49 protein-coding genes and 1 pseudogene (1 of these 50 running past the window's edge) are annotated in these 57,671 nt (G+C 40.4%); 25 read left to right on the forward strand and 25 right to left on the reverse strand.

Going from position 1 to position 57,671, the window contains the following annotated elements:
- Window positions 1-509 precede the first annotated feature (509 nt).
- From FDK13_RS31105 to rbsK, 7 genes are all read right to left on the reverse strand, one after another.
- A complete protein-coding gene (locus tag FDK13_RS31105) occupies window positions 510-1,898 on the reverse strand; it encodes an aminopeptidase P family protein (protein WP_137343929.1) in 1,389 nt (462 codons plus the stop codon).
- Between the two features lie 54 nt (window positions 1,899-1,952).
- On the reverse strand, window positions 1,953-3,449 hold the full coding sequence (locus tag FDK13_RS31110; protein ID WP_220417475.1) for a DUF885 domain-containing protein: 1,497 nt from the start codon (window positions 3,447-3,449) through the stop codon (window positions 1,953-1,955).
- Window positions 3,383-3,739 carry a hypothetical protein gene (locus FDK13_RS35940; RefSeq protein ID WP_220417472.1) on the reverse strand — a complete coding sequence of 119 codons (357 nt, stop codon included), beginning with the start codon at window positions 3,737-3,739 and terminating at the stop codon, window positions 3,383-3,385. The genes FDK13_RS31110 and FDK13_RS35940 overlap by 67 nt, the downstream gene beginning before the upstream one ends.
- A gap of 284 nt (window positions 3,740-4,023) precedes the next feature.
- Entirely contained in the window at window positions 4,024-6,090 is a 2,067-nt protein-coding gene (locus FDK13_RS31115) for a sialate O-acetylesterase (RefSeq protein WP_170982961.1), read from the reverse strand.
- Between the two features lie 339 nt (window positions 6,091-6,429).
- Window positions 6,430-8,736 carry an NADP-dependent malic enzyme gene (locus FDK13_RS31120; protein WP_137343931.1) on the reverse strand — a complete coding sequence of 769 codons (2,307 nt, stop codon included), beginning with the start codon at window positions 8,734-8,736 and terminating at the stop codon, window positions 6,430-6,432.
- 181 nt (window positions 8,737-8,917) lie between these two features.
- Window positions 8,918-9,856, reverse strand: a complete 939-nt coding sequence (locus tag FDK13_RS31125; RefSeq protein WP_137343932.1) for a nucleoside hydrolase — start codon at window positions 9,854-9,856, stop codon at window positions 8,918-8,920.
- Window positions 9,857-9,858: 2 nt separating this feature from the next.
- A complete protein-coding gene (rbsK, locus tag FDK13_RS31130) occupies window positions 9,859-10,755 on the reverse strand; it encodes a ribokinase (RefSeq protein ID WP_137343933.1) in 897 nt (298 codons plus the stop codon).
- 475 nt (window positions 10,756-11,230) lie between these two features.
- On the opposite strand from rbsK, the gene FDK13_RS31135 reads away from it, so the two are divergent.
- Together FDK13_RS31135 and FDK13_RS31140 are read left to right on the forward strand one after the other, a co-directional pair.
- Window positions 11,231-13,876, forward strand: coding sequence for a DUF7133 domain-containing protein (locus FDK13_RS31135; protein WP_137343934.1), 2,646 nt, complete (start codon window positions 11,231-11,233; stop codon window positions 13,874-13,876).
- A gap of 152 nt (window positions 13,877-14,028) precedes the next feature.
- Window positions 14,029-15,921: a CocE/NonD family hydrolase gene (locus FDK13_RS31140; RefSeq protein WP_137343935.1), complete on the forward strand. Its 1,893-nt coding sequence runs from the start codon at window positions 14,029-14,031 to the stop codon at window positions 15,919-15,921.
- Between the two features lie 98 nt (window positions 15,922-16,019).
- Here FDK13_RS31140 and FDK13_RS31145 read toward each other — a convergent pair whose 3' ends face one another.
- The 3 genes from FDK13_RS31145 to FDK13_RS31155 form a co-directional block, all read right to left on the reverse strand.
- Window positions 16,020-16,586 (reverse strand): cupin domain-containing protein, encoded by a 567-nt coding sequence (locus FDK13_RS31145; protein WP_137343936.1) that lies wholly within the window; start codon window positions 16,584-16,586, stop codon window positions 16,020-16,022.
- A 195-nt stretch (window positions 16,587-16,781) separates the two neighbouring features.
- Window positions 16,782-17,705, reverse strand: coding sequence for a S1C family serine protease (locus FDK13_RS31150; protein WP_170982962.1), 924 nt, complete (start codon window positions 17,703-17,705; stop codon window positions 16,782-16,784).
- 257 nt (window positions 17,706-17,962) lie between these two features.
- Complete coding sequence (locus FDK13_RS31155) at window positions 17,963-18,352, reverse strand: prenyltransferase/squalene oxidase repeat-containing protein (protein ID WP_137343938.1); 390 nt, start codon at window positions 18,350-18,352, stop codon at window positions 17,963-17,965.
- A 292-nt stretch (window positions 18,353-18,644) separates the two neighbouring features.
- Between FDK13_RS31155 and FDK13_RS35610 the strand changes: the two genes are divergently transcribed.
- Window positions 18,645-18,803 (forward strand): hypothetical protein, encoded by a 159-nt coding sequence (locus FDK13_RS35610; RefSeq protein WP_170982963.1) that lies wholly within the window; start codon window positions 18,645-18,647, stop codon window positions 18,801-18,803.
- A 72-nt stretch (window positions 18,804-18,875) separates the two neighbouring features.
- Here the strand turns inward: FDK13_RS35610 and FDK13_RS31160 are convergent, their stop codons facing one another.
- From FDK13_RS31160 to FDK13_RS31190, 7 genes and pseudogenes are all read right to left on the reverse strand, one after another.
- A complete protein-coding gene (locus FDK13_RS31160) occupies window positions 18,876-19,442 on the reverse strand; it encodes a hypothetical protein (RefSeq protein ID WP_137343939.1) in 567 nt (188 codons plus the stop codon).
- A gap of 50 nt (window positions 19,443-19,492) precedes the next feature.
- On the reverse strand, window positions 19,493-19,963 hold the full coding sequence (locus FDK13_RS31165; protein ID WP_137343940.1) for a GNAT family N-acetyltransferase: 471 nt from the start codon (window positions 19,961-19,963) through the stop codon (window positions 19,493-19,495).
- A gap of 6 nt (window positions 19,964-19,969) precedes the next feature.
- On the reverse strand, window positions 19,970-20,284 hold the full coding sequence (locus FDK13_RS31170; RefSeq protein ID WP_137343941.1) for a helix-turn-helix domain-containing protein: 315 nt from the start codon (window positions 20,282-20,284) through the stop codon (window positions 19,970-19,972).
- Entirely contained in the window at window positions 20,281-20,625 is a 345-nt protein-coding gene (locus FDK13_RS31175; RefSeq protein WP_137343942.1) for a type II toxin-antitoxin system RelE/ParE family toxin, read from the reverse strand. The genes FDK13_RS31170 and FDK13_RS31175 overlap by 4 nt, the downstream gene beginning before the upstream one ends.
- Before the next feature lie 130 nt (window positions 20,626-20,755).
- A pseudogene (locus FDK13_RS31180) lies at window positions 20,756-20,986 on the reverse strand (helix-turn-helix domain-containing protein); the annotation flags it as partial.
- A gap of 140 nt (window positions 20,987-21,126) precedes the next feature.
- Entirely contained in the window at window positions 21,127-21,966 is an 840-nt protein-coding gene (locus tag FDK13_RS31185) for a class I SAM-dependent methyltransferase (RefSeq protein WP_137343943.1), read from the reverse strand.
- Between the two features lie 199 nt (window positions 21,967-22,165).
- Complete coding sequence (locus FDK13_RS31190) at window positions 22,166-22,720, reverse strand: hypothetical protein (RefSeq protein ID WP_137343944.1); 555 nt, start codon at window positions 22,718-22,720, stop codon at window positions 22,166-22,168.
- Window positions 22,721-22,843: 123 nt separating this feature from the next.
- Between FDK13_RS31190 and FDK13_RS31195 the strand changes: the two genes are divergently transcribed.
- Window positions 22,844-23,566: a hypothetical protein gene (locus FDK13_RS31195; RefSeq protein WP_137343945.1), complete on the forward strand. Its 723-nt coding sequence runs from the start codon at window positions 22,844-22,846 to the stop codon at window positions 23,564-23,566.
- A 153-nt stretch (window positions 23,567-23,719) separates the two neighbouring features.
- On the opposite strand, the gene FDK13_RS31200 is transcribed toward FDK13_RS31195, so the two are convergent.
- A complete protein-coding gene (locus FDK13_RS31200; protein ID WP_137343946.1) occupies window positions 23,720-24,169 on the reverse strand; it encodes a hypothetical protein in 450 nt (149 codons plus the stop codon).
- A 60-nt stretch (window positions 24,170-24,229) separates the two neighbouring features.
- A complete protein-coding gene (locus tag FDK13_RS31205; protein WP_220417473.1) occupies window positions 24,230-24,646 on the reverse strand; it encodes a DUF2251 domain-containing protein in 417 nt (138 codons plus the stop codon).
- 176 nt (window positions 24,647-24,822) lie between these two features.
- Between FDK13_RS31205 and FDK13_RS31210 the strand changes: the two genes are divergently transcribed.
- Window positions 24,823-25,458, forward strand: coding sequence for a hypothetical protein (locus FDK13_RS31210; RefSeq protein ID WP_137343947.1), 636 nt, complete (start codon window positions 24,823-24,825; stop codon window positions 25,456-25,458).
- A gap of 261 nt (window positions 25,459-25,719) precedes the next feature.
- On the opposite strand, the gene FDK13_RS31215 is transcribed toward FDK13_RS31210, so the two are convergent.
- Window positions 25,720-26,754: a LacI family DNA-binding transcriptional regulator gene (locus tag FDK13_RS31215; RefSeq protein WP_137343948.1), complete on the reverse strand. Its 1,035-nt coding sequence runs from the start codon at window positions 26,752-26,754 to the stop codon at window positions 25,720-25,722.
- Between the two features lie 126 nt (window positions 26,755-26,880).
- On the opposite strand from FDK13_RS31215, the gene iolB reads away from it, so the two are divergent.
- The 9 genes from iolB (at window position 26,881) to FDK13_RS31260 (ending at window position 39,236) form a co-directional block, all read left to right on the forward strand.
- On the forward strand, window positions 26,881-27,750 hold the full coding sequence (iolB, locus tag FDK13_RS31220; RefSeq protein ID WP_137343949.1) for a 5-deoxy-glucuronate isomerase: 870 nt from the start codon (window positions 26,881-26,883) through the stop codon (window positions 27,748-27,750).
- A gap of 57 nt (window positions 27,751-27,807) precedes the next feature.
- Window positions 27,808-28,815: a 5-dehydro-2-deoxygluconokinase gene (iolC, locus tag FDK13_RS31225; RefSeq protein WP_137343950.1), complete on the forward strand. Its 1,008-nt coding sequence runs from the start codon at window positions 27,808-27,810 to the stop codon at window positions 28,813-28,815.
- 152 nt (window positions 28,816-28,967) lie between these two features.
- A complete protein-coding gene (locus tag FDK13_RS31230) occupies window positions 28,968-30,434 on the forward strand; it encodes a CoA-acylating methylmalonate-semialdehyde dehydrogenase (RefSeq protein WP_137343951.1) in 1,467 nt (488 codons plus the stop codon).
- Window positions 30,435-30,570: 136 nt separating this feature from the next.
- Complete coding sequence (iolG, locus tag FDK13_RS31235) at window positions 30,571-31,599, forward strand: inositol 2-dehydrogenase (protein ID WP_137343952.1); 1,029 nt, start codon at window positions 30,571-30,573, stop codon at window positions 31,597-31,599.
- A 25-nt stretch (window positions 31,600-31,624) separates the two neighbouring features.
- Complete coding sequence (locus FDK13_RS31240; protein WP_137343953.1) at window positions 31,625-33,235, forward strand: sodium/sugar symporter; 1,611 nt, start codon at window positions 31,625-31,627, stop codon at window positions 33,233-33,235.
- Between the two features lie 45 nt (window positions 33,236-33,280).
- On the forward strand, window positions 33,281-34,222 hold the full coding sequence (locus FDK13_RS31245; protein ID WP_137343954.1) for a class II fructose-bisphosphate aldolase: 942 nt from the start codon (window positions 33,281-33,283) through the stop codon (window positions 34,220-34,222).
- A 267-nt stretch (window positions 34,223-34,489) separates the two neighbouring features.
- The gene (iolD, locus tag FDK13_RS31250) at window positions 34,490-36,355 is read left to right on the forward strand and encodes a 3D-(3,5/4)-trihydroxycyclohexane-1,2-dione acylhydrolase (decyclizing) (protein ID WP_137343955.1); all 1,866 of its coding nucleotides are present in this window, start codon (window positions 34,490-34,492) and stop codon (window positions 36,353-36,355) included.
- A 90-nt stretch (window positions 36,356-36,445) separates the two neighbouring features.
- Window positions 36,446-37,348: a myo-inosose-2 dehydratase gene (gene iolE, locus FDK13_RS31255; protein ID WP_137343956.1), complete on the forward strand. Its 903-nt coding sequence runs from the start codon at window positions 36,446-36,448 to the stop codon at window positions 37,346-37,348.
- Between the two features lie 439 nt (window positions 37,349-37,787).
- Entirely contained in the window at window positions 37,788-39,236 is a 1,449-nt protein-coding gene (locus tag FDK13_RS31260; protein WP_137343957.1) for a S41 family peptidase, read from the forward strand.
- 287 nt (window positions 39,237-39,523) lie between these two features.
- Here the strand turns inward: FDK13_RS31260 and FDK13_RS31265 are convergent, their stop codons facing one another.
- Both FDK13_RS31265 and FDK13_RS31270 read right to left on the reverse strand, forming a co-directional pair.
- Complete coding sequence (locus FDK13_RS31265; protein WP_137343958.1) at window positions 39,524-40,024, reverse strand: hypothetical protein; 501 nt, start codon at window positions 40,022-40,024, stop codon at window positions 39,524-39,526.
- Window positions 40,025-40,054: 30 nt separating this feature from the next.
- Complete coding sequence (locus FDK13_RS31270; RefSeq protein ID WP_137343959.1) at window positions 40,055-41,764, reverse strand: helix-hairpin-helix domain-containing protein; 1,710 nt, start codon at window positions 41,762-41,764, stop codon at window positions 40,055-40,057.
- Window positions 41,765-41,977: 213 nt separating this feature from the next.
- Between FDK13_RS31270 and FDK13_RS31275 the strand changes: the two genes are divergently transcribed.
- The 6 genes from FDK13_RS31275 (at window position 41,978) to FDK13_RS31295 (ending at window position 47,441) form a co-directional block, all read left to right on the forward strand.
- Window positions 41,978-43,066, forward strand: coding sequence for a Gfo/Idh/MocA family protein (locus tag FDK13_RS31275; RefSeq protein WP_137343960.1), 1,089 nt, complete (start codon window positions 41,978-41,980; stop codon window positions 43,064-43,066).
- Between the two features lie 50 nt (window positions 43,067-43,116).
- Window positions 43,117-44,397, forward strand: a complete 1,281-nt coding sequence (locus tag FDK13_RS31280) for a beta-1,2-mannosidase (protein ID WP_137343961.1) — start codon at window positions 43,117-43,119, stop codon at window positions 44,395-44,397.
- A 312-nt stretch (window positions 44,398-44,709) separates the two neighbouring features.
- Window positions 44,710-44,907, forward strand: a complete 198-nt coding sequence (locus tag FDK13_RS31285) for a CsbD family protein (RefSeq protein ID WP_137343962.1) — start codon at window positions 44,710-44,712, stop codon at window positions 44,905-44,907.
- Window positions 44,908-45,204: 297 nt separating this feature from the next.
- Window positions 45,205-45,414, forward strand: coding sequence for a hypothetical protein (locus FDK13_RS31290; protein ID WP_137343963.1), 210 nt, complete (start codon window positions 45,205-45,207; stop codon window positions 45,412-45,414).
- A 73-nt stretch (window positions 45,415-45,487) separates the two neighbouring features.
- The gene (locus FDK13_RS35615; protein ID WP_170982964.1) at window positions 45,488-45,631 is read left to right on the forward strand and encodes a hypothetical protein; all 144 of its coding nucleotides are present in this window, start codon (window positions 45,488-45,490) and stop codon (window positions 45,629-45,631) included.
- 814 nt (window positions 45,632-46,445) lie between these two features.
- Window positions 46,446-47,441 (forward strand): 3-hydroxyacyl-CoA dehydrogenase family protein, encoded by a 996-nt coding sequence (locus tag FDK13_RS31295; RefSeq protein ID WP_137343964.1) that lies wholly within the window; start codon window positions 46,446-46,448, stop codon window positions 47,439-47,441.
- 132 nt (window positions 47,442-47,573) lie between these two features.
- On the opposite strand, the gene FDK13_RS31300 is transcribed toward FDK13_RS31295, so the two are convergent.
- Both FDK13_RS31300 and FDK13_RS31305 read right to left on the reverse strand, forming a co-directional pair.
- On the reverse strand, window positions 47,574-48,812 hold the full coding sequence (locus tag FDK13_RS31300) for an alpha/beta hydrolase family protein (RefSeq protein WP_137343965.1): 1,239 nt from the start codon (window positions 48,810-48,812) through the stop codon (window positions 47,574-47,576).
- A gap of 4 nt (window positions 48,813-48,816) precedes the next feature.
- Window positions 48,817-50,160, reverse strand: a complete 1,344-nt coding sequence (locus tag FDK13_RS31305) for a right-handed parallel beta-helix repeat-containing protein (RefSeq protein WP_137343966.1) — start codon at window positions 50,158-50,160, stop codon at window positions 48,817-48,819.
- Between the two features lie 295 nt (window positions 50,161-50,455).
- On the opposite strand from FDK13_RS31305, the gene FDK13_RS31310 reads away from it, so the two are divergent.
- Window positions 50,456-51,781: a cytochrome ubiquinol oxidase subunit I gene (locus FDK13_RS31310; protein WP_137343967.1), complete on the forward strand. Its 1,326-nt coding sequence runs from the start codon at window positions 50,456-50,458 to the stop codon at window positions 51,779-51,781.
- Between the two features lie 58 nt (window positions 51,782-51,839).
- Window positions 51,840-52,859, forward strand: a complete 1,020-nt coding sequence (locus FDK13_RS31315; protein ID WP_137343968.1) for a cytochrome d ubiquinol oxidase subunit II — start codon at window positions 51,840-51,842, stop codon at window positions 52,857-52,859.
- Between the two features lie 111 nt (window positions 52,860-52,970).
- On the opposite strand, the gene FDK13_RS31320 is transcribed toward FDK13_RS31315, so the two are convergent.
- Window positions 52,971-53,540, reverse strand: a complete 570-nt coding sequence (locus FDK13_RS31320; protein WP_137343969.1) for a YceI family protein — start codon at window positions 53,538-53,540, stop codon at window positions 52,971-52,973.
- A gap of 191 nt (window positions 53,541-53,731) precedes the next feature.
- On the opposite strand from FDK13_RS31320, the gene FDK13_RS31325 reads away from it, so the two are divergent.
- The 3 genes from FDK13_RS31325 to FDK13_RS31335 all read left to right on the forward strand — a co-directional run.
- Window positions 53,732-54,310: an RNA polymerase sigma factor gene (locus FDK13_RS31325; protein WP_137343970.1), complete on the forward strand. Its 579-nt coding sequence runs from the start codon at window positions 53,732-53,734 to the stop codon at window positions 54,308-54,310.
- 128 nt (window positions 54,311-54,438) lie between these two features.
- Window positions 54,439-55,524, forward strand: coding sequence for a FecR family protein (locus FDK13_RS31330; protein ID WP_137343971.1), 1,086 nt, complete (start codon window positions 54,439-54,441; stop codon window positions 55,522-55,524).
- 188 nt (window positions 55,525-55,712) lie between these two features.
- A protein-coding gene (locus FDK13_RS31335) for a TonB-dependent receptor (protein ID WP_137343972.1) crosses the window boundary here: on the forward strand, window positions 55,713-57,671 show its 5' portion. The gene runs 1,494 nt beyond the window's last position; only the first 1,959 of its 3,453 coding nucleotides appear in the window; the start codon lies at window positions 55,713-55,715; its stop codon lies beyond the right edge, outside the window.

Raw genomic sequence — 57,671 nt, forward strand, 5'->3', positions numbered from 1 at the left:
TTTTGGGAATAGAGGGGGTTGGAAAGCAAAACAGGCACGGAATGCGTCGTAAAGCGGGCGTTGGTTCCTCATAGAGGTACCCCAAAAAGAACTTCAATAGTGGATTGGCGTCAAGAAATAACCCAAGCGGCATGAATAGGTCATTTGACCCTTCGTTTTATACCTAGATATAAGGAGAGAGAAATGTGGTGTTCCGGGTTATAGGCTCCGGGTTATTCGTGAATTTTACCCTCCGCTACTTTTAAACCTATATATAACGAAAGAGAAAGTATCGTTCAGCTCCTTTGTTCAAGGATTGTTCACAGGAGGCTCACAAGGAGCCCGGGAAATCACGAGATCTGTTTCATGCTAGAAACAGGGAGCTCACAAGGAGCTCGATAATTCGGAATTGTTTCGAAGGGTAATAATACAATGCTTTCATAATAATAGAAATTTGAAATGAAAGCCGGGAATAGATTATACATCACTATACAATTTATTCCCGGCTCATTATATATTGTATCACTTCACTATAACCTATTCAATCCTTCAATATCAGATACCGCCTTAATAAGGGGTTCTCCTAACAACTGATATCCACTCTCTGTAATTAAAAAATTCTCCTCAACCCTTGCTCCGCCAAAATTGCGGAATGCGGCAAGTTTATCATAGTTAATAAAATCTTTCAACTTACCTTGTGCCTGCCACATATCCATTAACTCCGGAATAAAATACAATCCCGGTTCAACGGTAAGTACAAAACCAGCTTCTAATTCTCTCCCTAGCCTAAGCGATTTCAATCCAAATTCCTTGCTTTTGACCATCCCTTCCGAATAACCTACAAATTGCTCTCCCAAATCTTCCATATCATGAACGTCAAGCCCCATCATATGGCCAAGTCCACATTGGAAAAATAATGTATGTGCTCCCTCACTCACCGCATCCTTAACATCACCCTTCATCAACCCCAACTGCTTCAAACCGTCAACCAAATGCTCGCAAGCCAGCTTGTGGATATCCAGAAATCTGATTCCAGGTCTTAACGAATTCGCCGCAGCCTGTTCCGCTTTCAGCACAATCTCATAAACCTCCTTTTGTAATGAAGTAAATTTTTGATCAACAGGAAAAGTTCTGGTCAGGTCACCTGCATAATGCATTGCCGTTTCAGCTCCGCAATCACATAAAATCAATTGCCCCTTTTTCAGCGTGTCGTTAGTTGGATGATTATGCAACGTTTGTCCATTAACAGTATAGATGACAGGATAAGCAATAGTTCCCCCGGCACTTAAAGCAAGGCCTTCAACGATCCCGGCAACATATTTTTCCGTAACATTCTCTTTCGAATAACGGATTGCGGCCAAATGCATTTCGTTACTGATATTTACAGCTTTATCAATTTCGGTAACTTCCAAAGCAGACTTGTATGCACGCTGAGCAATTACCGCTTTTATTAATATTACCGAAGCTCCTTCTTTTACCTTTGTATTAGGAATTTCTAAAATGTCGCTTAGTTTGATAACCGCATCTGATCGGTATGGCGGTAAATAGTGGACGGCCTGTCCAGACGATAAAGATTTTTTAATTAAAATCCCAAGCGAATTTGATTCTGCAACTTTATTAATCCCCGTTTGAGCAGCGATTTCAGTCAACGAAGGCTGCGTGCCCATCCACACTATATCATCAATAGTCGGCTCATTGCCTATTATGATTTCAATATCCTCATCAATATTAATTAACGCAGCCAAACCCGGTTTATCCAATCCAAAGAAATATAGAAACGAGCTGTCCTGACGGAAATGATAGGTGTTATCTCTATAATTCATTCCAACTTCTTCATTCCCTAAAAACAAAATGAGTCCGTGCCCAACTGCCTTTTTTAACTTGTCTCTTCTTTCCTTATATACATCAATACTAAACATCCCCTTTTCCTATTTTAATTGATACGCATTTTAAGTTTTCCAAGGCCGCCAATTTTACTTTTCCAACATCAATGCCTTAATGTATTTAACCGGAGTACTTCCGTAACTCAGGAATTTTTCATGGAAAGATTTTAGATCAAACTTATTGCCCATCTTGGTTTTATAATCCCGGCGTAAATCGATTATTTCTTTATAACCTGTATAATAACTTGTCAACTGTACATTACTGACACTTACTCTTTTCCATTTACCTTCCGCTTCTGCCTGCTGTTGAAACGCTTCCTTAATCAAAAGATGTAAAGCTTCTTCCTTTGTCATATTTCCGGCGTGCACGCTATAATCCAGAATTGTGTTACAAACTGTTCTCAAATGCCACTTATACCACATCAGCCACATTTCAGGTTGATTATTTCCAAAACCATTTTCCAGCATCATTTGCTCGGTATAAACTGCCCAGCCCTCGATCATGGCGCCATTTCCCAAAAGTGATTTTATCAAACTTGGTGATTGATTGGCATAAACAAGCTGAGTATAATGACCCGGGATTGCTTCATGGATATCCAGGATCTGCATGATGTAATGATTGTACTCCCTCAGATAACTTTCCGCTTTCTCTTTTGGCCAGTTGGCAATGCTGCCTACATTATAATAGGTATTTCCCCCTTTATCATACGGTCCCGGTGCACTGATGGAGGCTCCTGCAACGCCAGCCATGTATGCAGGCTCCTTTCTTACAATAAGTGGCTTTGTTGGATCCAGCGTGATCAGTTTTTTTTCATTGATAAATTTAATAAGGCCGGGAATGATGTCGGAAATTGCTGTTTGGAAATCTTGTTGTTTGACGTGATTTACAGAAAGTGTGTCAATCATCCATCCAATCAATTCAAGCGAATCTTTTGGCATTGGCTTATTTCCGAAATACTTTGGCCACAATTGTCTGCTTATTACCGCCATTTTCGACTGAACGTTTTCTTTTCTGGCTACTGCCGAATCGTAAATCTGGTCAGCAGTATAAGCTGACTGAATATTGTGTGCAAATTTTCTTCCATACAAATCTTTCCCTAATCTGAAACTTCTCGGTTTGTCGCTTTTTAATTCTTTCAGCCACTTCGTATAATCTTTTATAGCCGCAACAGCCTTTCCGGATCTTTCTATAATCTGTTTCTTTTCGGAAGCATCAAGCGTCGATACTTTCAACGAATCCAGAAGATCGTTTTCAAATACAGACAATCCTCCCAAATTCTGATCGACTGCCAGACCAAGCAATTCAGGTACCGGATTTATAATTACACTTTTTGCAGCTTTGTAATATTCAGGAACATTAACCAGTCTTCCTTTTATACTTCTCAACCGTTCATTTAGCGGCGCATAATTTTCAGTTAAGATAAATGCAAAAGTTCCGCTTACATTATAAGACGAAGGATCCCACTGATATGATTTTAAAGTATCAGTATTCCACTGACTTTCTTTTAGTAGATTTTGAATCAAATAAAAGTCAGTTTGGCTGGCGGCAGATAACTGTTTGGGATTAATCGTAGCCAGGGAATCCAGCTGACTTTTTGCAAAATAACCGAAGACTCAATCCACTTCTGATCAGGAATAACCAACACGCTATCATATTTATGATAACCCGCCGTTATGGCCCAATCCGGATTTTGTTTCCATAACGCTTCAATAAAGAATGCTGAATAATTTTCAAAAGCTTTGTCCGACTTTATCTCTTTTTCCTCAGAAGTCGAGCTTTTGCATCCTATATATAGCAACGATGATAAAAATAAGGCAGGCAACACGAGTTTGGTAATTCTAACTCTTTGCTCCAATGATTGCAGGTATAATTTCATAAAGCGCTTTTACAGAAAGTTCAGGTTTTTCTTTACTAAAATATAGAATGGTGAACCTGAAAAATAATCAGGTTCAGATTGCCAAATTTAGACTTTAACCTCAGGATTTTCTCCTTTGTATTTAATAAGTTTTTAACCGATTTTACCCCGACCTGAATAATCGAAATTTGTTTGATATTTTAAACGCCGGTTTTAGATCTTACGGAGCTTTGGAGGATGTACCAATGAGTGACGCAAAAATATCAGATGGAAGTAAATTCCGGCAATATTATGACCGGTATAACTTAAAGAACCACTATTTGCCTGGTTACATCAATACCTGAACCTTTTATGCGGACAATGTATTTTCCGGACGACAGATTTCTGACAGGAATTTTCACCCGACTTTTCATATCCTGCCTTTGAAAGGTCATGATTCTGCCCAAAAGATCGTAAACGGTTATTTCTGCATTGGCAATATCGTCTCTGGATTCAACATAAATATTATCTCTTGAACCCGGATTTGGGAATACGACAATATCAGATTCACCTTCGGTAATTACTTCCAATTCATTTGAAAAAGGAGAATAACAGGTCAGCAAATTGGTACCAATCGCAAACGTATCTTTGGTACGTGCTGAATATGTGCCTGTTACATTTGTCCTGATACTGCTGGTAGTGGACGTCGTCAGAATTTGCTCGTCACGCTTCCAGTCATAAGATTCGTTCAGGCCAGTTTCATTGATCGTTGCCGTCGCTGTAAAAGGTCCGGATTTTGCGATAACGGGAGTCGGGATTACAGGACGTACAATGAGTGCCGAAACGTTGGAATTATCCGACAGGCAACCAAAAACGCTCTGGCTTCGTACAAAATAATTTCCCGTTTCTGATACTGTAATTGACGGTCCGCTAAGCAACGCATCGTTAGTGCCCTGTTTGTACCAGGTGTATTGATCATTCCCTGAATTGATCGAAAAAGTAAATGAAGAATCCGCACAGACCTGTTGTGAGCCGGACTGGGCTATGGTTGGTGTAACAGGTTTGATGGATGTATTGATAACTATTTTCTGACTACGAAGTGTATTGCCATTAGCATCCTTAACACGTGCTATGTATGTTCCCGGACTTGAAATGTTGATCGTTCTGCCGCCACCCAAATCCCTGAGACTTCCATTCACGTCGGTATACCAGAAATAATTAAGGTAACCATCCGGTAAAGTCAGGTTAACAGAAGTATTATTCGGTGCGCAGGTGCTGGTAATTTTTGGCTCATCAGAAACGGAAACAGGACTGACAGTTGAGAAAAAATCACTGTTTAAAACGTCATTCCACGCATTGGCAAGAATTGTGGTACCCTCAACTCCTTGAAAATGAGTACCATCTCCGCCCCGGCTTGTAAAAAGATTATCTGTTTCCGGACCAGCATAGGCAATTCCCTGAAGATCCTGGATTACAGCATTTTGCGCGGCAATTACGGACGGGCTTGTGACAGAAACCTGATTTTGGTTCGCAATTCTTGAAGTTCGTGCAATGACCCACGGTACTCTAAAATTAATATCACTGCTCAACTTGGTGATCAAATCCTGAAGTCCGTTTTTGTAGTCGTTAAAATTTGTATTGAGTGGATAGGTATCAGATTCTCCCTGCATCCATAATATCGCACGCGCGCCATATTGTTTTACATAATGCTGCATGGAAAGCCGCACATTCGCATAAGGCATCTGAGGAGCAAACTGAATTAAACCACTGGCTACATCCCATGTAGCTTCATTCCTGCTGCTTTTATTCCAGTTTGATATGGCAGTACCCTCCCAGGCTGTATTTACAAAAAGCACCGGAACGTTTAATTTTACAGCTAAAAGATCCCCCAGAATTCCCCAACACCAGGTGCCATGTCCCCTAAGCCCCATAGTAATATTACTATTGTTGAGCTGCGTAAACAATGGCGGCGGAAGATTGTCCAGCGAATTACTGATCTCATTATTATGATCAATATAATTGACCCGCTCGTCATTTGCTACCGGACTTGAATAGTTAATTCCCTGGGCATTTGATTGGCCGGAAATAATGAAAACCTCTCCTACGCCAACTCTTGAAACCGTGGAGGTGTTTCCAATAATAATCCCATTTTTTGAACCCCTGACTTCAATCGTATACCAGCCGCCGCTAATGCGTATTACACCGCTGAAAACGCCGCCAGCAGGATTAGTCTGCAAGGTTCTCCATGGAATTTCTGTCCCTTGTTCGGCACTGACGGGTAATACGTGCACTTCGATTTTGTCGACGGCAATCGAATAACTTCCACTCACCGTGACGTTTGCCGATTTATCTAAATCCCGTTGATAGATCGCACGTTCAAGAGGTGCGGTCACTGTAACTTGCGCCTGCAGGCAAAAAGGTAAGAAAATAAGTAGGATAACACCCCGATAAGAAGCTAAATACCTACGTTTTTCAAAAAAATAATGTAAAGATTTTAAGATATAGTTCATGAAGTGTGCAAAATCAATAGAATCACAGTGTAACTAATACGACACAAAGTATATAAAAAACGTTGTAGCGTGCAATAAAAAACTATTAAGCGGATGAGGAGGCTTACTGCTTTTTATACAATTACTGATAACTCTGATGATTTGTTGCACAGGCTGATTATAACCTGATTGCAAAAAATAAATCCTGTCCCGGAGGTGTGAGACAGGATTTAATTATGCATATTAAATCTTCCCGGGACTTTCGATATCCTTTACTTTACTCTTCATCTGAGCATCAATAACGGCTACCAGTGCCATGTTGTAAATACTGCGAACGGAACTTCCCAGCTGAAGAACATGAACAGGTTTTTTTAGCCCTAATAAAATCGGGCCAATAGCATCGGCATTACCAACTTCCTTCATTAAGTTATATGCAATATTGCCAGCAGCCAAATTTGGGAATATCAGCGTATTCACATCCTGATTTACCAGCTCGCTAAAAGGATAGCTATCCTGTAAATTTTTTGGATTGAGGGCTACACTAGCTTGCATTTCACCATCTACAATGAGAGAAGGCATACGCTTTTTGATAAGCTTTCTCGCCTCTGACATAATTTTTGCTTCGGGCGAATCACTGCTTCCAAAGTTGGAATAACTAAGCAATGCAATACGTGGAGTAAGGTTAAAGTTTTGAACCTCTCTTGCTGCCAAGGCTGTAATATCTGCCACTTCTTCCGCAGTCGGGTTGAAATTAACAGTTGTATCTGCCAGGAATAACGGTCCTTTTTTAGTTATTAAAAGGTACATCCCTGCAATCTTTTTCACACCATCTTCTTTTCCGATAATCTGAAGAGCAGGTCGGATCGTGTCAGGATAATTTTTGGTAAGACCTGAAATCATCGCATCTGCATCGCCGGTTTCTACCATCATACAACCGAAATAATTCCGGTCCGTCATGGCTTTTTCTGCCTCGTATTCATTGATTCCCTTACGCTGACGTTTATCAAAGTAAAGTTTTGAATATCTTTTTCTGTTTTCTGTCTGCGCATCACTTCTCGGATCAATGATTACCATACCTTCCAGATCTATCCCATTCGCTACTGCCAGGGATTTGATCTTGCTTTCTTCGCCTAAAAGAATCGGGAATGCAGCTTTTTCATCATAAACAAGTTGCGCAGCTTTCAATACTTTCCAGTTGTCCGCATCTGCAAATACCAGTCTGCGTGGATCCAGGCGCGCTTTATTTCCAATTACACGCAGTAATTGATTATCCAGACCAAGCCGGTGGTTCAGTTCTTCCTTATATCCTTCCCAATCCAGAATATGCTTTTTCGCAACACCACTTTCCATAGCTGCAAGTGCTACGGCCGGCGCGACCGTTGATAATAATCTTGGGTCCAGAGGTTTTGGAATAATATAATCCTTTCCGAAAGAAATCGTCTTTTCATTGTAAGCAAGATTCACGATATCCGGCACAGCACTTTTCGCCAGATCAGCCAAAGCTTTTACTGCCGCCAGTTTCATTGCTTCGTTTATTTGTGTCGCTCTCACGTCAAGTGCTCCACGGAAAATAAACGGGAATCCAAGTACATTATTAACCTGATTTGGATAATCGCTTCTGCCCGTGGCCATAATTACATCACTTCTTGCACCGGTTGCAGCTTCGTAAGAAATTTCAGGATCAGGATTCGCCATTGCAAAAACAATTGGATTATCCGCCATGCTTTTGATCATATCCGGCGTTACGACATTTCCTACACTTAATCCTAAAAACACATCTGCATTTTTCATCGCAGAAACCAGCGTCATTTCAGAAGTAGCAGAAACGGTGTAAGGAATTCTGTCTTCGCCCAAGTCCGTACGTGAAGGGTGAAGCACTCCATCTTTATCGAATAAGATGAAATTTTCAGGTTTTGCTCCCAATGAAGTATACAAAAGCACGCATGACATTGCTGCTGCTCCTGCCCCACTGATAACGAACTTTGCTGTATCAATCGTCTTTTTTTGTAATTCCAGTGCATTAAGCAAAGCCGCACTGCTGATAATTGCGGTACCGTGCTGGTCATCATGCATGACCGGAATTTTCATTTTTTGCCTTAATTGTTTTTCAATGTAAAAACACTCAGGGGCTTTTATATCTTCCAGGTTTATTCCTCCAAAGGTCGGCTCCAAAGCCAAGACGATCTGGATAAATTTGTCGGGATCTGTTTCATTTATTTCAATATCAAAAACATCGATATCAGAAAATATTTTGAACAAAACCGCCTTGCCTTCCATAACCGGCTTGCTGGCGTCAGGTCCAATATTTCCCAGACCAAGTACCGCAGTTCCGTTTGTAATTACCCCAACCAGATTTCCCTTAGCTGTGTATTTATATACCTCTTCAACATCTCGGAAAATTTCCTTGCAAGGTTCTGCCACGCCAGGAGAATACGCAAGAGACAAATCCCGTTGGGTTTTCGCATCTTTTGTAGGAATAACTTCAATTTTCCCCGGTCTTCCTTTGGCATGATAATCCAGTGCCTGTTCTTTTCTTAATTGCTCCTTCATAATTAAATTTCAATTCACATCTCAATAAGCCATTTACATTGGCCGCCTATGATCAGAAAATCTTTTGCAAAAATTGTTTACTCTTTTTCTTTGCGCAAAAGTATCACACTTTATAATCATTACCTGTTTGCTGATTCATTGTTTTACTAATAATCGGCCAAATACTAAATTAAATCATCGTTCAGGGGAGATTTTTTATAGCAGCTGCCAGCATTTCTATATATTGTTCACGATCAATATCATAAACTACTTCCACGTTTGGCTCTTTTTGCAGCACATTGAAATAATCAACAACGGTAGCACCGGTAGTAAGTTTTCCAGTTGTTTCTACCGCAACGTAACAAGGTTTCGACTTGAAAATCTCCGGGTTCATAAGCCACGCAATTGCACAAGGATCATGCAAGGCAGCACCACCTTCCAGTTCAACACGATTTTCTCTGTAAAAAATGGAAAAGAATTCCAGCAAACCGGCTGCGGCTAAACCTGTTTTGTTTCCAATGGCTCTGAAAGTTTCGATATCATGTTGAAAAATAACGGCCTTGTGCGTCACATCTAATCCACACATCGTGATAGGCACGCCTGAATCAAAAACGATTGCTGCTGCTTCCGGGTCAGCATATATATTAAATTCGGCAAGCGGTGTCATATTACCACGGAAAATACCACCACCCATCAGCGAAATTCTTTCTATCTTGTTTTTCAAATTGGGAAATGCCAACAGAAAAGCTGCGATATTAGTCAACGGACCGGTAGGAACAATGGTGATTTTCTCCTGACTTTCTCTCAGGATATTGGCAATACCTTCAACGGCCAAAATACTTTCAGCTTCCGAAACAGGTGCCGGAAAAACGGCTCCATCTAAACCACTTTCGCCATGCACATGATCTGAAACCAGTAATTCCCTGAGTAACGGTTTTTCACATCCGCGATAAACCGGCACGTTCACTTCCATCAAAGAAATTAATCGCAATGCGTTGAAAAGTGTTTTGTCCTGCGTCTGGTTTCCCGCCGAAGTTGTTATTGCTTTTACATCAAATCTGCCGCTTCCGAATGCCAGCATTAACATCAGGGCATCATCAAGGCCGGGATCACAATCTATAATTACAGGTATTTTTTTCATTTTTAATTTAATTCATGTTGATAAGGAGCAGAACTCTGAGCACCCATCCGGGTGACAGAAATTGCGGAAGCTTTACATGCGAATTTACAGGCGTCAATCCAGTTTTTACCCTCTGCAAGGGCAGTAACAACGGCTCCGTTGAAAATATCGCCTGCTGCGGTTGTGTCCACGGGAACTACGGTCACGGCAGGAATGATTTCTGAATACTGGTCATTGAAAAGATATACACCGTTTTTGCCCAATGTAATAATGACGTTTTCTATTCCCTTATTTCGAAAAAAAAGTGCCGCTTCTCTCATAGATTCAGGAGAATCTGGCAAAATTCCTGTTAAAAGCTGCGTTTCTGTCTCATTTGGGGTTATAAGATAAATTCCGCTTAGCAGATCGTCATCCAGTTTTACTGCCGGAGCCGGGTTTAGTATTACTTTAATTTTCAAATCATTACATTTTGAAACAATATATTGAATGGTAGCAAGCGGAATTTCCAGTTGCAGTAAAACGAGATCGATATTATCAAAAATACGATCTGTTAAATCAGAGGATTTTAAATCCATATTCGCGCCGGATGCTACTACAATCTGATTTTCACCGTTCTCATTTACTATGATTGAGGCAACACCGGATGGAAAATCAGCAGTTTGTAAAATATAGTCGGTATTTAAACCTTCCCTTTTAAATCCGTCCAGCGCTTCGTTGCCAAAAATATCCTTCCCGACTTTTGCTACAAAACTCACCTCAGCGCCAAGACGAGCTGCGGCTACCGCCTGATTAGCACCTTTTCCACCCGGATTCATTAAAAAAGTCTGCCCTAAAACGGTTTGACCGGGCTGAGGAAACTCTTTCGTTTTAATCACCATATCGGTATTGGAACTTCCGATAACAAGTATTCTGGCGGACATATTCAATTATTTTTCTGATAAATTCCTTTTTGAAATATTCTTGATTCAAAAACCAAAAAGCTAAGTTATTGAATACGTTAAATAATCAACTCTGGTATCCTGTCTTTTGGAAATTAAAAAAATCTAACCATTTCCAGATTCTGCATAAACCTTTAATCTGCAATACTATACCCCTATTTGAGGATTATAGCACAAAATGATAAAGAACGAATCCCGGTCAATCTCAAAATCAGGTTTCAAAGCTTACTATCTAAAAATTACTATAAGGTTAAAAATCGTCTTTTGCCTGCAAAACCCTGAATACGTTGAATAGAAACAATTTCTTTTCTAATTTCGGCCAGAAATTACTGTTTGCAAAAAAATGTGTTTAAAGGACACAACTTTGTCGTTCTGGCAAGTAATAAAAGCGGGTTTCTGCTTTTTAAGTTAGCATTTATTTTTCTTTTCATACTATTCCCGGATACCCTGTTACATTATGTTAAAAATTACTTTGAGTCTGTTTTCCGCCTTTCTTATGTTTGCCTGGTACAATCCGCTGCATGAGAATTCTGAAACACGGAAAACTCCGCAAACCCATGCCGATTCACTACCCAATGCGTCAAGCTGGCCCAGTGAACTGGTTCTTACCAATTTCACAGGACCTGATCTAACGCCAAGTCCCGCCTGCCTTGCCGTTGCTTCCACAGGTGAAGTTTTTGTAGGTGTTGATATGATCGGATCACTTGGAAAAGATCCTGGAAAAGGGAGCATAGTCAAACTTGTTGATAGTAATAATGATGGTAAAGTGGATAAACATACCATTTTCGCTATGGCTGATGACCCGCGCGGAATTATCGCCATGGGAGACAAAGTTTATGTGCTTCACACTGTTTTTTCAAAAGAAAATGGCTTGGCAACAGGAATGGATCTTGTTGTTTTTGAAGATAAAAATAAAGACGGCGTTGCTGACGGTCCGTCAAAACCTTTGATCGAACATATCAGCAATCCAAAGTTTTTGCAAAGCCGTGGTACTGACCATGCTACCAACGGTATTCGTATGGGAATTGATGGATGGATTTATATCGCTGTTGGAGATTTCGGTTTCCATGATGCCATTGACCGTTCTGGTAAAAAAATGACAATGCTTGGAGGTGGAATTGTCCGTGTACGTCCTGATGGTACTGAAATGGAAATTTACACGCACGGTATGCGTAACATTTATGACGTTGCCATTGATCCGTACATGAATATTTTCACTCGCGACAATACGAACGACGGCGGTGGCTGGAATATCCGTTTCAGTAATCAGATCCAGTCTGGCGAATATGGTTATCCTGTTCTTTTCCAACATCATACTGACGAAATCATTCCGGCACTAATTGACCTTGGCGGTGGTTCTGGAACGGGTTCTTTGTATATGGATGAAGATACATGGCCGGCAAAATATAACCATGTTCCGATGATGGCCGACTGGGGAAGAAGCCAGGCGTATATTCACCGTGTTACCCCCGACGGAGCAACTTACACACAGAAGGAAGAGGATTTTATAAAATTATCACAAATTACTGATCTGGACGTAGATGCTTCCGGCCGTCTTTATCTTGCTGCCTGGGACGGCGCGGGTTATTCTGGTAGTGCCTCCAAAGGGTTTGTCGTACGTGCTGTACCTAAAAACTGGAAATACAAAGCTTTTCCGGAGGTTAAAAAAATATCAATAAAAGACCTCGTAACAATTCTTAAATCAGGAAGCGCAACTGCACGCCTGGATGCTCAGCAGGAATTGATCACCCGTCCGGCCAAACAAGCAACAGAAGCGGCATGGAAACTTGCTTCTGATAAAACGTTGCCGCTTTATGTACGCGTAGCAGGAATTTATGCTTACGAGCAAATCACAGGTGAAAGCGGGATTGCAAATCTTGTAAAACTTTCATCTGAAAATGACGTAAAAGAATACGTTTTACGTGCTTTAACGGATCGGAAAGGAAATCTTAAAAATGTTCCGACCGAACTATTTCTTGCCGGAATGAAAGATGCTAACCCGCGTGTTCAGCTTGCTGCTACCATCGGACTTGGCCGTTTGGACCGTATTGAAGCTGCTCAGGCTTTGCTTCAGGTGAAGGTTCCGGCTTCGTTTGTTGCGCCGGCAAAAGATGTTGAAGGTCCTCATGCGACGCCAAACTCTCCTATAATTTTGCCGCATATTGCCGTCCGCTCGCTTGTAAAATTGAACGCTGTTGACGCATCAGTAAAAGCAATTGGAACAGAGAATTCAACGATTGCACTTTGGGCGCTGCGTTATATGCATGATCCAAAAGCAGTTGACGGACTTATTGCTGCTTATAAAAAATCAAGCGATCCGGAATTGAAAAAACAGATTCTTGTGACTTTGGCAAGATTATACAAAAAAGAAGCTGACTATGACGGTTCATGGTGGTGGAGCACGCGCCCGGATTCACACGGCCCTTATTACAAGGCCGTTACCTGGGAATCTTCACCTGAAATCAAAAATATATTGACGGAAGAATGGAATAGATCAGATGCCAATGGAAAGCAGTTTTTTGCAGATTTGAACGCAAGAAATCGTATGGAAATTACTGAATTTGGTGGTGAAGAAGTAGCGGCTGCCAAAGAAGAAGTAAAAATTGATCTTGATAAAATAAGAAATAAAAAGGGTCAGGTTGGCGAATCTTCCATTGAAGATGTAATGTTGGCAATGGCTAAAATAAACGGAGATCCCGCGTTAGGAAAAACTTTGTTTACAAGACAAGGCTGCGTTGCCTGCCATAGTCTCACAAAAGGTGAAACAATGAAAGGACCGTTTATGGGACAGATCGGATCGATTATGAACCGTGAACAGATTGCTGAATCGATCCTGAAACCGAATGCATCGATCTCGCAGGGGTTTGCCTCTGTGGTCATTACCGCCAAAGGCGATAAGACGTACATGGGTTTCATCACGCAGGAATCTGCGACAAAAGTTGTGATGCGTGATATCACCGGACAACTTTATACGATAAAAACTTCCGACATCGTTTCCCGCAAGGAACTGGAAGATTCAATGATGCCGACCGGACTTGCCAGCGCATTATCCTATGAAGAATTTGCTTCGCTGATCACTTTCCTTTCTCAGCAGAAGAAATAATAGATTCAATATTTAGTTTGACAAAAAAGCAGATTTTCGCGAATCTGCTTTTTTGTTTTTAGGCCGATGTAAAAATCTATCAAACCAGAATTTAGTTTTTCATAAAAACTTGCTAGCTTGAAGATCACTTCCCATTACTTAACTGTCTTCTTATGAAAAATACGATTACTTCGTTATTAAGTTTTGTTTTAACATTTTTCATTTCTTCAACTTCACTTTTCGCTCAGGACGATGTTCTGAAAAAGTTACAGGAAATCGCCATCATAGAGCAGAAAATCATGATGCCGATGCGCGATGGTGTAAGGCTTGCAACGGATGTTTACCGACCAAAAACAGACAAAAAAGTACCCATAATTTTTTCAAAAACACCTTATAATTTCAACTCCTGGGGAGATGGTGAATTGAAGCCCCGCACCTATCAGGACGCGCTGGATGCCGTAAAACGCGGTTATGCTTATGTTGTACAAAATGAAAGAGGCAAATTTTTTTCGGAAGGAAACTGGGAAATATTAGGTCCGCCTACGACTGACGGCTATGATGCATTTTCATGGATGACTGCTCAACCATGGTCAAATGGAAAAATCGGGACGCTTGGTTGTTCCTCTACCGCGGAATGGCAAATGGCAGTAGCCGCACTGGATCATCCTTCACATGCTGCTATGGTTCCGATGGGATTCGGCGCAGGTGTAGGAAAAGTGGGGCCTTTTGTTGAGCAGGGAAACTGGTACCGTGGCGGTGCGCAGCAAATGCTTTTTACAACCTGGCTTTATGGAACGGAAACCGATAATATGGCCCGTCCTTTATTTCCTAAAACAGCAACAAGTGAAGATCTTACAAGGATTTCCCGTTTTTATGATCTTGCCCCTGAAATGCCAAAAGTGGATTGGGCACAAGGACTGAAACATTTGCCGGTTCAGGATATTATCCAAAATGTGAACGGACCGAAAGGTACTTACGAAAAAATGATCGTCAGAAAACCGAATGATCCGGAATGGTACAAGGGCGGATTATATCATGACAATATGCCTTTCGGCGTACCAAGTTACTGGTTCGTTTCCTGGTATGACGTTTCAACCGGGCCAAACCTTGCCCTTTTTAATCATGTAAGAAAAAACGGAGTTGATCAACAGGTTCGTGACGGGCAATTTCTGGTGATTTCACCAACCTTACATTGTGCATACAAACGCACTACGGAAAACACGATTGTCGGCGAGCGCAGCGTAGGTGATGCGCGACTGGATTATGACGGATTGATCTACGGCTGGTTTGATTATTGGCTAAAAGGTGAAGATAATAATATGCTCAAAAAGACACCACGAGTACAGTATTTCACCATGGGCTCTAACAAATGGCAATATTCTGAAACCTGGCCGCCGGCAAATGTTGAACCAACAGCCTATTATTTTTCAAGTAAAGGAAATGCTAACAGTTTGTACGGCGACGGAAAATTAACGGTAAAACCGATTGGAAAAGAAGAAAAACCGGACGCATTTGCTTATGACCCGGCCTTCCCAGTCCCTTCTTATGGCGGCAATGTTTGCTGTACCGGAACTGCCATTCAGGGAGGTTCGTGGGATCAGCACCAGATGGAAACACGTCAGGATATTCTGGTTTACACAACTGAGCCTTTTAAAGATGGTGTTGAACTGACCGGATCCATCGAAACAACACTTTTTGTTTCTTCCGATGCAAAGGATACTGATTTCACTGTTAAGCTAATTGATGTTTATCCGGATGGCCGCGCTTTCAACCTGGACGAAACAATTCTGCGTGCCCGCTACCGTGAAGGTTTTGATAAAGAAGTTATGATGGAAAACGGAAAAGTTTACGAGCTGACTTTAAGTCCAATGTCAACAAGCAATTTCTTTGAACCGGGACATAGTGTGAGAGTAGAAATATCAAGCAGCAACTTCCCTCGCTTCGACAGAAATATGAATACAGGCGGCAATAACTTTGATGAATCCAAAGGCATTATAGCCCACAACAAAATCCTGCACAATGCCCAATACCCATCCAAGTTAATACTGCCAATCGTCAAAAAATAAAATTAAACGCGGAGTTAAGTGAGTTTTACGCGGAGTTACGTAGAAAAAATAAACTCTTTTAACTCTGCGTTGAACTCCCAAAACTCTGCGTTTAATCATTAGAATTTTTTCATATAGTCGATGGGTGGGCCAACTCTTTCGAAACCGTGCGCTTTTCGGAAATTGTCTTGTTCCTCATCAGACATTTTTGCTAATTTACCTTCACTGACTGCCTGAAAAAATGCTTCCATTTTGCCTGCTGGCTGAAATGATATCAACATTTTCGCTTCGCCCTCTCCTCTTTTGGTGAATGCGTGAGGAATTCCTCTTGGACCAAAAACACTGTCACCTGCCTTGGCTTCAAAAGTTTCGTCTCCAATTTTTATTAAAAACTCACCAGATAATATATACCACCACTCATCCTGATCATAGTGACGATGAAACGACGGTCCGCCTTTTTTCAAACGTGTTGATTCAAAAATATACAGATCACCATTGGTATCTTCTGACGATACTTTGGTAAAGAACGTATCACCTTCGAGCAAACTTAAACTTTTGTCCTGCCTATCTTTTCCAGTACCAACCTTTATTCCCTTCTTCGGTCTATAAGCCGCAACCGATTTTGGACCAACTATAACACCCGGAATCGCTCCAATAGATAATTTGAGAAATGTTTTCCTTTTCATAACAGAGATTTCATGATCACTATTCAACATAAAAGGAAATTATCAACTAATTATTTATCAAGCAATTAATAGGCTTGTCTGTTATCAAACGGTGAAAATTAAACGCAGACTTTAGAGAGTTTTGCGCGGAGTTACGCAGAAAAAATAAACTTTTTTAACGCTGCGAAAAACTTCCATCATTCTGCGTTTAACCCTTCATTTTTTTTCTGTTGGGACAATGATGAAGTTTAGTAATTCTGTATGCCGTATTACGGAAATATCTACCATTGAAAGCACTTCACGATGTGTCAGTTCTTTAAAAAGTTCGTTGCTGCTGCTTACAGGCTTGTTGTTGAAGGAAATAATGATATCACCTTCTAATAATTGTGAGCGGGATGCGGGAGAATTGGCTTCGATGTGTGTAACAAAAATTCCCTTATGATTTGAAAGTTTGTAATGCTGGCGGATTTTTTCATTGATCTGAACATCCTGCAACTGCAATCCCAAATAAGCTTTAAACACTTTTCCGTCCTTGATAAGTTGTCTGGCGATTTCCTTGGCGGTATTTATATCAACAGAAAAACTTAATCCCTGCGCTCCTTGAATCACTGCGGTATTAACTCCGACGACTTCTCCATCCGTATTGATCATCGGCCCGCCGGAATTTCCAGGATTTAACGCCGCATCCGACTGAATTACATTATCAACATATCTTCCGGATTGCGTTTGTAATGATCTTCCCAAGGCGCTCACCACACCAGTTGTTACCGTATGCTGGTAACCATAAGGATTTCCAATTGCAATCACAAACTGCCCGATCTGTAATTGACTGGCATCGCCAAGTTTGGCAACAGAATATCCCTGCGTATAAATTTTAAGAATGGCAATATCAGTATCCGGATCTTTCCCTATCAGTTCAGCTTCTATCTCATTATTATTCAGCAAGCTTACCATTATTTTCTCCGCACCATCCACGACGTGGCAATTGGTGAAGATCAAACCGTCTGAGGAAAATATAAATCCTGAGCCCGAGCCGGCAGGACGGAGTTTTCCTTTTTCAGTTTTAAAAACGTCTATTTTTACGACTGCGTTTTTTGTCTTATCCACAGCCTCAATGATCATACTCGAAAATGTATCCATGTCTGTAAATTTTTGTACAAACCTGAACATCAAAAATTTATCCAGAACTTTTTTTGTGCCAATGTGTCCATCTTAACGTTTTCAGTATGCCAAAACGCCAGATCGAAATTTTTCGAATAATAGATTTAAACGAAAAGTAAGCTGAAAATTTCACACAAATGGTTTGCTTACAAATGAATAAGTCCTTCAAGAGTCTTAGCTCATGAAGGACTTATTTTGGTTCAGTCGATGAAATGAATTTGTTTTTTAATGAGGTTTTAGGCCGTCATTAAAAGTCTTCTATTGATATCAGTAAGCCTTATTCCCTTCAAAGTTTTTAATCTTTCTTCAATTTTGATACCGTTACTGAATACATAACCCGGACCGAAAAACTGTTTAAATTCTTTGATCGCCATATCAAGCTGTTTCTTTGAAACCCCACTGTAAACCAACTGCATTAGCTGCGCTTTTTCCAGCGTAAGGCTTTGTAGTTTCCAGTATTTTGGATGTTCCAAACCAATCGGCGATCTGAAATACTTATCATGTTTTTCTTTAATTAAAAATTCAAAGTCAATATTGATCTGTTTGCTGTTATTAGCTACATTTCCTTTGACAATAATTTTGGCTTCTCTGTCTACGGCCAGGATAAATATTTTTTCGTGTATCATGATTGCTAATATTTTTTTATAGTTGATGCTAACATAATTGATTAATAACCAGTTACCTTTTGGTGAATAAATTCGGTTACATTAGTTAGACTAAGATTGTGCCAGAAAGATACGCTTCGGAAAGAAAATTTATTTTATGCTATGAATAAGAATATAAATACAATTAATATTCGTTAATCCTTGAAAATGATTTGAAATTATCGGTGTATTTACTATTTCAGAAAATTTAACAAAACTGGTATTGAAGATAGCTCGAAAAAAATCGGCCTGTTTTTGGCTAACCGCATTGCGAATGAATATTCAACCGGGTGCAATTCGTGAAGTACACTGCCCCCCAAACACAGATGAATGGCTTAGTTCAAATCCCGGACAATTACCCGCCGGTCATTTCGGTCTTACGCTTGACCAGGCCTCGTCTCTGACAAAACATCAGGAAGGTTTTTTTGATTGAAAAAGCCCTCAAAAAAATCTCCCCTTCAAATTCTTTTGAAGGGGAGATTTTTGTTTTAAATAAATAACAATTTTATAATTTGACTGCACCTTCAATACCTATTTTCAATGACTGTTTAAAATTCCCTTCATTATACACTCCGCTAGCATTTAAAACAACATTCCGGCATTTGAAATACAAAAATCCATTTATTTTTGAAACCGTTACTGAGCCGGAACCATCTGAACCAGACCAGTCCTTTATTTTTTTATTAGCCACATCAGAAAACGAAACGGCTACTTTCTTTTGAGCCGTATTTCCTTCTTTGCTGATTTGGTAGGTACCGGCTGCCGGTTCGGCCGTTCCGAAATCAAGCGTGAAAGTTTGCAGTTTTCCCTGATCCACAAGGACAAACATTCCCATCGTTTCGTTAAAACCACCTTTGTAAGCAAATTTCAATGTCGTATTTGTACTTCCCTCTGCACGCACTTCGCCAAAGTTATACCAGCCATTCGGCCCGGCATATAGTGGTTTTTTAGGATTTGTATACCGGTCATCCGATGCTTGTGTCACATTGGACCAGGTATCAGACGCGGCTTGCTGGGCAAAGGAAATAATTGAAATTAATAATCCAGCTATTAAAAGTACAGTTGATTTCATAATATGATTTTTGATATAAAAAAATAGAAAGTTTTAAGGTAGAAATAATTCTAATCTTCACCAATTTCCATGTGCATATTAATCAGCTGCTGAGTAAATCCAACTTTTTCATAGGCTTTAATCGCCGGTAAATTGCCGTCGTAAACATCCAGCCGCAATTCTGAAATTCCTTGGGAAACAGCCCATTTTTTTAAACCTTCAATAATTTTACTATTAATTCCCTTGCCCCGATACGCCGGATCGACATACATAAATCCCAGATATGCGTGCAGAGGATGTTTCAAAAAATGCCGTGCTGGTTCGATACGGGCGTAACCCGAACCCACAACTTCTTCATCTATTTCAGCAACCAGAATTTCAATATGCGAAGCCCTGATCATTTCCTCAATGTCGTAATAATACACCGGATCCGGTTTTATTAAGTTATCAAAAGCGCGCTCTGCGTTTATGACGCCTTGCTCGAAGCGCAGTAATGTTGGGAGGTCGGAGGTTGTGGCGGGGCGGATGTTGATTTCAGTCATAAAATTTTAATATTCCAAATCAATTTTGGTATCCGGCAATTCAATTTGAAATTTCACTTTGGCTTTAAGTGCAGAAAATACCCTGATTAAAGTATCAACCGTTGCATTTCCCGCACTGTTTTCAAGTTTTGAAATTTGGGACTTTTGTACACCAATAAGTGCACCAAGTTCTTCCTGAGTCAAATGACGTTCGTGTCTTGTTTGCTTTATAGCCTTACCTATCAAGTCCATTTGTAATTCGAATTCGAATTTATCCCTGTCAGAGGTACCAACCTTTCCAAGAATTTCATCCTGAACTTCGTTTAATGTATATGTTTTCATTTGTTTTTTGAATTATCGTCAAAGTAATCCAATCTTAATTGCTTGGCTTTCTCTAATTCTTTATCAGGAACCTTGCTTTGCTTTTTTATAAAACCATGGGTAGAAATTACCAAGGTATTATCAGAATCAGTCTTATCCCAAAATGCAAGAAGTCTATATTGTATTCCTCCGTAAAGTGTCCTCAATTCCCAAATATCCCCTTTCAATTTTTTAAGAAGCCCGGAATCCTGTTGGTTTTGAACCTTACGAATGTTGTAAATTATTTTTTCTGAGTGCCTTTTATCAAGACTAAGAAGGAACTGGCGAGCATCCTCCATAAATTTGATTTCAAAATTATGCATTAACGTTTTGTAGGTGTGTGTAAACAAAAATAGCAAAAGTTTCCTTACAATGAAACCTCTAATACACTTTAAATTACTTTGATCCTACAAAACAACATACATGAAACTCTCAATTAAACGACTGCCAAAATTACAAAGGTGAAACCCCTGCCTTGTTTTTGAACAACTTATTAAAAGACTGCGGATACTCAAAATCAAGCTGATAAGCAATTTCATCGACAGACAAAGAAGTGGTTGTCAATATTTCCTTTGCTTTTTCAATCAGTTTGTTGTGGATATGCTGCTGCGTACTTTGTCCCGTGAGGGACCGCAACATATCGCTCAAATAATTGGGGGAGACATGCAATTGTTCAGAAATAAAAGGAGATTTCATCTTTTCTGATCATTTAATTTTACATTACAAAAATGCATGAAATCTCCAATGAACAAGTATCCAAATCCCGGGTCATTGGATCCAAAATGAAGCCGGAAAAATCAAATCAATAACGGCAAGAAATGTTCCTATTTCTCAAAAATCAAAATATCCTGAAAGAATACCCCAGGAATTTCTTTCCAGTTTCCAGGATAATAATTCACCAGTTTCAAACCGGATGTTTCCTGAAGAATACGAAGACCTTCTTTTGTTACAGCAATAGCATCCTCCGGATGTTTAGCTGTTTTTAAGGTAAACCAGTTTTCCGAGCCGTAAGCCGACAAATCGAAAATCCAGCCGTTTTGGGTTGTAAAGTGAAATCTTCCGGGTTCGTCACTGCGTTTTCCCAGAGAGTTTTCATATTCTTCATCCAGCAGAAAAAAAGTAATTATTGCTTTTCCACCTTTTTTCAAAACTCTATGAATTTCTGAGAAATAGAAAATAGCATCCTTTTCACTCATGTGCGTCCAAACGGAAAGTGCCGTTACCAGATCCTGCGACTCATCCTGAATCGGCCACGACTTTAATATTACAGACTGATCGCTGGCGTAAGTTGGATTGGCAACATCCAAATGGATAAATTTGTAATTATCTGATTTATAATGCTCTTTACAAAAATTAATATCATCGGTCATGATATCAATTCCCGTATATTCACCATTTTCGGACACAAAAGGCTCCGAAGATATTCCTAACAAACCGGTTCCGCAGCCAATATCAAGAATTTTATTTCCTGATTTTTGTTCGAGGTTTTGATAAATAATCGTTTGAAAAATACCGATAACGTGTGCCCATTCTGCATAAGACAATTTACCGCCTCTCCTATTTTTAAAATCGGGAATTAACCTGATATTCCTGGTCCTTCTTATATGTTCTCTATCTGTATCGCGAAAAAGTTTGTCTATCCAGGGAAAAAGTTTTGTGATCATATTTTGATGGTTTATGTTTTGGCGAAAAAATGGCTGGTTTTCAGCAATACCGTTACAAAACGGTTGCAAGTTATAATAAAGTAACTTGTGGACATATTACAAATTAATACTTACTGATGCCGGTTTTTGTTGCGCTGTCAGATAAATCATCATCATTAGGAATGAATAAAGCTTGTACCTTCCTTATTTTGAATAAAATTCATTTCTTTTTCTTTTTGGCAATCCAATTGACATAAGAATAACTATTGACTTCCACCAGTGCTTTCTCAGACGAATACCCATGGTTGTAAACTGCAATGGAACTCGCATTGGCGACTAGGGCTCCGGCAACGGCAGCACCTATACAAACAAGCGGAACCACAACCAAACCCAAAACAAATGCACCTTCGATATCCGTAGATACGTTTTTTGTTGCCAAAAGAGAAATTACAAGGCCTGTTCCAAAACCTGCAAAACCTCCGACAGATCCCGCAGAACGATTACGGACACATATCTGGATTAATTGGTTACTAATTGGAAATTTATACAGCACATCAGGAAGACTATCAGCGGCCAGAAGCTTTTTGTAGGTTTTGGCGATGAAAATGATAGAATCGGAAATTGAATATAAATATCCTTTTTCCAGTGTTTTGCTCCCCCGGATTTTAATAAAACATTTATAAGGATAAATCGGAGGCGGTGCAGCATTTAATTGCATGGCAGCCAATAGCAAAGTCAGGCACAAAAGGCAGCGCTTGGTGGAGATAGACATCATTTTTAGAAGAGAAAGAGAGTTTTTACTAATCTACGTAAATATTGTAAATGACAAATCGATCGTGTGAAATCTTTGTAGAAATTATAGGTCCGACTTGTAGACATTCTAAATCCATGCACATTTATGATTAAATTGGATAAGTTAAACCAGACTTCACCATTACAAATCCCTCCGGATATCTTGAAAAGTCTTTTAAAGTATTTGGTCTTTACCGCACTAACCGCATTTTCATTTTCTTGTACAAAAGAAAATGAGGGATTGAATGTTGAAAGAGAAGTATTTGCAACGCTCCTGCCTAATCTGGTAGATTCGGTTTACAAAGATCCTGAATTATACCTGAATCCGCCTCTATTACAAGGTTATCAGCAAATGCATAGCACGTCTCGCGAAAATGGAATCTCCGCAAAATCCTCCCAGGAAATTGTTAAAACAGAAAAAGTCATTAAAAAAATTGATGTTTCAGTATCGACTGCCATTAAACCCATTAGCGATCAGGATACTAAGACTGTGAATATGCTCATTAAAAGGAACGGCCTAAAAATCAGATTAAATAAAAATCTGACTTCTCACAAATTAGACTTAACGACCATTCAGGATAAACGATATCATTTTAAATCTCTTGCAGAATCTGCACTTGAAAAAAATCTAACTACGGAGAATGGCAAAACGATTTATCATGTTGGCCTGGCATTTTCCCGGATCCAGTTTGACGAAAATATGGAAAATGGGATTTTAAACGGAACATATCTCTGTTACCCGAAGTGTGGTATTGGCTACGTCATTCTTGTTCACAAAACAGCGAATGGTTGGAAAATCCAGAAGGTATTTCTGGACTGGCTTTCCTAGAAAAAATATGCCGGATATCAATTAAAATCTCAGACCAGTTTTAAATAATTTATTCATAAATCCTTGGTCTGTATTTCCACAGATGTGAATTATCAAAAGACTTTTTCAAAGCGTCCTAAAAATAGCCTTAAATATCAGCCCCAAACCCGCACTTTACAGAATCAACTGAAAATCAAAATGATGTATATCGGGCTTTAAAAATTTTCTTCTTGCTTCTACCGAAAATATTAGCTCCCGACTGTAAAATTTCAGGAAATTGGATGGATCTCCGTAAGGGCTATTTGTCAAATCGTTGACTGCATGCAACAAAGTTTTTTCTTCTTTAACCTGTTTCCAATACCTATCCAAAAGCCAGATCCAGAATTGCGTAATCGTTTCGTGGTAACCACTGAAATCTGTATTTTCCTTTCCTAATGACTCATTATAGTCTGCAATGTAAGCCGGCATCAGTACTGAGGTTTCCTGCAAACCATAGTTTGAGATAAACCAAAGACCGACCGTAAGATGAGCAAAATGTGTCCATTTTTCTTCCGGAAGAGTTTTTGATACAAATTTATCGACCAGACTTTTAATATCTGAGATATCGGGATATTGTACAATCATATTTCAAAATAATATTCGGGACTACAAGACAATCCGAAACAAGAAAATGTAAACTATTTTTCAGGAGCGTTTTTCATCCGGCACCAAATATTTCGCCATTATTTCTTCCGTAAGCTGCCTTTCATTAACCAAAGCCCAGTCCCCGGTATTTTCCGGAAAACCATCTCTGCAATATCCGGCTCTCAGGCCAAAATCAAAAATGGCGTGATAGTGTTTGTTAATGATCAAAAAAGCAATCCAGCCATCCTCACTCCAACCGATTTGCAGTTCCGTAGGCAATGTTTTTTCAGTGATATCGGCAACATTGTAAATATGCAGCCCATCCAAAACTTCCGGCTGTTCTGATTTATTGATTGCGTAGAAAAAGCCGGTTGTCATATCATCCTCAAAAGCTACACCGAAATTTTGGGTTGGTGAAAAGCTGTGGATGAAGGTGTCGTGGCCGATTTTGTAGTTGTGGGTGAGTTGTGGGGTCAATTTTTACTTTTAATTTAAATTTTTACTCTATTCATTAAAGTTTAACACCCCAATTTATGTCACGGGGAAATCTACTTCCTCAACCTTGGATTTAAAATTTGTTGACTAATATAGTCAGGATTGTAGTTCCAGATATATATAGTACATTACAAATATCTAAAACTCGCCTTAAACCTATGCATAATTTTGAAGCTTTTCAGAATCAATATGCTACCAAGTATTCTGATTCAATCATTAAAGATGGTATTATCAACAGAGATCTTTACGACTCGGAGAATCCCAAAATTCTTTTCATTTGCAAGGAACATAATCAAATGGCCGATACAGTGCTGAATGGCGATTACAAAATTTGGTGGAATGAAGGATTAAAATACAGATTTGCACATCGTATTTCCGAATGGGCTTACGGAATAGCAAATGACTTTCCTCCTATTGAAACCATCGATGACAAAAAGAAAAAACTTTCCTTAAAAAGTATTGCATTTCTTAATGTAAAAAAGATAGCAGGTACTAGTCAATCCGATTACAAAGATTTAAAAGAAATAATTGAATGGAGCAAATCCTTAATTATAGATCAAGTAACTGAAATTAACCCAGATATTATCATCTGTTCGTTAGGTTATTCCGACTTAGTAAAAGATTTATTTTCAGCTCCGACCTATATTAACTCTGGGCATGATATCAATTATTTTATATGGAATAATAAAATTGTTATTGACTTTTACCATCCTTCTATCAGATGGAGTCGATCCGCCACGTATTATATTTTGAAAAATGTAATACAAAGTGTTTACCAAAGGAATGTGACGTGATCAAAATATATTTCACTAATAATACTAATTGAAGGAACAAGGAATAGGCAGGACGGCATAACCGTCACCTGTTTATAGAAAAGTAGTATCCACATGATGATATCCCGACTCCATAGGAGTCCCCGCTCCCCTCCAGGAAATATAATTTCATCGCCATACAGAAGGCTCCTACGGAGCCAAGCTACACCGTGACTTTCGAATATTTTCTATAAACAGGAAGCTCTATCGAGCTATTTCCCCTCCAACATCATTATCAGAAAGCTACGAAATCCTCAACGAAGACTCCCGAATAATCAACTCCGTAGGCAACACAATATTCTCATGCACAAAATCCCCTGAACCATTCAACTGATTCAAAAACAAACGGGAAGCTTCCATTCCAATCTTTCTTCCCGGGCGGCTGATTGTTGTAAGTGACGGATAGGTATAAGCAGAGATCGGCGAATTATCAAAACCAACAATACCGATATCTCCCGGAATTTTCAGTCCACGGTCCAGAATAACCCGCATGGCTCCTATCGCTACCTGGTCATTTACACCAAAAATCGCATCGGGCGGCGAGTCCAAATCCAGCAATCTTTTTGTGGGTACAATCGCGCTTTCAACCTGGAAATTTGTGTTGATAATCAATTCTTCACGAATTGACACACCGTACTTTTTCAGACAATCGCGATATCCTTTGAAACGCTGTTCGGAAACCGTAAGTCCGTTAGGACCTTTCAGATGTGCTATATTTTTATACCCAATCGTAATCAGATGTTCTACGGCTGCGAATGCACCGTGGTAATCGTCAACCGTGGCGCGGCTCGTTTCAAAATCTTCATATTCACGGTCGATAAAAATGAGCGGGGTTTTTCGCTGGATTACGTTTTCAAGATGCTCATAATAGCCTGAATCATATGTTTCCTGAGAAACGGAAAGGAAAATTCCTTCGGTACGGTTGGACAGCAGTTTTGACAAATATTCTTTTTCAAGCAGGTAATTTTCGTTCGTCACGCAAATATTAAGCGTATAACCCAATGGCTGCAAAACCGTGTGAAGTCCCTCTATTACAGCTGTTTCGTAGTAATTTCCGATGGTTGGTACCACAACACCCAACGTGGCTGTTTTCTTATTCAACAAGCTCAAAGACACTTCGTTGCGCTGATAACCAACCTCTTTGGCGTACTCCTGGATATTTTTTCGGGTGTCTTCATTAATTGCCGGATGATCATTGAGTGCCCTGGACACCGTGGAAGGAGAACAACGGAAGCGGCGGGCAATGTCTTTGATAGTAACCGGACGGGACGAATTCATGAGTAGGATAATTACAATTAAATATTTAAAATTTTTTCAAACGTTTGCATTCGTTATAAACATATTTACACTTTGTATTTAATTTATACCACGCTATCATTGTGCAAATGTAATAGAAAAGCAACAATGAGCGACCTACTGGTAAAACCAAAAACCGATCAAAAAACCTATCATTCCCTTACAAGCGAACAAGCCGGCTGGACTTATCTAAACTTTGAAGCGAAAGTTCTTGACCTGAACGAACAATATACACTGAACACGGGAGATTACGAATATTGCATCGCGTTATTGGGTGGAAATTTCAAAGTAGAAACCGATCAGGGAGTTTGGGAAACGGGAAACGGACGCAAAGATGTTTTCAGCGGAATAGGTCACGCGATGTATTTGTCGAGAAATACGAAATTTACATTAACAGCTCAAACGGATAAAACGGACATAGCGATTTGCTGGGTTGCAACCGACGAAGATCACCCGCCTTATATGAAACGTCCGGAAGAAGCCGCCATCGAATTTCGCGGCGGAGACAATGCGAACCGCCAGATTAACAGCTTATTGCTACCGGGGTTCGACTGTCATAAAATTGTTTGCGTAGAAGTATATACGCCGTCTGGAAACTGGTCTTCTTTTCCTGCTCACAAACATGACGAGCGAAAAGTAGCTGCGGACGGAACGCTGATCGAGGCAAATCTGGAAGAGATTTATTTTTACAAAATTGACAAGCCACAGGGATATGCCATTCAGCAGGTTTACACGGATGACCGATCGCTGGATGAAATTGTGCGCGTACATGACAATGAGGCGGTTTTGGTACCAAAAGGATATCATCCCGTAGCGGCGGCGCATGGCTATAATGTTTATTATCTGAACTTTCTGGCTGGCAGCGATCAGTCACTCGCCAATACTTCTGACCCGGATCATGACTGGATCTATGGTTCCTGGAAAGGTCAGGATCCACGACTTCCGATTGTCACGCTGGATATGAATAACGCAAAATAAATATCTTCTGAAAACGAATTAATCTGGTATCAAGTAACCTGGCTAACATTTTTTTCCATGCCTAAACACGATCTTTTAACCATCGGGCGCTCTTCCATTGACCTCTATTCTGCGAATATTGGAAGTCCGTTCGAAAAAATCAGTGCCTTCAATGCGTTTGTAGGCGGCTGTCCGCTAAACATTGCAACGGGCGCACAGCGACTTGGTTTAAACACGGCAATACTTACCGGAATCGGAAACGATCAGGTCGGGAATTTTATCAAACATTTTCTGGATGAAGAAGGAATCGCCACCGAATACATCCCGACGATAGAAGGAACACGCAGCTCAGCTGTAATTCTCGGTATTGAACCACCAGATAAATTCCCGCTGGTTTATTACCGTGAAAACTGCGCGGACATCAACCTGACCATCGACCACGTTAACGCAATTCCGTTCGAAGAATTCAAAGCAGTTGCTTTTTCAGGAACCGCATTCAGCAAAGATCCAAGCCGCACGTCCATGTTTTACGCTTTGGAAGTAGCAAAAAAGAATAATCTGAAAACACTTCTGGACATCGATTTCCGCGCCGATCAATGGGACGATCCCCGCGCGTTCGGTGTGACACTTCGTGCCGCGTTAAGCAGTTTTACGATGGTAGTCGGAACGGAAGAAGAAATACTGGCGACATACCTGACAGACAAAGAGCAGCTTTTAATCAAACACCAGCAGATTTCAGCACCTGAGATCAGAGGTAATATCAATACTGCCATCCAGGAAATCCTGAAATCAGGCGTCGAAACCTTGGTAGTAAAACGTGGAAAAGATGGAGCTTCCATTTTCCAACCAGGAAAAGAAGAAGTGAAAGTTCCCGGATTCCCGGTGGAAGTATTAAACGTACTAGGCGCCGGAGACGCATTCTGCGCCGGTTTTTCTTACGGGATTCTGAATGGATGGGATTTATACAAAAGCGTAAGAATGGGAAACGCCTGCGGAGCGATCATCGTAACAAGAGAAGGCTGCGCGAACTTCATGCCAACTTATGCCGAAGTAACTGAGTTTGTTGAAAGCCGAGGCGGGTTTTAGGGTTACACAGAGAACCACGGAGGTGTAAAGAGGGACACAGAGATTTATTTAGTAAATCCCTATGTCAAAAAGAACTCTGTGCCCCTCCTTTTAACTCCGTGGTTCTCTGTGTAACCTACCAAACATAACTAGATTTTAATTAAAATATCATAATGGAGAAATTACAGAATTATATTAATGGACGCTGGGTGGCTAGTCATTCCAGTGAATTCACCAACGTATTGAACCCGGCTTCGCAGGAAATATTGATGCAGGTCCCGACTGGAAATGCGCAGGATGTGGCGGATGCGGCGCAGGCGGCGCATGAAGGATTTCAGGAATGGAGAAGTACACCGGTTTCGAAACGTGTGCAGTATCTTTTCAAATTGAAAACATTGCTGGAAGATAATCTGGACGACATTGCCAAAACGATCACGCTTGAATCAGGAAAAACGTTTCTGGAAGCAAAAGCGGAAATGGTCCGGGCGATTGAAAACGTGGAAAATGCTTGCGGAATGCCGGCTTTAATGCAAGGGGAATTTTCGGAAGATATTGCCAAAGGAATTGATGAGTATATGATCCGTCAGCCGCTTGGACCATGTGCGTGTATCGCGCCGTTCAACTTTCCGGGTATGATCACGTTCTGGTTTTTGCCTTATGCCCTTGCTTGCGGAAACAGCTATATCATCAAACCTTCGGAAAAAGTACCGTTGACGATGACGAAAATCGTCGCTTTGATGGAAAAACTGGATTTGCCAAAAGGGGTACTTAACCTTGTTCAGGGCGGACGTGAAGTTGTAGATGCACTTTTGGAACATCCTGTGATTAAAGGAATCAGTTTTGTTGGTTCTTCCAATGTTGCCAAATATGTTTATTCCAAAGGTGCCGCGCATGGAAAACGTGTTCAGGCACAAGGTGGTGCAAAAAATCCTGTAATCGTTTTGCCGGATGCAGATATTGATATGACCACGCAGATTGTCATCGACAGCGTTTACGGATGTGCGGGCCAGCGTTGCCTTGCTGCTTCAACGATCATCACAGTTGGCGAACATAAGGATATTACGGAAAGTCTGGTTGAATCTGCGAAAAACCGTAAAACTGGTTTTGGACTTGAAAATGATGTGCAAATGGGTCCGGTGATTACGGCTGAAAGTAAAAACCGTGTCAACCATTTAATCGAACAAGGAATAAGTGAGGGCGGAAGATTACTAGTCGACGGCCGGAATCCAAATGTTCCCGGTTTTGAACAAGGCAACTTTATTGCACCTACAATTATTGAAGATATTCCACTGGATGGCGAATTAGCTGCGACTGAAATTTTCGGTCCGGTGCTTAGCCTTGTTCATATCAATACGATCGAAGAAGCGATTCGCTTTATCAATTCCGGTCGCTACGGAAACATGGCTTGTATCTTCACAAGCAGTGGATTAAATGCCAGAAAATTCCGTCACGAAGCAGAAGCAGGAAATATCGGTATCAACATCGGTGTTGCCGCACCGGTTGCGCAATTTCCCTTTTCAGGCTGGAAAGACAGTTTCTACGGCGATTTGCACGGACAAGGAAACCACGCAGTAGAATTTTTCACTCAAACAAAAGTGGTAATTGAGAGGTGGTTGAAAGAGTGGAACAGGAAATTCTAAGTTGGCTTCCGGCGATCGGCATTCGGCTTTTCCTGGATAATTGAAATTGACACCATAACTATTGAAATAAGAAACTAACTAAGCTCGGATTGGCGAAAGCTAACAGCTAATAGCCAACCGCTAAAACCTAAAAAACATGTCCAAGAAATTAAAAATCGGAGTGATTGGATTGGGGCGTATCGGGCAGATACACCTAAGTAATCTGCTGCATCATATTCCTGGTGCGGAGGTAGTTATTGCGTCGGACCTTTCGCCGGAATCGCACGCTTTCGCTAAAAATCTGGGCGTTGAAGAAGTCACGACGGATGCGTATGATGTTATCAATCATCCGGATGTGGAAGCGGTTATCATCTGCTCTCCTACTCCCTTTCACGTTCCGTACACCGTTGCCGCAGCCAATCAGAAAAAACACGTATTCTGTGAAAAACCGCTTGACGTGACTTTGGATGCGATTTATGCTGCGCAAAAAGCAGTAAGTGAAAATGGTGTTAAATTGATGCTCGGTTTCAACCGCCGTTTTGATGCAAACTTTGCCAACGTCCGTCAAATTGTGACCGACGATAAAATCGGAGATCCGCAGATTCTACGAATTACAAGCCGTGACCCGGGACCACCGCCTATCGAATATTTAAAAACTTCAGGTGGGATTTTCCTTGATATGTCGATCCATGATTTTGACATGGCGCGTTATATCGTGGGTTCCGAAGTGACAGAAGTTTTTGTAAAAGGCGACGCTTTGATCAATCCGGAAATTAAAGAATTCGGTGATATTGATACAGCCGTTATCGTGCTGACTTTCGAAAACGGAGCGATTGGTGTCATTGATAATAGCAGAAAAGCGGTCTACGGCTACGATCAGCGCCTTGAAATTTTCGGTTCAAAAGGAATGGCCAAAGCGGAGAATAATACTGCTGATAATCTGGTACATTTCGACAGTGATGGCGGCCATATCTCGCTTCCGCTGCATTTTTTCCTTGAAAGATATGAAACCGCGTATCGTGTTTGTCTGAAATCATTTGTTAATTGTGTGCTCAATGACACACCTTCTCCCGTTGACGCGCATGATGGATTGATGGCTACGGCAATTGGTATTGCTGCCATGAAATCCCTTCAAGAAGGAAGGCCGGTGAAATTGGAAGAAGTTATTAGTCATACATTGGTGTAAGCAGATTATACCCTAAACTAACCCCATGAAACAAGGCCTGCATTTGCTTGATTACGTCGTATTTTTCATTTATTTTATTGCTGTTTCCTCGTACGGTTTTTGGATTTACAAAAAGAAATCAAGCAAGGAAACAAGTTCCACAGATTACTTTTTAGCAGAAGGTTCATTAACATTCTGGGCGATTGGAGCTTCTTTGATCGCCTCCAATATTTCGGCAGAGCACTTTATTGGTATGTCGGGATCCGGATTTGCAATCGGCTTGGCGATAGCATCTTACGAATGGATGGCAGCCGCTACGCTGGTTGTCGTAGCCATTTTCTTTGTTCCGATCTATCTAAAAAACAAGATTTATACCATGCCGCAGTTTTTACGGCAACGCTATAATCCGGTGGTGGCTACAACGATGGCGATATTCTGGCTTCTTTTGTATGTGTTTGTTAACCTGACTTCAATCTTGTATCTCGGAGCATTAGCACTGGAAGTTACCGCAGGAATTGATTTTAACTGGGCTATCGGAGCGTTGGCGATTTTTGCTATCATTATTACCGTCGGAGGAATGAAAGTAATTGGTTATACAGACGTAATTCAGGTAGTTGTACTTATTGCCGGTGGATTGGTAACAACTTACCTGGCAATGGATCTTGTGGCTAAACAATTCGGTAATCCAAATGTTTTCAGCGCATTTGGTACCCTGAGAACACAAGCTGAACCGCATTTTCACATGATCCTGAAACAGGATAATCCTTATTATAAAGATCTGCCTGGTTTGTCTGTGATCATTGGTGCAATGTGGATCAATAACCTGAATTATTTTGGTTGTAATCAATACATTATCCAACGCACGCTGGGGGCCAGTCTTCCTACTGCGCGAAAAGGACTTTTATTTGCTGCGGGTTTGAAACTGATCATTCCAATTATCGTAGTTATTCCGGGAATTGCGGCGTATGTACTTTTCCAAAATGGCATGTTCCAGACAGAAATGCTTGATGCCAATGGTATTGTAAAGCCGGATCATGCTTATCCTGTTTTGCTTGATTTGCTACCATCCGGATTAAAAGGAATGGCATTTGCGGCTTTAACGGCTGCAATTGTGGCTTCACTTGCCGGAAAGGCGAATAGTATTTCTACGATTTTTACGCTGGATATTTACAGAGAATATATCAAGCCGGACGCCACAGAAAAGCATTTGATCCGCGTTGGACGTTATGCTATCTGGACATCCATGGCCATCGCCGCGTTAATCGCGCCACAGCTTCGGGTTTTGGAACAGGCGTATCAGTTTATTCAGGAATATTCGAGTTTCATCACGCCGGGTGTTTTTGCGATTTTTTTGCTTGGATTTTTCTGGAAAAGAACGACGGGGACAGCAGCTTTAGTTGCTGCATTATTAACAATCCCTCTTTCGACAGCTTTTAAATTCTGGTACGAAGAAATACCGTTTTTGAACCGTATGGGAATTATCTTTTTAATTCTCGTGGCAGTCATTGTTGTGGTAACACTGGTTGATCCGAAGAGTAAGAATAATCCAAAGGGGATTGAAATTGACCGTTCAATGTTTAAGGTAAGCAACGGATTTATGATCACCTCGATCCTGATTTTTGGTATTCTTGGTGCGTTGTATTGCGTATTCTGGTAAGACAGGATTAGCAGATAATCTCGCCGATTCTATAACTCACATTTTATGTTTTTAACAACCAAACAACTTTTTGATAAATGTTACGGCCGTTATGCAATTCCTGCGGTTAATGTATTTTTCATGGAAGAAATACACGGTTTATTTGCTGCGGCTCAGGAAGCGGATGCACCGTTTATTGTACAAACAACACCTTTTGCAAGAGATTATGCGAAAGCGGATATGCTGCTTTCCATGATCCAGTCGGCGGCAAGATTATACCCGCAAACGGTTTTTGCTGTCCATGTGGATCATGGCATTGAAGAACACATCTGGGACGCGATTGGAAGTGGTGGATATAGTTCTGTTATGATCGATGCTTCTCATGATAATTTTGAAAAAAATGTTGCCAGAACCAGGGAAGTTGTGGAAAGAGCACACGCTAACGGAATTAGTGTTGAAGCTGAATTAGGCGTTTTGGCAGGTGTGGAAGATGATTTGACTGTTGACGCAGAGCATTCATCTTATACCAATCCGCAGCAGGTCGTAGATTTCGTTAATGCTACTGGTTGCGACAGTTTGGCAATTGCCGTTGGAACCAGTCACGGTGCTTATAAATTTTCAGGCGGACAAGGTTTACAGTTTCATATTCTGGAAGAAATACAAAAGCGTTTACCTGGATTTCCATTGGTTTTGCACGGTGGTTCCAATGTCAGTTCAGAAGTTGTTGCGCGAATTAACGCAGCAGGAGGAAATCTTAAAACGGATGCAAAAGGTGTTCAGGAAGAGGAAATCCTGAAAGCGATTCCGCTTGGTATTTGTAAAATTAATATAGCAACAGATACCCGTTTATTATGGACAATGGTGAACCGTGAGTTTTTCCGTGATCATCCTGACGAGTTCGCACCGACAACGCCCGGAAAGATTTTCATGGAAGAATATAAGCGTTTCATGTTACAGAAATTTGAATTGTTCGGGTGTGTCGGGAAGGCGGATGAGTTTTTATATTAGTGCGATATAGAAGATAATCAATGGGATTTATTACGGTGCGTTGCACCTTCGATAATTGCGGTGGTGCTGGTGTTTCTACAAATATTTGGGTGCTCTGCACCATTTATTACCTGGTGCAGAGCACCCAAATATTTGTAGGTGAGATATCGTATTCTACCGTGGTCCCAAGGTGCAGCGCACCGTAATATTTGCCGATTCCAATAACAAAAACCCAATATTCCCTGATCCAACACTTCTTAAAAATCATCAAAAATATTCTCTTAAACCATGACCAGAAGATTAACCGTAGCCCAGGCTACCATAACATTTCTAAAAAATCAATACATCGAACGCGATGGTATTGAAGAAACTTATTTTGGCGGCTGTTTCGGAATATTCGGTCATGGAAACGTGGCTGGATTAGGTCAGGCTTTACAGCAAAATCCTGACTTCCGTTATTATCAATCCCGAAACGAACAATCCATGGTTCACGCTGCCGTGGCTTATGCTAAATTAAAAAATCGCCTTGGCGCTTTTGTCTGTACAACTTCCATTGGTCCGGGCGCTACGAATATGATCACAGGTGCAGCCTTGGCGACGATTAACCGATTACCGGTTTTGTTATTACCCGGAGATATTTTTTCAACACGTGAGCCAAATCCCGTTTTGCAGCAATTGGAAAGCGCATCCACACAGGATATTTCTGTCAACGATTGTTTCAAACCGGTATCAAAATACTGGGACAGAATCAACCGTCCGGAGCAACTGATTTATTCTTTGCCCGAAGTGATGCGCGTGCTTACTTCACAAGCTGAAATGGGTGCGGTTACGCTTTCCATGCCGCAAGATGTGCAAACACATGCGTACGATTTCCCTGAAGATTTATTTAAGAAAAGAGTTTGGCATGTAGGCCGTCCACGTCCTGATTTGTCAACTTTACAAAAAGCTGCCGAATGGATTCGCGCTTCTAAAAATCCGGTAATTGTTGCTGGCGGAGGTGCTATTTACAGTGGTGCGGATGAAGTTCTTCACGACTTTGCTACCAAAACGGGAATTCCTGTGGGTGAAACGTTTGCCGGAAAAGGTGCGGTGAAATTTGATGAACCGTATAGCATCGGCGGCCTGGGTGCAACCGGAACAAAATACGCCATTGAAATTTCCAATGAAGCGGATGTCGTAATTGGTATCGGAACCCGTTACAGTGATTTCACAACGGCTTCAAAATCAATATTCAAAAACCCGGATGTTAAATTTATCAATATAAACATCAGTGAATTTGACGCTTTCAAACATGCTGCTTTACCCGTGATCGGTGACGCAAAAGTAATTCTGGAAGAACTTTCCGGCTTGCTAGGCGATTTTGAAGTTGATCCGGATTACCGTAAAAAAATAGCGGATTACAACCACGCCTGGGATGAAGAAGTTACCCAGATTTATATTGAAGGAAACAGCACCGTCCCTCCTATCGATCAGGCGATTGTCATCGGTACGTTAAATAATTTCATGGGCCGTCGTGATGTGATGATCAACGCTTCCGGAAGTGCACCTGGCGATTTGCATAAACTTTGGCGCGCAACAGATCCAAAAAATTTCCATTTGGAATATGGTTTCTCCTGCATGGGGTATGAAATTGCCGCGGGTTTGGGGGCAAAAATGGCAGATCCTACACGGGATGTTTATGTGATTTGTGGTGACGGTGGTTATCTGATGAATAATCATGAAATCGTAACCTCCATTCAGGAAGGTGTAAAATTCACGATTTTGCTTTTGAACAATAATGGTTACGCCAGTATAGGCGGACTTTCTGAAAGCATTGGAAGTGAACGTTTTGGAACAATGTATAATTATCGCGACGAAAATTCAGGACAATTGTCAGGTGATTTCCTACCAGTTGATTTGGCAAAAAATGCGGAAAGTCTGGGTGCTATTGTCATTAAAGCTACGGACAGAACTTCGCTTGAAGAAGCTTTGGAGCAATCTAAAATCAATACCAGAACAACGGTAATTTATATTGAAACCAGTTTGTATCGTACCGTTAAAGGCTACAATGCCTGGTGGGAAGTTCCGATTGCAGAAGTTTCTGAATCTGCGTCTGTTCAGAAAGCTTACGATACCTATGTCAAGAACAAAAAAACACAGCGGATTTTTCTATAATATGACTTACCGCTGGTTGTTTTTCCAGCCACGAATGCACAAATCTTCACTAATATTTCGGAATGAACTAACTTCGATAATCTGACTAAAATGAATTTTGAAAATATAAAATTAGGCGTTGCCCCGATCAACTGGACCAACGACGATATGCCGGAACTTGGCGGTGAAAATACATTCGAGCAATGTATCAGCGAAATGGCTTTGGCCGGATTTACAGGCTGTGAAGTAGGAAACAAATTTCCTCGGGATATTAATGTATTGAGAAAAGCACTTGAACTACGCGGATTACAAATTTGCAATCAATGGAACAGTTATGAGCTGACGACAAAGTCGTTGGGAGAAAATATTAAAAATTTCACAGAACTTTTGGATTTCCTGGAAACCATGGGTTCCAAAGTGATCGGTGGCGGAGAAATTGGAAATAGTTGCCAAGGACAAATGACTGTACCCGTTTTCGAAGGAAAAGGGATGCTGAATACGGATGAAGAATGGAAAACTTTCACTACCGGTTTAAACGAATTGGGTAAGATTGCCCGAGCCCGAGGAATGAAACTGGCCTTCCACCATCATATGGGAACCTGTATTCAAACGATCGCAGAAACGGACCGGCTAATGGCTGAGACTGATCCTGAAAATGTTTACCTGAATTATGACTGTGGGCATTTCTATTTCGCAGGAGAGGATCCTGTCGAAGCTTTGAAAAAATACGTTGGAAGAACGGCTCATATTCACTTAAAAGATATTCGTCCAAATGTTTTGCAGCGTGTCCATGATGAAAAACTCAGCTTTTTAACGGCTGTAAAACAAGGTGTTTTCACGGTTCCGGGTGATAAGGAAGGCTGTATTGATTTTCCAGCTTTGTTCGAAGTAATCAAAGAAAGTGACTATCAGGGTTGGATTGTACTGGAAGCTGAACAGGATCCGGCCGTGGCTAATCCTTTGGAATATGCGATCATTGCCCGTAAATTTTTCAAAGGACTTACTAATATCTGAAATTTTTCTTATAAGCCCATTTGCAAAAGGAGTCAACTATTAAAAAGTTGACTCCTTTCTTTCTTATCAGCACTACTCTTCCCCAATTCATTTTTTATCTTTTGATTGTTCCTCAAATACCAGCAATTGCAATTCCTTCTTATTGTTTTTCGATTTTAATTCTTTATTAATCTTCTGCTAATCAATATTTTGTGATTTTTACGTTTTTTACATTGTTTGTTAAAAACAATTAAGGAATACAGTTTATATCGATCACCCAGGAAACTGGTCATGCAACAGAAAACTTTGACTTAAATCATCAGAGGACAAAAAATAAACACTTGACGACGCCACACTTATTTTCAATCCTACGTAATATCAATTGTGCACATTCATTTATTTCAAAATCAATTTCACAACCTATGTACAAAGAAATTACTCAATTTTAATCTGACTAAACATGCTAAATTTTAAAAGGATCAGCCAAATTGGGTTTATTGCAATTGCCGCTTTTGTGGCAAGCTGCAAGGATAAGGATGTAACTCCTACAACGACAACAACAGATACAACAAGTTATAGCGCGGTAAATAACTGGGTTTATGGCATCATGAACGACGCCTATTTTTGGTATAAAAGCATGCCGGTAGAAAGCAGTCTGGATGCGACAATCAACCCGACAAACTACTTTGAAAAACTGATTTACAACCGTACCACAGTAGATAGATTTTCAACGATCACAGACGATATCGATGCCTTAACTGACGAATTTAATGGTGTTGGTAAAATTTTCGGGATTAGCTATACTTTGTCTTATACAGACGATACCAAAACAAATCTTGGTGCATTTCTAAGTTATGTTGTGAAGGGAAGTCCTGCTGAAACGGCTGGTTTGAAACGCGGTGACATTATCATGAAAATAAATGGTACCCAACTTACAGCTACCAATTATGTTTCATTATTTTCAAGCAATGACACCGAAACTTTCACGCTGGGCAAAGTGGTGGGAACTACTATCACAGCGGACGATACCAAAACAATTTCGGTGACTAAGGCTACAATCAGTGAAGATCCGGTCCTGTTTTCTACTGTAATTTCAAAACCAGCCTACAACAAAACCATCGGTTATCTGGTTTATACGCAATTTGTACCAGGAACTACGGCAAGCGCAAGTGTTTATGACAACGAACTTCGCCAGGTTTTTGCAAATTTTAAAAGCAAGGGTGTTAACGAACTTGTTTTAGATCTGAGATTTAATCCGGGCGGCTATATCAGCTCTGCCGAAACTTTGGCCTCACTGATTGGTACCGGCGCTTCAAGTTCCAGGATTTTTTACAAAGAACAATGGAACGACAAATACATTGCCTACTGGCAAAGCAAATACGGCGCAAATGCATTGAATTATAACTTTCTTGATGAAGGAAATAACATTGGAGCAAATCTGAGCCGCGTTTTTGTACTTACTTCCAACGGAACAGCTTCTGCCAGTGAGCTCGTAATAAATGGCCTGAAACCGTATATGAGTGTTATTACGATCGGGGAGCATACTTATGGAAAAAATCTTTTTGGCTCTCTGTTTAGCGATGACCAGAAACGCTGGAATTGGGGATTGTATGTAATGCTTGGACAAACCGCTAATGCCAACGATCAATCGGATTATGGAACGGTTAACGGGATGACACCTACTTACATTGTTGAAGATACCACAGTTCCGTACCAACCTTTCGGTAATGAAAACGAAACATTGCTCCGGAAGGCACTTGATGTGATAGGCATTCCTGCACCTACCAACACGAGAATAACCGCAACAACCCAGGTAAAATCATTTATCAGCGAAAATCTGAGAGACAATCTGATAGTTCCGGATAAGAGGATGATTAAAAATACACCGACATTAAGGACTAATAAGTAACCCTTCTCTTCTCGCTTTGTGTGTCAGCCAACGCTGCAGTCGGCTTTCAGGTCCGGATATCAGATTTCATTGAAAATCAACTGAGGTCTCTGTACAAAACCGATCGCTAACGCTGATCACCAAATCAAGAAAAGATCCGCCGCAAAGACATTGAGCTGTAAATATTAATCATATTGAAAGCTCGATGTCTTGGATCTAAATTTGGCGGTCGGCTTTCAAATCCTGGCATTTTTAACTTAATTGAATGTAGAAATACCAGGATCTGACTAAAAGCTAATCGCTACCAGCTACTTCCCAATCACCACATCGCCATGTCCACGGAATTCACATCCACCATTTATAAATTTATAATAAACCCGTACGGTATCTGTTATCCCAAATGCAGAGAAATCGATCATATTAATCTTTGTATATAAAGAATCCTTTGCGAAGAGCGTCTTGAAATTTTTATCAACAATCCGAATTGCTAACCGCACGGAATCAGGTTTGTAAACATGAATGGCTGCCTTGTCTTTTACAGGATTGGGATAGGCTATAATTTCATAATCGGTTGCAGGACAGTTCGTTTTAAGATTACTCCCAAAAAGACTTATCTCCTGCTCTACCCAGGTATCTTTGATATTCCAGTCGTCCGGATCTACTTCACTTAATGGAAGTCCTCTTTCATCCCGGAGCAAAATTCCGGAAAAGGTAATTTTTTCGGGAGTTTTGACCAGATCTTCAGGATCATTTTGGTTACAGGAAAAAAAAGCAAAACCTAGAATAACGCTGAGTATAACTTTTTTCATTTTTCAATTTTAAGGTTACGACGAATGTAATTATTCTTTTCTCATTTTCAAATATTCTTCAATTTCGGTCAAAGAAAACGCATTGAAAGTCATTTCTTTCGTCAATCCGCCTTTTCTCGCCACGGCTACTCCATAGTGCATGTCATAATATCCTTCCTTTTTATGCGCGTCAGGATTGATACTAAGCAAAACACCTTTTTCCATACAATAAGCAATCCACCGCCAGTCAAGATCAAGCCGCCAGGGCGAAGCATTGATTTCTATCACTACTTTACGCTCTGCACAAGCATCTATAATTGCCTTATGATCAATCGGGTACCCTTCTCTTGACAATAAAAGCCTTCCGGTTGGATGGCCTAAAATCGTTGTATAAGGATTTTGTACTGCTTTTAACAAACGTGCAGTAGCTTTTTCCAAAGTCATCGTAAGATTGCTATGCACAGAAGCCACAACATAATCAAAACTTGATAAAATCTCGTCAGAATAATCCAGCGAGCCATCACCAAGAATATCAGATTCAATTCCCTTTAAAATTTTGAATGGTTTTTCGCTTCCCGACAAAGCGAAACGTTCGTTCAATTTGGCAATCTCTTCATGCTGACGAAAAACATCATCCGGTTTCAAACCGCTTGCATAAGATGCTGTCTGTGAATGATCTGCAATTCCCAGGTATTCAAAACCAAGCTCCTGACAAAATAAAGCCATTTGTTCAAGCGTGTGTTGTCCATCCGAATACGTACTGTGATTATGCAAAATCCCTTTTAAATCATCCCAGGTTATCAGTTGGTCCGCAGTATGCGTTTCAGCCCAGATAAATTCATCCGCTCCTTCCCGCATTTCAGGAACAATAAAAGGCAAACCTGCTTTTTCATAAATGGCCTCTTCGCTGTCAAAAAGTTCATATTTTGTTTGTCTCCAAAGTGAAGTTCCCGAAACCGTTACTTTGTTTAAATGTTCAGCAGAAGCAGTTTCAAGAAATAATTCATTGACAACATTTTCAGGCTTAACGGCTAGCACTTCTATATCAACAGCAATATCCTGCATTTTCCCTCTCCATATAAAAGGAGAAGAAATTTTTTCATCTTGACTTAAAAATTCAATAGAATTTAATGCTTGCTGCAATAGCAAAGGAGATTCTGTTCCTACAAGCAAACGAATGGTTTCAACAATTTCAGCTTTCCGCCGAACATCGCCTGCAATTTCAACCTGATCAAAACTTTTTCTCAATTCCTCAGCAAGCAATTGTGCAATTGATTCTGCTTTATCCATGCGCAGCTTTCCTGCCTGATCTTTCAGGAATGCCAGTGATTCAAGTATTTTTTGTTCTGTACTTCCTCCAAACCCTTTTACCTTAGCAATTTTGCCACTTTGGCAGGCCAGTTCAAGTTCATGTAAATTATCGATTCCAAGTTCTCGCCAGAGAATAGCAATCTTTTTAGCACCAATTCCTTTGATACTAAACATTTCAAGCACACCAAGCGGTGTGTTTTCAAGCAACTCTTCCAATTCTTTGAAAGTACCGCGCTGCACGATTTCAATAATTTTGGCCGCTGTACTTTTTCCGATCCCCTGAAGTTTTGTCAATTCTTCAAGTGTCAGCGCTGCTATTTCACCATCCTTATATTTATCAAGATAAAAACCGGCCACACCGTAACTTTTCACCTTGAAAGGATCAGCTCCGTGCAGTTCAAGTAATTTGGCAGTCAGTTCAAGTATCTCGACAATTTCGGCGTTGCTCATAGGGTATGCTTAATTAATATTAATCTGCGAATTACGAAGTAACAACGAGCAAATGCAAATAAGATGACGACTGATTTTGAATTTACACGCTACTTATGGCCTTTCAACGCAAATATTTCTCTAAGGAATATAAAGGAAACTGAGGTGGTCACTTACTGTCAAAATTAAAGTAGTTATTACCAAACGTTGCCTTAGATAGAAAAAAACTCACATATGGCTACGAATATCGTCATTCCCTTTTCACGCCGCAACTTTCTTGCTGCCGGCGCAGGTATCATCACCGCGTCCATTTTTTCGCCATTCAGCATTGCTTTGGGAAAACCGAAGGAACGTTTGGGAATCGCATTGGTTGGTTTGGGATATTACAGCACTGATTTGCTTGCTCCGGCCCTTCAAAAAACTAAAAATTGTTATCTGGCAGGCATTGTAACCGGCACTCCAGAAAAAGCTGAAACATGGAAAAAAAAGCACAATATTCCTGATAAAAATATTTATAATTATAAAAATTTCGATTCGATAGCCAATAACCCGGATATTGACGTAGTATATATAGTGCTTCCGCCTTCGATGCATAAGGAGTTTGTGATTCGAGCAGCCAAAGCGGGGAAACACGTTTTTTGTGAAAAACCCATGGCCCTGAACGTGCAGGAATGTGAGGAAATGATCAAGGTTTGTACGGAAAACAAACGGAGTTTGTCTATCGGTTATCGTTGCCAGCATGATCCGAATACGCAGGAATATATGCGCATTGCAAGAGAAAAATCGCTGGGAAATGTGCAATTGATTTCCTGCGCAGCCGGATATAAGGAAAGCCGTGCCGACAACTGGAAAGTAAAAAAATCAATGGGCGGCGGCGCGATGTATGATATGGGGGTTTATGCGTTACAAGGAGCACGTTTGGCAGCAGGTGCAGAGCCGATTTCTGTGACTGCTGAAATTGTAATCAACCGTCCGGAAATATTTAAGGATGCTGATGAAATTACACATTTCCAGTTACAGTTTCCCGGCGGAACCGTTGCCAATTGCACCGGAAGCCACGGCCTGAATACAAATTTTTTGAAAGTGAACTACGACAAAGGAACGTTGTACATGGATTCATTTTCAGGATATACCGGCAATAAAGGTTACAGCACACTGGGAGAAATCAATTTCCCTGTTGATAATCAGCAGGCCAAGCAGATGGATGAAGATGCACTAGCCATTATGCAAAGCAAACCCGTGTTGGTTCCGGGAGAAGAAGGCATGCGCGATATCCGTATCGTTCAGGCAATATATCAGGCAGCCCAAACGGGAAAACGGTAAAAATCGGATAACATTATTTTATATAAAACCTGAAAATCATTTAACCGCACATGAATGTAGAACAGCTTAAACAGTACCGCGACGAAGCGACTCAACATCTTACCAATGAACTACTTCCGTTTTGGGAAACACGGTGTGTTGATAAAGAAAACGGTGGATTCATCACACATTTTGACCATGCAGGAAACGACTCGGGTGAAGACGAAAAATCGTTAATTGCCCAGACAAGAACAGTATTTACATTTTCATCGGCACATCGGGCCGGTTACGGTGAAGGAAGGTATGCAGCCATTGCAAAACACGGTGTCGATTTTTTAATCGACAAAATGTGGGACAAAGAATTCGGTGGTTTTTATTGGCTTATGGACCGGAAAGGCAATGTCAAAATCGATGAAAAAATAATCTACGGACTTAGCTTCGCGATTTATAGTTTAAGTGAATATACATTGGCAACCGGCGATGCCAGAGGTTTGGAATATGCTGAAAAGGTTTTTGAACTGCTTCAAATCCATGGTGCGGATACTTTTTATGGTGGATATTTTGAAATGTTCAATCGTCAATGGGAATTAAAAGGTCCGGGTGCTGCCGGTGGCGACAGGAAAACGTTGGATGCACATATGCACCTGATGGAAGCTTTTACCACCTTATATGAAGCCAGCGGAAAAGAAGTGCACCGGAGAAAACTTGTTGAAATTATTCAGCTGCTGATCACTAAAATAATGCATCCGGTTTATGGCACGGGTATTCCGCAGTTCTGGGCAGACTGGAGTGTGGCGCCACAAATCAAATTTGATATTATCTGGGGCTGGGACCGATTTTCAGAAGACGGCCTGAAAAGCTCTGCTGAGGATAACACAAGTTATGGCCACAATGTGGAATTTGCCTGGTTGCTGATGCATGCGCTTGATATTTCCGGCATTCCTTATGACGATTATCAAACGCAATTATTGAAATCTTTCGATCATGCGATTGCCTATGGTATTGACTGGGAGTTCGGTGGTGTATATGTTGAAGGTTCTCACGCCGGAGAAGTATATGATCGTGAAAAAGAATTCTGGCAGCAGGCTGAAGTATTAATTGGTATGCTGGATGCATACCGGATTTACGGTGACGAAAAGTACTTAAAAGCTTATGATGCAACCCATCGTTTTGTTTTTGATAAAATGATTAATCACGAAGTTGGTGAATGGCTTCCGCTTCTTACCCGCCAGGGCGAGCCAATCTGGAAACACATGAGCCATTCCTGGAAAGTGAATTATCATTCGGTGCGTTCGATGGTTCAAAGTATCGTCAGGTTGGATAAATTGTTAAAAAAAGCTTCTCAGGGATAATGGGTAAAATGGACAGCATTGTGAAAAGATAATGCTCAAATTTGGGAAAACAATTCTCAGAAATTTCCTCAGTATTTAAGATTATAATAGAAGTAAAATGCTTAATTAGGATGATAGAAACTCATCCTAATTAAGCATTTTTAATGTTATTGGTTTGATAATCAATAATGTCCAAATACCTGGATCGTTGAACTATACTTTCTTTTAATATAACAATGTGGAGTGAATTCTTTTTTTGGCACAATTTATTTATGATTTCAGGAAATTGCATGAAGCAATTATAATCAATCCAAAACTTAAAACATTAAAGATATGAGTGCCTTCACACAACAAGTTAAAGGAAACTGGACAGAGTTAAAAGGTAAATTCAAACAGCAATACGCTGACCTTACAGACGACGATTTACTATACGAAGAAGGAAAAGAAGATGAGCTTCTTGGTAAACTTCAAAAGAAGCTTGGCAAAACCCGTGAAGAAGTTGAAACAGAAGTAAGTGGCTGGTCCAAATAGATTTTTTAATTAGGGTTCAAAAGAATGCCTGGGAGATATTTTCTTTCAGGCTTTTTTTGTTCTGTTGTATCTCAATTATTCTATTTCCAAATCGGCCATGCCTACGGCATTTTGGATAATGTGTTTCAAATTCGTTTCCCACGGAATAAATTCCGCGGCTACCATGTCGGCCATGCCTACGGCATTTTAATTTCCAAGAATGAGGTTTTGGAAATATTGACGCAGAGCCATTTTTATATCCCAAAATAATATTAGAAGGAAAGTATTATTATATTGATAATCAGAAATACTGTCGACATGGTAGCCTCGGAATTTATTCCGTGGAAAAGAAATCCAAAACACCCAATCATAAATGCCATAGGCATGGCCGACTTTGTAACCGCGGAATTCATTCCCTGGAAAATAAATCCAAAACACCCAATCATAAATGCAGTAGGCATGGCCAACATGGTAGCCGCAGAATTTATTTCGTGGAAATTTAAAACATACGACCACAAAATGCCATAGGCATGGCAGACATGGTAGCCCCGGAATTCATTCCGGGGAAATTCAAAACGTACGATTACAAAATGCCGTAGGCATGACCGACATGGTAGCCGCGGAATTCATTCCCTGGAAAATAAATCCAAAACACCCAATCATAAATGCCGTAGGCATGGCCGACTTTGTAACCGCGGAATTCATTCCGTGGAAATTCAAAACGTACGATTATAAAATGCCGTAGGCATGGCCAACATGGTAGCCGCGGAATTCATTCCGTGGAAAAGGAAATTCAAAACATACGATTACAAATGCCGTAGGCATGGCAGACATGGTAGCCGCGGAATTCATTCCGTGGAAAAGGAAATTCAAAACATACGATTACAAATGCCGTAGGCATGGCCAACATGGTAGCCGCGGAATTCATTCCGTGGAAAAGGAAATTCAAAACATACGATTACAAATGCCGTAGGCATGGCCAACATGGTAGCCGCAGAATTTATTTCGTGGAAATTTAAAACATACGACCACAAAATGCCATAGGCATGGCCGACATGGTAGCCCCGGAATTCATTCCGTGGAAATTCAAAACGTACGATTATAAAATGCCGTAGGCATGGCCAACATGGTAGCCGCGGAATTCATTCCCTGGAAAATAAATCCAAAACACCCAATCATAAATGCCATAGGCATGGCCGACTTTGTAACCGCGGAATTCATTCCGTGGAAAAGGAAATTCAAATCATACGATTACAAAATGCCATAGGCATGGCCAACATGGTAACCGCGGAATTCATTCCGTGGAAAAGGAAATTCAAAACATACGATTACAAATGCCGTAGGCATGGCCAACATGGTAACCGCGGAATTCATTCCGTGGAAAAGGAAATTCAAAACATACGATTACAAATGCCGTAGGCATGGCAGACATGAAAACAAACAAAAACTTAGCTATACGAAAAAAAATCCCTCTTTGTCGTAAAACAAATTTGTAATGAATAACTTTAAGAGCCACTCCTGTCACGGATTGCGCATCTAAACTTTATCCTAAACCTTATATGAATACCAATGAAATTCCGGTCGCAGTTGTCGGCCTTGGCCTGATGGGTTCCAGCATTGCAACTTGCCTGCTTATTGCCGGTCATCCCGTTGTGGCGCTGGCTCCGCTCAACAGTGACCTTTTATTTGCTAAAAAACGAATTATTGACCATTTAGAAAAGGCCGTAAAAAATGGAATCATTCCTCATTCTCCCGATTACTATTTAGCAAATCTGCTGATCACAGAAGATTATTCAGAATTATATGCATCCAAATTGGTAATCGAATGCACTATAGAAGACATTGATATAAAAGAATCAGTCTACAAAAAAGTAGAAGCCGTTATAGCTTCTGACGCACTTTTGGTAAGCAATACTTCCGCTATTCCGATCAGTAAACTGCAAAAACTGACCTTACATCCTGAACGTTTTCTGGGACTTCACTGGACTGAACCTGCCCATACGACCCGGTTTTTGGAAATAATTTGTGGTGACGACAGTAATATCTCCTATGGAGAATATTTGTATGAACTTTCACATCAATGGGGAAAAGAGCCAATATTGGTCCGCAAAGATATTGCAGGTTTTATAACCAACCGCCTGATGTACGCGATGTACCGGGAAGCGATAAGCCTGGTGGAAAATGGTTACGCGACGGTTGAAGACGTGGACAGATCCTGCCGAAATAATGCCGGTTATTTTATGACTTTCGTAGGTATTTTTCGCTGGATGGATTTGACCGGCGTTGCTGCTTATCATACCGTGATGAAGAATTTATTACCAACCCTGAACAACAGTCCGGAAGTACCTGAATTAATTTCAAAAATTGTTGAGGAAGGCGGTAGAGGTATCTCTAATTCCAAAGGATTTTATGACTATGAACCCGGTGAAGCTGCTATGTGGGAAAAGACTTTTTCGGAATTCAATTATGAAATCCGGGAAATTGCGTTGCGGTATCCTGCTGACATTGTTAAAAAAAAGTTGAAGGAGCAGCAACAGCAGCAACAAAATCAGTGATTTTGTAATAATATCGGGCGAAATTCTTTCTATAATAATGTCATCCTTTCAGGATTTAAAATGACGGTGAGACGGCTGGTCGTTATCTAATTTTCCATTTTGAGATAACATTATTATAGAAAAAAGCTTATTTCAATTAATAATAAATTCACTGGACGCAGAAACATTTCTGTGATCTTTTAAATAGAAAAATCCATACTTAAATCTTTCCTTCGGAACAGGGCAATACAGCGTTTTTGTCTTGGAATCAATCTGTACTTTCTTACTACTCCAAACACGGTTTTCATTTAGAGAAGTGGTGTCGTTTGAGTAATAAAAATCGGCCGTCCTAAGTGAAACTGGTGAAGAATAAGAAGCCGTCAATGAAGAATCTTTCATTACAATCTGTTTAACTTTTGATAACGGAGCAGTCTGATTTATAACATTTTCGAAAAAGTAGCGGATTTCATGTGGTTCCCAACCCACTTCATGGCCATGTTTCATATCAGGAATCAGACACATGGACCGTTGGGCCTCCGGAATCAGTTTGTATGTCTTATCATAGGGAATTACATTGTAAAATCTGTCCTTATTTCCATTAACAAATAAGAACTGAGGTTTGGCGTACGGCATATAAGAAGACGGATCGAAATACTTCATCCATTTTTTTCTAACGGCAGGAGAAAGCTTTGCGAGGGGAACTTTAAATATATCCGATTCGTCATAAAATGCACAACCATAAACTGGAACCGCTGCTTTAAAACGATTGTCCAGACTTCCTACCAAACAAGTAAGATAACCTCCCCAACTGATACCAGTCAAACATGTTTTTGTTGTTTCAACTTCCGGAAAACTCAAAAGCAGTGAATGGGCAAGTATCGCATTGGCTACGGCCTGGTATGTCCACATATTTTTCAGATCGCTGCCGGTTTCAAGTTTTAGAAATTTATCAAGATCACCCTGTTCCGGGCCGGGCATTGTATAGGTTTTTACATCATTCTGTTTTCCTGAAAAATCCATTGCAATGGCTGCATAGCCTTCCGCCGCCCACTTTTCCACCCATTCTTTGAAAGCTTTTCCGCCTCCACCATGCAGCAGTACTACACCAGGAAACTTCGTTTTGCTCTGGGTTTTTCCCAAAATCAAATCGGGATTTGAATAATAAGCAAAAACCTGGGTCGGTTTTCCGTTGTAATCCACGCCTTTATAAAACAGCGAATAAACATTACCCGTCTTGTTAAGCCATTCTATTTCAGGTGCCTTACTCAAAGCTTTCATATCCCATAGCAAAGTATCTACCTTGATAACTTTGTCATTTATAACAGGTACCGATTTCTTTTGAGCGTGTAGCAGCTGAATGCTTACCAGCAGGAGAAAAATTAGTTTTTTCATAAAGTCACTGATGATTAATTTCCCTGAATTCACCGAAAATAGTATTGTTTGAGCTCATAACTTCATCCTGAGATACATTATCAAATTTTATAGCACTTCCTGGAACATGATAGATTTTATTATTCTTAATTACTATTTGTTTCGCTTTGGAAAGATGAATCCCGCTTCCTTGTTTTTCAATTTCTCCTGTGTGATGAAAGGTATTATTAATAATTGCAATTTGGCTTGAATTATCATTTTTGATCTTATCATTTCCTAGCAAAGAAAACGCACTTGTACCCACATGATCGACCAGGCAATTGACAATTGTATCATTTTTGTTGTAACCAGATAACATAATCGCATTTCCTCCTAAATCACCAAAACTGCAACTTTCAATCCTGCAATTTTCAGTACCATTTAAAAGTAAAGCCCCCCCTCTGAACACGGCCCGGTCACTGCCGGAAACTGCTTCTTTGCTTTCCATAAAGGATCGTTCATTATGCCTGAAATACAGATTTCTGAAAACTACATTTCGTATTGGATTTTGGGCTGAACCCTGCAATTCTATACTGTTTTTCAAATTTGAAACTTCAATAATTGCCTTGGACAAATCTGTTTTATTTTCTGGATAGAAGTATAAAAAATGAAGTGTTTTATCAAAATACCATTCACCAGGAGCGTCCAGTTCTCCAAAAATATTTTCTACAAAACGTACGTATTTATCAGGATGAACAGGTCTATTATATTGCCATCCGCCATCAAGTTCCACATTATCAGTATCATCGACGCCAGTGATTTTGTAATGAAGACTTCCTTTTCTGTCCTCATCCAGCGCATGCAGATACCCACCAAAAGGATTTCCCCAGCTTAACACCCGGACGTAATAAGTGGCATCCTCAGCCGTACCATTAAAAATCCCTGCCGTTGAATCTGCATTCGGATATCTTGCCATAGGTTGTGAAACGCCGTCAACGTATAATCTTTCAAAAGAAATTTCAGGTGGGACAACAGTCCGGTATATCCCATTTTTGAATAATTGCCAGTCTGGACTAATCCTTCTCCCCGCACTTATAATCACTTTTTCTTTTGCAAATGCCTTAATTTCCAACGCTTCCGGCAACTTTGCATTGCTCTTGATAACAACTGTTTCAGGTAAATAATATGTACCACTCCTCAGTTGAATGCTGACCTGCTTTCCTGAAAAGCTTTCCCTGGCCGACAAAGCTTTTTTCAAAGTTTGGAAAGGTTTTTCAAAAGTCCCTGCATTATTATCCTTCCCTTTTACCGAAACATATATTTTATGAACCTGACCATTGGCAGGAAAAATCAAAACAAAAAAATATAAAAGAAGACAAAAACGCTGCATTAATCAGTCAATTTCAATTCAGGGTTTATCTATTTTTTTCAAATCAGCAAATCCGTATAAATGCTTTATTTTAAAAGAAGTTATCCATTTTTCTTACTCCAAAAGCTGTATTATTTATTTGTTTTTTTAAGTAATAAAGTGGTTCTTCTGGTCAGAGTTGAGTAGCTTTGGGGCGTTTCCGGGAAGTACTATTTCGTCATATTCCAGGTAAGATAAAATATAAAATTACAAAGATTTACTTTCTGACTTTTTCAGAAACACTTTTCAGTTTTACTTACATAATTGCAACTCACCTATGGATAATTTCCTGGCTGCAAGATCTCAAATGGCCCTTTCTCTGGGTTTTCACATCATATTTTCATGTATTGGTATGGTGATGCCGTTTTTCATGGCCGTGGCACATTACTACTACCTGAAAACCGATAAAATTGTTTACAAAAATATAACAAAAGCATGGAGTAAGGGCGTTGCCATTTTCTTTGCAACAGGCGCCGTTTCGGGTACTGTATTATCTTTCGAACTCGGACTGCTTTGGCCTAAATTCATGGAACATGCCGGGCCTATTTTCGGGATGCCTTTTTCTTTGGAAGGAACTGCTTTTTTTATCGAGGCGATTGCACTTGGCTTCTTTTTGTATGGCTGGGACCGGTTCAACAAATGGTTTCACTGGTTTACCGGCGTTATTGTCGGAATAAGCGGACTGGCTTCCGGAATTCTTGTTGTAGCAGCAAATGCCTGGATGAACAGTCCGGCCGGTTTTGACTTTGTGGACGGACAATACATTAATGTTGATCCCATAAAAGCAATGTTCAACAAAGCCTGGTTTTCCCAATCCCTGCATATGTCCATCGCCGCTTTTGCAGCCACAGGTTTTGCGGTTGCAGGTGTTCATGCGCTGATGATTATCAGGAGACAAAATGTTTATTTTCATACTAAATCATTTACCATAGCGGCGATTTTCGGTTGCGTGGCTGCGGTGCTTCAGCCATTAAGCGGGGACATTTCGGCAAAAGATGTCGCAAAAAGACAACCTGCAAAACTGGCTGCGATGGAAGCTCATTTTTTTACCGAAAAATCTGCCGGACTTGTCGTTGGCGGAATCCCGGATACGGAAAACAAAAAAGTAGGTTACGGAATTAAGATCCCGGGCCTGCTTAGTTTTATGGCGCACGGAGATTTTAGTTCCGAAGTTAAAGGACTTGATCAGTTTCCGGAAAAAGATCAGCCATCGGTTCCCATTACGCATTATGCTTTCCAGATTATGGTAGGTTTGGGAATGGCGATGATGGGTATTTCATTTTTGTATTTTCTCGCCCTTTGGAAAAAGAAGAAATGGCTTCAGAGTGACTGGCTGCTTAAACTTTTTGTAGCTGCTACCCCGCTTGGATTTCTGGCTGTTGAAGCTGGCTGGACAGTTACCGAAGTGGGACGGCAGCCCTGGATTATTTACAATGTTATGCGCACAGCTGATGCGGTCACACCTATGCCCGGGATCGGTTATTCCTTTTACATGTTCACGATCATGTATTTTTCACTCGCTGCAATCGTAATTTTTATGTTATACCGACAAATAAAAATGGTGCCCAAACTCTACGATTTACCCGAAGGAGCACAAGATTAATAGATAGATAACCCAACATTCCGAAATTCTATCATTCCATCATTCACCCATTCACAAAATGTTATACGTCGTCATCATATATCTCTGGACTTCTATCCTGCTTTACTTATTGCTGGGTGGAGCAGATTTCGGGGCCGGAATTATTGAGTTATTCACTTCGAAGGCCAATAAGAAACAGACCAGAAAGACACTTTACGAAGCAATTGGTCCAATTTGGGAAGCCAATCACATGTGGCTGATCATTGCCATTGTGATATTGTTTGTAGGTTTTCCGGTTATTTACAGCACCATGTCTGTTTATCTGCATATTCCGTTAACGATTATGCTTTTAGGAATTATTGCCCGGGGAACCGCATTTACTTTCAGGCATTATGATGCAGTGAAAGACGATATGCAGGATCTTTACAATCCGATTTTCGCCTATTCCAGTTTCGTTACGCCGTTTTTTCTGGGAATCATTGCAGGAAGTTCAGTATCCGGACATATTGATTTGAAAGCTGATAATTTTTTAGACGCCTATATTTTCAGCTGGCTGCATTGGTTTTCGGTTTCAGTCGGATTATTTACGGTTGCGATTTGCGGATTTCTTGCCGCTGTTTTTCTGATTGGAGAAACGGATAATGAGCATGATCGGTTACGTTTCATCCGAAAAGCAAAGGCTTTCAATATTGCCGCGGTGATATGTGGTTCGCTCGTATTTGTATCTTCATTGATCGAAGGAATTCCGCTGATTGATTGGGTTTTTGGTAACATTGTCGGCATTATTGCGATTTCCGCCGCCACATTATCCCTTGCTCTTCTCTGGTATTTAATGTATAAAGGAAAAGCAAATATTCTACGGATTCTGGCTGGATTTCAGGTTACTATGATTCTTTTGACAACCACTTATCGCCATTATCCAAATATTGTTATTCTAAAAAACGGTGGATATCTTTCTCTGATCGAACACAGCGGTCATGAAAAAACGATGCAGGCTCTGGCTATGGCATTGCTGATTGGAAGTATTTTTATTTTGCCAGCATTATTTTATCTGATTTACAGCTTTCAGAAAAAGAAGGTGGATTACGCGACAGATTAATGATTAAAATAGAGCATTGTTTTCGAAAGCTCTGAAAACAATGCTCTTACAGGTTTGATTCCAGTCTTTTTAACAGCCTGAGCTTTATCCTGCTTAATCATTTTAAACCATTTACTGTCCGAATTCACCATCCGCTGTAATCGTAACTTCTTCACTAAGCATCGGTGGAGCAAATTTTGGGCCAATACCAAAATCGGCGCGTTTGATACTACCCGTTGCACGGAAACCCGCAACAGCTTTTTTATTCATAGGATTTGTAATAGTTCCACGGTACCATAATTCCAAAGTTACTGGCTTGGTAACTCCATGCATGGTCAGGTCTCCTGTAAGCTGGTATTTATCTGTCCCGGTTTTCTTAACCCCGGTACTTTTAAAAGTTAATTCAGGATTCGCGGTTGCATCAAAGAAATCAGGTGATTTAAGATGCTCGTTGCGTCTGTCAACTCCTGTATTAATAGAACCCGTTTTTGCAGTCAGCTCAAAGGACGCGTCACTAAAATCCGGTTTTGAAGCTTTGATTGTCGCATCAAAATCAGTAAAAGCTCCTGAAACAGTAGACACGCCATTATGTGTAATGTCGAATTTCAGCTGGGAGTGAGCCTTATCAGATTTCCAGGCGGTTTGTGCAAAACCAGCAAACGAAAAAACGGACAACAAGAGAACAAGAGAAATTTTCTTCATGATTACAGCAAGTTTAATTGATACGATTAGGTGATAAATTTAAAATAAGACCTGACAGGAATTGGAACGATTAATTTATGAAGATTAAACGAGTAAACTCAACGTTACCAGCACTTTTATTTTGTAATAATTTAAAGGAAATATTTTGACAAAGTAAGATGTAAGGTTTTCAAATTTATTCTATTAAAGTGATGGAAAAGGATACGTTGCTCTGGCAGAGATTTAAGGATGGAGACCGCACAGCCTTTGAATCAATGATTAGAATATATTATCGGCCATTATTTGAGTATGGCAGGAAAATCATGCAGGATCCTGATATGCTGAAAGATTGTATACATGATCTTTTTACCTCGCTTTGGGAAAGAAGAACTTCCATAGGAAATACAGATCACATCAAACCTTATCTTTTAACAAGCCTGCGGAACAGGATCTTCAAAGAAAAGCAAAGATCCGATTTGCTGGTCACTATTGAAGACTGGCAGGAAGAATCCATTATGACAGAAGATACCGTTGAAATGAAAATTATTTCAACCGATTCTACACTTGAAAACGAGCATAGGATCCATCACATTATGCACACGCTTACCCGTCGTCAGCAGGAAATCATACATCTCAAATTTTACGAAAATCTGTCAAACGACGAAATAGCCGTCGTCATGGCCATATCCCGTCCCGCCGTTTCCAATCTGCTGCATCAGGCCCTTAAATTGTTTCGTGAGAAATGGTTCTCATTACTTTGTATGATTATCATCTTATTTATATCATTCTGATAATCAGATAGATATATTTAATTGAAATTTATTTTCAAATTTTATAAAATTTTTTCAAGATTTTTTGATGATATCCGTGTACAATTGAGATTATACCTATGTAAGCTCGATATTTTTTGTGCTATGATATGAAAGAATATAAAAATTATAATCTTGAAGATTTTCTACTCGACGATTCTTTTAGAAATTGGGTACTCGGTGAAGATGTCCAACTGGATGAACTCTGGATTGATATCGGTCAGCGGTATCCAGAAAAACAAACTATTATTTCCCAGGCCAAAGATCTTATTCTGACCTGGCGCAAACAAAATTCCGCACTTACCAATGACGAAATCGAATTCCAGATTTCACGCATATTAAGAAATACTGAACCGGAAGAAATACCAGAACGCAGTTCTTGGTCTCTAAACTGGAAATGGTGGTCAGCGGCTGCGGCTGTAATTGTAGCCATGGGAATTGGCTGGCAAACATGGCGGGGAATAAAACCAACTCAGCAGCCTTTTACTTACAGCGCATACGTAACGGCTACTCCCGTTCCATTACAGGAAATTATAAATACAACCGATAAATCGTTGAAAGTAACTTTGCCGGATAGCAGCGTCATTGAATTGACACCGAAAAGTAAAATCAGCTATGCTCAGCCGTTTGTCATGAATAAGAAAAGGGAAGTATTTCTCTCCGGAGAGGCTTTTTTCCGTGTTACCAAAGATGTCCAGAATCCTTTTTTCGTTTATGCCAACGGACTTCTCACACGTGTTGTCGGGACTTGTTTTTTAATAAAAGAATCAGGTGAAAACGTTGAAGTTCTGGTAAGAAGCGGCCGTGTTTCGGTTGTTCCAATGAAAGATGTAAATAATCAGAAAAAACGAAACACCGAATTACTGCTCACACCAAATCAGCAGGCTACTTTCTCGGCAAAAGATAATTTGATATCAAAATCCATCATTGAAATCCCCCTTGCATTAGTCAAGGTTGATACAAAACCGGATTTCAATTTTGAAAACAAACCAATTTCAACGGTTTTTTCCACGCTTGAAAAGGTATACGGAATCCCTTTTATCTATGACAGCACCATTATGAATAAATGTTTCCTCAGAGTAAAACTGAATGACGAGCCTTTCTTTACAAAGCTGGATATTATCTGCCAGACGATCGGTGCAAGTTACCGAATCAGCGACGGACAGGTAATTATTACCAGTGAAGGTTGTCAGTAATCCATTCGTACTTAACCCTTTAAACGCCTAAATCTATGCAGAAAGAATAATTTCGTTAAAGAAAACCCGGTAATGGGTTCAGCATTACCGGATTTGTAACCCCCTGATTTCCAAGCAAGGCATGATGCTCCAGAACATGGAGCCAGAGAGAGCTTTGTGATTTGTCGTACCCAAAACCATCGAAATTTATGAAAAAAAATAGTATTCCGCTAAATTATTTAGTGACAGCGATGAAAGTTACCCTGGTACCCTTTTTAGTCTCGCTTCTATTTACCGGCCTTTCCTTTGCCAAGGATGGGTTGGCACAGGAACTTTTGAAGCGTCCCATCTCGATTCAGGCGGATCAGGAAGAGCTCAAAACGGTTCTTAGCTCCATTGAAAAAACAACAAAGGTCAGGTTTTCATACATACCCTCGCTCATCCAAAAGCAAAAGGTCAGTATATCGGCTACGAACCAACGGCTGGATGCAGTGCTTGAAAAATTACTTATCCCATTACAAATTAAATATACCGTATCAGGAAACTACATTATACTAAACAAAAAAACGGCCGCAGCACCGTTAAAGGAGGATAACCTGGAAACCCTGACTCCTCTGCCTTATCTGCACTCCCGGGAGGTTACTTTAAAAGGAACCATAGCTTCGGCTGATACAAAGGAACCACTTCCGGGTGTCAGTATAGTGCTGAAAGGAACGTCCCAGGGAACAACGGCAGATGGCTCAGGAAATTTTGAAATTACTGTTCCTACCGCCGCATCCATTCTGGTTTTCAGTTTTGTAGGTTATGAATCCCAGGAAATTATTGTAGGAAACCGTTCCGGTTTACAGGTTTTGCTAAAATCGGATGTTAAAGCATTATCCGAAGTTATCGTGGTAGGTTATGGTACTCAAAAGCGTTCAGATCTGACAGGTTCAGTGTCATCTGTGAAAGCTGAGGATGTAAAAAACCTTCCAGTACGAAGCGTCACCGAAGCGCTCCAAGGCCGGGCTGCCGGTGTGCAGGTAACCCGGAATGACGGTTCGCCGGGTGCCAGTTCGGATATTGTTATACGTGGTGTTGGTTCTATCGGAGGCATGTCGCCATTGTACATTGTGGATGGAATCCGGATGTCGGCGGGAAGTAACTTCAATATGCAGGATGTTGAATCCATAGAAATCCTGAAAGATGCCAGTGCGGCAGCCATTTACGGAGCGCAGGCGGCTGGTGGTGTTGTATTGGTGACAACAAAACGAGGAAAAACACTGGATAAAATGACCATTAATTTCAATGCTTATTATGGTGTCCGCAAGCCTCTGAATCTATATAGCTTGTTAAATACTGCTGATTATATTAAAGCAAAAACAGCATTCGGTGTGGCAACCACCAGCTGGGGCGATCCAAATACGTTACCTGATAACGACTGGGTTAAAGATTTGTATACCAATGGAAAAGAACAAAGTTATTCCTTGTCCATGTCGGGTGCTACTGCCAAAACCAATTATTATTTATCAGCAAATTACCAGCGTGAAGGGGGTACAATGATTGATAATTATTTCGAACGTTACGGTCTGCGTTCCAATACAGATTTTAAAATCAGTAAAAAACTGAAAGTAGGTGAAACGCTTTATGCATGGGTAACAAAAACGAACCCGATGATCACCAATACTTTTCCTTTCCGCTCGGCACCTGTCGTACCTGTTTACGATCCTACCAACACGTATGGCGGCTGGGCCAAAACAGGTACGTTTTTTACCGGCCCTAATCTTGTGGCACAGGAATATCAAAATCACATGCAGAACGCAACGTATGCATTGGAAGGAAATTTGTATGCAGATCTGGAAATTATTAAAGGTTTAAATCTTCGTTCAACCGTAGGACTTTCCTATTACAACTATAACAATTACCGTTTTAATGAGGCTTACGATTACGGAACAGTTGCAAACCGTACGGCATTTTTAAGCAAAGACAACAATAGCCAGCGCAACCTTACTGCCAACTTCGTTTTAACTTATGCCAAAACTTTCGGCCGTCATGAACTTAAAGCAATGGCAGGTTATGAAGCCTATCAATCAGATCTTAGCTCGCTTCATGCTGAAGCCAGAGGATTTCCTTATGTAACTTACAACCTTGGTCTGACAAATAATCCGAGCAGTTATGTAGCCAGTGGT

The organism is Dyadobacter frigoris, from assembly GCF_005280585.1.
GTDB lineage: Bacteria > Bacteroidota > Bacteroidia > Cytophagales > Spirosomataceae > Dyadobacter > Dyadobacter frigoris.

Bases quoted from the DNA above. Each gene is read 5' to 3' on its own strand.
- FDK13_RS31105 (WP_137343929.1), bottom strand. From the start codon at position 1,898: ATGTTTAGTATTGATGTATATAAGGAAAGAAGAGACAAGTTAAAAAAG.
- FDK13_RS35940 (WP_220417472.1), bottom strand. From the start codon at position 3,739: ATGAAATTATACCTGCAATCATTGGAGCAAAGAGTTAGAATTACCAAA.
- FDK13_RS31120 (WP_137343931.1), bottom strand. From the start codon at position 8,736: ATGAAGGAGCAATTAAGAAAAGAACAGGCACTGGATTATCATGCCAAA.
- FDK13_RS31125 (WP_137343932.1), bottom strand. From the start codon at position 9,856: ATGAAAAAAATACCTGTAATTATAGATTGTGATCCCGGCCTTGATGAT.
- rbsK (WP_137343933.1), bottom strand. From the start codon at position 10,755: ATGTCCGCCAGAATACTTGTTATCGGAAGTTCCAATACCGATATGGTG.
- FDK13_RS31135 (WP_137343934.1), top strand. From the start codon at position 11,231: ATGTTAAAAATTACTTTGAGTCTGTTTTCCGCCTTTCTTATGTTTGCC.
- FDK13_RS31140 (WP_137343935.1), top strand. From the start codon at position 14,029: ATGAAAAATACGATTACTTCGTTATTAAGTTTTGTTTTAACATTTTTC.
- FDK13_RS31145 (WP_137343936.1), bottom strand. From the start codon at position 16,586: ATGAAAAGGAAAACATTTCTCAAATTATCTATTGGAGCGATTCCGGGT.
- FDK13_RS31150 (WP_170982962.1), bottom strand. From the start codon at position 17,705: ATGGATACATTTTCGAGTATGATCATTGAGGCTGTGGATAAGACAAAA.
- FDK13_RS31155 (WP_137343938.1), bottom strand. From the start codon at position 18,352: ATGATACACGAAAAAATATTTATCCTGGCCGTAGACAGAGAAGCCAAA.
- FDK13_RS35610 (WP_170982963.1), top strand. From the start codon at position 18,645: ATGAATATTCAACCGGGTGCAATTCGTGAAGTACACTGCCCCCCAAAC.
- FDK13_RS31160 (WP_137343939.1), bottom strand. From the start codon at position 19,442: ATGAAATCAACTGTACTTTTAATAGCTGGATTATTAATTTCAATTATT.
- FDK13_RS31165 (WP_137343940.1), bottom strand. From the start codon at position 19,963: ATGACTGAAATCAACATCCGCCCCGCCACAACCTCCGACCTCCCAACA.
- FDK13_RS31170 (WP_137343941.1), bottom strand. From the start codon at position 20,284: ATGAAAACATATACATTAAACGAAGTTCAGGATGAAATTCTTGGAAAG.
- FDK13_RS31175 (WP_137343942.1), bottom strand. From the start codon at position 20,625: ATGCATAATTTTGAAATCAAATTTATGGAGGATGCTCGCCAGTTCCTT.
- FDK13_RS31185 (WP_137343943.1), bottom strand. From the start codon at position 21,966: ATGATCACAAAACTTTTTCCCTGGATAGACAAACTTTTTCGCGATACA.
- FDK13_RS31190 (WP_137343944.1), bottom strand. From the start codon at position 22,720: ATGATGTCTATCTCCACCAAGCGCTGCCTTTTGTGCCTGACTTTGCTA.
- FDK13_RS31195 (WP_137343945.1), top strand. From the start codon at position 22,844: ATGATTAAATTGGATAAGTTAAACCAGACTTCACCATTACAAATCCCT.
- FDK13_RS31200 (WP_137343946.1), bottom strand. From the start codon at position 24,169: ATGATTGTACAATATCCCGATATCTCAGATATTAAAAGTCTGGTCGAT.
- FDK13_RS31210 (WP_137343947.1), top strand. From the start codon at position 24,823: ATGCATAATTTTGAAGCTTTTCAGAATCAATATGCTACCAAGTATTCT.
- FDK13_RS31215 (WP_137343948.1), bottom strand. From the start codon at position 26,754: ATGAATTCGTCCCGTCCGGTTACTATCAAAGACATTGCCCGCCGCTTC.
- iolB (WP_137343949.1), top strand. From the start codon at position 26,881: ATGAGCGACCTACTGGTAAAACCAAAAACCGATCAAAAAACCTATCAT.
- iolC (WP_137343950.1), top strand. From the start codon at position 27,808: ATGCCTAAACACGATCTTTTAACCATCGGGCGCTCTTCCATTGACCTC.
- FDK13_RS31230 (WP_137343951.1), top strand. From the start codon at position 28,968: ATGGAGAAATTACAGAATTATATTAATGGACGCTGGGTGGCTAGTCAT.
- iolG (WP_137343952.1), top strand. From the start codon at position 30,571: ATGTCCAAGAAATTAAAAATCGGAGTGATTGGATTGGGGCGTATCGGG.
- FDK13_RS31240 (WP_137343953.1), top strand. From the start codon at position 31,625: ATGAAACAAGGCCTGCATTTGCTTGATTACGTCGTATTTTTCATTTAT.
- FDK13_RS31245 (WP_137343954.1), top strand. From the start codon at position 33,281: ATGTTTTTAACAACCAAACAACTTTTTGATAAATGTTACGGCCGTTAT.
- iolD (WP_137343955.1), top strand. From the start codon at position 34,490: ATGACCAGAAGATTAACCGTAGCCCAGGCTACCATAACATTTCTAAAA.
- iolE (WP_137343956.1), top strand. From the start codon at position 36,446: ATGAATTTTGAAAATATAAAATTAGGCGTTGCCCCGATCAACTGGACC.
- FDK13_RS31260 (WP_137343957.1), top strand. From the start codon at position 37,788: ATGCTAAATTTTAAAAGGATCAGCCAAATTGGGTTTATTGCAATTGCC.
- FDK13_RS31265 (WP_137343958.1), bottom strand. From the start codon at position 40,024: ATGAAAAAAGTTATACTCAGCGTTATTCTAGGTTTTGCTTTTTTTTCC.
- FDK13_RS31270 (WP_137343959.1), bottom strand. From the start codon at position 41,764: ATGAGCAACGCCGAAATTGTCGAGATACTTGAACTGACTGCCAAATTA.
- FDK13_RS31275 (WP_137343960.1), top strand. From the start codon at position 41,978: ATGGCTACGAATATCGTCATTCCCTTTTCACGCCGCAACTTTCTTGCT.
- FDK13_RS31280 (WP_137343961.1), top strand. From the start codon at position 43,117: ATGAATGTAGAACAGCTTAAACAGTACCGCGACGAAGCGACTCAACAT.
- FDK13_RS31285 (WP_137343962.1), top strand. From the start codon at position 44,710: ATGAGTGCCTTCACACAACAAGTTAAAGGAAACTGGACAGAGTTAAAA.
- FDK13_RS31290 (WP_137343963.1), top strand. From the start codon at position 45,205: ATGGTAGCCTCGGAATTTATTCCGTGGAAAAGAAATCCAAAACACCCA.
- FDK13_RS35615 (WP_170982964.1), top strand. From the start codon at position 45,488: ATGACCGACATGGTAGCCGCGGAATTCATTCCCTGGAAAATAAATCCA.
- FDK13_RS31295 (WP_137343964.1), top strand. From the start codon at position 46,446: ATGAATACCAATGAAATTCCGGTCGCAGTTGTCGGCCTTGGCCTGATG.
- FDK13_RS31300 (WP_137343965.1), bottom strand. From the start codon at position 48,812: ATGAAAAAACTAATTTTTCTCCTGCTGGTAAGCATTCAGCTGCTACAC.
- FDK13_RS31305 (WP_137343966.1), bottom strand. From the start codon at position 50,160: ATGCAGCGTTTTTGTCTTCTTTTATATTTTTTTGTTTTGATTTTTCCT.
- FDK13_RS31310 (WP_137343967.1), top strand. From the start codon at position 50,456: ATGGATAATTTCCTGGCTGCAAGATCTCAAATGGCCCTTTCTCTGGGT.
- FDK13_RS31315 (WP_137343968.1), top strand. From the start codon at position 51,840: ATGTTATACGTCGTCATCATATATCTCTGGACTTCTATCCTGCTTTAC.
- FDK13_RS31320 (WP_137343969.1), bottom strand. From the start codon at position 53,540: ATGAAGAAAATTTCTCTTGTTCTCTTGTTGTCCGTTTTTTCGTTTGCT.
- FDK13_RS31325 (WP_137343970.1), top strand. From the start codon at position 53,732: ATGGAAAAGGATACGTTGCTCTGGCAGAGATTTAAGGATGGAGACCGC.
- FDK13_RS31330 (WP_137343971.1), top strand. From the start codon at position 54,439: ATGAAAGAATATAAAAATTATAATCTTGAAGATTTTCTACTCGACGAT.